This window comes from Photobacterium aquimaris, assembly GCF_002954455.1.
GTDB classification, from domain to species: Bacteria; Pseudomonadota; Gammaproteobacteria; order Enterobacterales; family Vibrionaceae; genus Photobacterium; species Photobacterium aquimaris.
Window position 1 is genome coordinate 6,783 of the sequence record NZ_MSCC01000004.1, and the last position, 57,671, is coordinate 64,453.

Consider the following 57,671-nt stretch of genomic DNA (forward strand, 5'->3'; position numbering starts at 1 on the left):
CGAAACACTTGCTTACTTGACCACTTCAATCGTCAAAGTATCGACAATTACGCAAAGCTTTTAGAACGCGCGGAAATCATCGAAATGAATATAATTTCAAATGCGAAATTAACTCAGAAAATCTTTTTACTCAATATGATGGTTGATTTGCTTTATCTATCAATAGAATCATATATTCTTTGTCAAACTTAATAATCATTCTTATTGTTCTATATAAAATATTATCATAATGCTCAAAATTCAATGAAATACCTTGATTAAGCCAACATAATCGACTTATTTCTATACCCCTAAGAGCCTGCGCATGTGTTAAAGGCCCTTCTTTCTTAGCTTTTTCTAAAAATATCTTAGATAAATTTTCACCTATAATATTACTGTTATTATCTATAATATGATATTCAAACACTATAGAATTATGATAAACAACATTTCCTCCTTCTTCTATTAAAAGTGCAACACCTAAATAATTATCTATAAATTCGTAAACATTTTTTATCTGCATTAGATAGAAACTCTCTCATAGTCATCCCTGATTTTTTTAAAAAATTCTATTTGCGGTTGATATATTCCTAACCCCAGCAAGTAAAAGAATTTGTTGGATAGACAATCCAGATACTTCCTCACTTGAAAAAATCTGAAACCTAATACTATCAACCAAATGACCATAAGTAGTATTATTTTTATTTAAAATATACTGTATTTTTCTTCTAGACATAAATAAACTTTCAGCCACTAAATCCAGTGACAAGTCTGTATTTCGAATATGAGTAAATATAAACTCTTCAATACGATTAAAATCAGGTATAGTCTTTTTATGTGTTAAAGATAGCAAAGCAAGGTGTTTTAAGGCGGTGATGGTGATTACATCATTACCCTTAAAGTTAGAGCATAATTGCGCCACTATATAGTCATATGGGTTAATAAAATTATAGAATCCTGAGCATGACTCTTGATATATTTCTTCTGTAAGGTCATAACAAATAATATAGCTTTTTGATGTTATGGTTACATCCAATGTACAATTCCTACCCATTGGAGCAATAACATATTTAGAAAATCCCTTACTTTTATAATGGATTTTATCGCCAGATAAAAATAAAACAATCGTATTTTCTGATTCTGAAGAAATAGATAATAATTCATGTTTACTTGCATTATCTATGATATAAAAATTATACATATCAGTACTATATACTGGCACTAATTCAATTATATTGTTTATTGTAATCTGGCACTTCACTTCTTATTTCCTTTTCTGTATAATACAATTAATATAAAATATATTTTACAAAAAATAAAAAAATTAAGATAATATTAAAGATAGCTTATCAATTTTCATAGGCCTTGAGTATAAAAAACCTTGAAAATATTTTACTCCGAGATTTTTTAATAAAAGTTCTTGCTCTAACGTTTCAACGCCTTCAGCAATTAATTTAATCTTCAGTGAGCGGCATAAATCTACTATATTTTTTATTATTATTTTTTTTCTATAATTTGATTCACTTAGAAAATCCGTACAAAGCATACTAATAAAACTTTTATCTAATTTCAAGATGTCAATTTGATAATCATACAATAACATAAGCGATGAGTAATCTATGCCATAATCATCAATCGCAAATTTCAATTTGTCAGATTTTAATGTTCTAATATTTTCTTTAATACAACTTCCGCACACGATTGGTTTATTTTCAGTTAGTTCCAAAACAACATTGCAGTACTTATTTAACTGTCTAATATAACTTTTAAAGTTGCGATCAGATAAAACTTCTTCCGTAATGTTTAATGATAAATAAAATTTATCCGTGTGTTTATAAATACCTGTAGAAAAGAAACAAATGATCTGTTTAATTAGTGAACAAGTGAGCTCCGCAAGCAAGTCCTTTGCTTCAAATTTTTTTATGAAAATATCAGGTGAAAATACTAATTCATTATTTTCAACCCATCGAGCTAATATTTCAGCACCTACAACATTTCGATTGTTATCAACAATATTTTGAAAATATGGTTGAATTTTCTGTTGTGCTATAACAGATTTTAAATTTACTAATTCTAACATAAATAAATTCCATAATATGTTAAATATCCAAAGAAACAATCATTGTAAGCTGATCTGAATAGTTGCCATTTGGTGTACTTGAAATAGGAGCTGTAAAATCAAAACCTAATAATCCCTGAAAGTTATCATTTGATGCTATATCAAAATTCTGTATTTCATTATTAGTCTTAAATAATTCAGTTTTACCTGTTGTTAAATTAGTTAGACTTACATTATAAAAAATATTGTTACTACCATTTCTCAATGATAGCTTGTTGTCTACTCCGTTAGCCGATGTTAATTGAAAGTTAAATTTATTTGAATGATTAAAAACACCATCAATATTAAAATTTAATTGGCTTTTTCCCTGATAATTGTTCCCTACTTTTTTAATTACAAGATTAGAAGTTTTACCATTTGGGAAATTAATACTTGTTAAAAGTTTAAGTTTATTAACCGTAAAATTGAAAGTATAATACTCAGAAAATGCGCCACCAACACGTGAATAAACACTATCGCCATTGTAAGTTACGCTGCCAGTATATCTACCAACTTTAGTTGCTGGGTTATGTAGATATCTCTTAATGTTATTATCTATATCAAAATAATACTCCATGCGAGTTTGAGACGCCGCAATTGGTGTACTAGTCCTTGTCGTAAATTGAATTGTTTGCCCATTACATGGTCTGGATCCATTAGTTCTAATCTGCAAGTTGTCATTATCTTTTTCAACTAAAGAACAGCCATTATTAAAATACGCATCAAGAAACCAGCCGCTAGCACCAGAATTAGAAGCGTCTAAAAATGAGTAATGTAAAGTATTATTAACGAGCATATGGTAAAAATTATTGTCTACATTTGATAGCCCAAAATTAAATAAAGAGTAACCTCTTCTTACGGCAACTTGATGATTACCACTACCTGCTTGACTATACGTTAAGCCTGTTATTGAATCTTTGGCAGTTCTTATAACTATTGGAGCAGAACCACTATTTACTTGGATTGAAGAATTAGCCCCTCCTATAATTTTTGCATTTTCAAACTGATCAGTTACAGAATTATAGTCGATAGTAACATTATACGTAATTGGTCTAGCCGCATAAACATTACTAGATGAATACAAAGTCAATAATAAAACTATAAAATTTTTCATAACAAACCTTATAAATCGACAGAGGTTAGAATTATTATGTTCCCATAACAAGCTAAATCACTAGAAGCACTGTTAGTAACATGACCAAATCTTATTTTAAAAAATGTATCAGAAATATACTGATTATAAGCAGAGCTAGTATCCCCTGTAGTTACCTTATACCAATAATTAGAGCCAGATAATGTGATTTTGTTATTGTCCTCCGCAACATCATTGACTGATAGATTCAATGGGACATTAACAATAGTGTTATTTTGTGAACAATTCATATTTTTATAAATAATATTAAAACTGTAAGCATCTATTTTACTATTAGCAGTACTTCGTATTGGGAATGTTATTGGATCAAACGAAGTTGTTTTATTGTTGTACGATAAAATTTGAAATTTGTCGCCTAAGATTTCTGATTTTATCTCACCAGGTAAAATTTCATCAGGGTTGGAAATATTTGCGTTCAAAGTAATTATTTCACTTAAGCTAGTTGCAGCATTCCCATAATGGCTAAATATTATAGAAATAAAAAATAATATTTTTTTCATTTTAATTACCGCAGACAGTTGCTGTCTTATCATATTTTTTCAATTTACCTTCCCAGCAGAGCTTATTGCCAGTAAAAATCTTGAAGTATTGATTTGGTTTAACAATCAAATCAACTACATTATTTTGAATATTTATATTACTAAGACAAGCAGAGCCTTTACATGAAACCTTATCACTACCTGAATTTATTACTGTTATCGATGAACTATCTACAACATTTAATGATAATGTTCTCATCTTACCAGGCATAAAATCAACATTAGCACGATTATCTATCGTAGAATTTAAAAGATACATATTACTATTAAGACTATAGTTAATTTTATCTTGGCTATATGCTGGAGCATAGATTGATTTTCCATTTTTAATATCAAACTCCCTACTATAGGAATTTGAATTATTAATCAAAGTCAAACTACCAAGTTTCTTATCTTTTTCAGACGTCTTTATATACATCGAAGATAATGCATTTTCACTTGTATAATCAATACCATAATTATTAATTATCTGAGTGGTGCTAAATGATCCACCGTAGTTAATATCTGAGTTATTTGAACCAATTCGCAAGCTAGAGTTATAGCTATCATTATTATTTGTAAGACTAGCATTAAGTGATTTAATCCAAGGTTCATCTGTATCTGTTGTATATGTTACAGATGGTGTCACGTTTACAATCTTGCCATCTATATTTTTATTATAATTTAAAGATGAATAATACTCGTTGTTGTTAGATGAACTTATAGAACCATAATAGCTAGAATTATCGCTCAAAGGTATAGAAATATTAAGACTTAGTAAATTATCACTATTTCTTATCAAATAGGATGTATTAACTGAGATGTTGTTTGAGAATCGCTTTGTTAAACCAAAATTATAGTTATAGTTATCTGGGTTATTATTATCACTATTACTAGCGTCTTTATTATAAAATACACTTGAATAAGCGTTAATATCACTCGTTAGCTGATAGTTGGCACTTAAATTTACCTGAATATTATTTTGGTTTGTAATTTTATAATATTTATCATCAGTAATTTCATTTTTATTTTTACTAACCTGAAGATATAAAAAACCATAATTCATATTAAATTTTATTTTTTCTTCATCATTTCCTTTTGAATAATTGATTGACGAAGTAAAGTTATTAGATGAATAACCTAAACCTGTAGTATAATAGAAATCATTGTCAATAAGATAACTATTCAAAAGTAATTTTAAATTATTATATACCTGAAATGAATACCCAAATTCAAACCCAGTATAATTTTTGTCATTTAAATAGAATTTACCAATTCTTGCATAGGGACTATTTCCTTGATCGCCATAATTTAAATTATAGACATAATCATTTCCTTCGTAAATCACCCTATTATTTTTAACAACAGACAAAGATACATTATAACTGCCGGCTGGCAGCTCAGAGTAATAAAGTAAGTTCTTCCCTGACTGTACATATTTTTGATAAATTATTTTCCCATCTTTTTTTACTTCTAGAGTACCCTCTGATGGTGTGAAAAATTGCAGATAATTATTTGCTGAATCCTTTATTAAAAGATTATTAGTTTTTGCAAATGTAACACCAGAAAATTTACTATCTGATAAAAAGCTATTACCAGCAATATCTGATAAATCGTTTACATTGTCGTTTAATCCAAACAGTAATGTATATTTGTTAAAATTATATACATACTGTGCAGATCTAAATTCTGAATTTTCTTGATTTACTAAAGCATTAAAATTTAAATACCCAGGACCTAATCCGACATAATTGTCTATAGTTGCAAAATAAGTAGTAGAGCTATATTTATTATTCTCAAAGTTACCGTAAAATTGAGAAATCGCAAGATTTGATAATCCCTCATCCTTAAGGTATTTCTCTTCGTATTTTTTTGCCACAAAGAATGAACTTGGAATAAAAACTCTCAATTTATTATCATAATAATCATTTACAAACCCTAATTTATCATTAGAAATAATACAAATACTTCTTTCACCAACGCAATCAGGACTTGTTGATATTCCTGCAGCAAGCATTTTAGATATGGCTAAAGCGTCCTTTTTCTTAATGCCATTACTCTCTAAGTATTTAATGATTTTATCACTGTCATTAATTACGACTGAGTAATATGATACTTGTGCTGAAATTGGCAGAGGATCTGTTGCACCATCTAACCCAACAACAGATAATTCAATATCTTTTTTTGAAAAATTTAATATATTCTTGTAATTACTGTTATCTTTCATTGATGGCAACAGACTAATAGAACCTAAATTTGAATAATTTTGTGCTATAAGGCTATTATTTGACTGTGTTATAGCTAAGCTAGTTGTATCTGCATATACTAAAGATGTATTTAATGCCAATAGTACAATTTTATATTTATTCATTTTTCGGCCATTAAGTTCTATTTAATTTTTATTGTTAATTTCTTATCTAATCTATTTCTATAATCTTGAGCTTCAATAAAAACATCACCTTTTTTTACTTCTGTAAAATTTAAAACTTTCTTTTTTCCAGCTAAAATTAATATTTTCTCATTACACGAGTTTCCAATTGAAAGCCCCATTGCCTTGCATGCATTTATGTTAAACGTTAACACTGTATTTGTATTGTTATATAGATAATACTTATGATTTTCAATTTCCTTAAAAGTAATATCTCCTGTAACCTTATCTAAATTATTTGGAATAATATACCAAACCTTAAACCCTGTTAATATATTCAAGCTTTTTTCTGATTCATCATTTTTTTTGTAAGACTCTGGGACAAAACTTATTCCAAGAATCCTATCTTTTGTTTCTTTATTGCCAAGCATTTCTTGTAGATTATTTACTGTGACCTTAAATTTTGATTTTGGATCTATAATAAAATCCATATGATTTAAATATATGGGCCACTGTTTAAAATTCTTATTTTCAAAAGATTTGCTTTTTCCATCTGGCATTAATTCAGTGAGTTCAGCCTTAACAAAAACTGGGTAAGTGTCTTCGTTTAAAACTGTAATATTGGAAGCTTCATTATTACCTTTACTGACAACTATCATTTTATCAACGCTTATAGCTAAAGCTTGTTGGCTAAATAATAAAAATAAAAGTACTACGTATATCTTTTTCATTTATTTAAAAATGAGCTAACGTTAAGTTAGCTCATACCTTTCTGATTGTTGTATTATGCAGTTACATCTGCAGAGAAAATAACCGCCGTAGTTGATGAAACGTTACCACCGGTTGGGTTTACGTTTGCAACAGGAACTACTAATGCAGAAGTTAGAGTCATAGGAACTTGTGTTGCACCAGATGCAGGTGTTGCAACATCAGCAGCAGTTGCAGATAGAGATACGCCATTAATCTTAACTGTAGGAGCTAGTGTACTTGTGTCGCCAAGTAAACCAGTACCAGATACAGAGCTTGATGATAAAGTCGCTTGGATTTTAGAACTTTCAGTAAATGCACCACTTGTTACTTTAATCGCAAACACTTCAGGACTTAATGTTTCAAGATTATAGCTACCATCAGCTTGAGAAATTGCAGATAACGCAATTGATGTTGGGTTATATGTTGCACCTGATGTAGTAACAAAACTCCAATCGGCAGGTGTTACTGCTTTAGCTGGAATCACACCCTGAAAGTTAAAATTTAGGTTACCATCTTTTACTGCAGCCATTGAACTAACAGAAACAAGAGAAGTGCCAAGAGCAATAGCAGTAACTAAAAGATTGCGAGACAACTTATTCATTATATTTTCCTAATATGCGCTTTATTTAAATTATGTGTTTAATTAGATTGTGTACTATATTAAGCAAGTAGATTCTTGCTCTTGGCACATATAATATACAAAAAATTCACCAATGGAATACATCAAAATCATGGTTTCACAAAAACCAATTTTGTTTGCGTAATAGTTAAATTATTCAAATTTGATGAATATTGCGCAAAATATTTTTTATGTGCGACACTCAAGTACATCACTTCAGGGACAATTACATAAGGTATTGCGCCAAGTTCCGCATCATATTTACCAACATGTACGTGTGTTTTGATGTACAAAATCTGTTGGATTTCATCTACATGATTAAAGACAATCTCTTTCCTTAAATTCGACACTGAACAATGAACATTACGCTCACGTATAGATGCCACTACTTTTTTAAGTTGCTGAGAATTAGCAATTTCATTTGCAAGAATTTTACCAGCGACACTCGGTGAAGAAAGGTAAAGTTATTGAGCAAGTAAAGAGTTGATATTCATAGTTAGATAATTCCTGATGCTTAAAAAAACTCACAAGTACCAAAGGTAAGTGTGAGTTTTTGAGTTAAGTGTTGGTTTTATTGGGATAGATAATTAGGTGTATTGATTGGGGGTTAGTTAGATGTAAGCAAGAAAGCTATTTACGCAAGTTACTAATTGCTGAATCAAGATCTTGTCTAGCTTCGCTAAAGTCAGGAAGACTAAGGCGAGGATAAGTTATAGCGTAATCTAGTGCGTATTCTTTACATAAACCTTTAGCTTCTGAAATTGCACAAGCAAGATCAGTACCTTTTAGGTTGTGAAATTGAACACGATTAATAGATTTACGTACAAGAGCACCTTTTTCAGCATGTTTTTTAAGAACTGCAGTAAACATGGGTAATTCCTTAGATTAGATATTGGGTTTATTACAGACGCAAAAAAGCCGACTTAAAGCCAGATAGTTTGAGAAGTAAATTTTTAGATAGATTGTGCTTTAGAGATAAAGCAATTGGATTGGGTGTTTTGGTAGATTAACGGGCTTTCTCCGTATACGCATTGCTAAAGAATCTAGATGATAACGATTAAGTTTGTAAACTACAATATCGAACCACATAAATATTTTCGCCATTACCGTCACTATGCTTTGTTGTTTTACATACTAAAAAGAGCAACCTCAGTATTCCCAATAAAATACAGTAACAAACAATTAAGCTATAACGATTGGGATTATGACAACTCTATATATTGCTGAAAAACCTGAATTAGCAAAAGCTATTGTGGCAGGTATAAGTACATCATCGACTAGTAGAAACGGATACATCGAGTGTAATGACGGAACGTTAGTTACTTGGTGTTACGGGCACTTATTTGAGTTTGTAGCCCCAGAAAAAATTAATCCTGAATACTCAAAATGGACACTAAACTCGTTACCTATGAGTCTAATGCCAGTACCAATTCAGCCATCTAAAAGTGGCGCACAACAAGCAAATATAATTAAAGGCTTATTAAAAAAAGTAAGCTATGTCATTAATGCTGGTGATAACGATGCTGCTGGCCAGAGGTTGGTAGATGAAGTGTTGGAATATAACAATTATAAAGGCCGCACAGGTCGTATACTTGTAAGTGATCTTAGCCCAACTGCTGTTCGCAAAGCCGTTACTGAAATCAGGCCAAATAGCGAATTTCAAGATTTATCAATGTCTGAGTTAGGACGGTCTATTTTTGATTATATCTATGGTATGAATTTAAGCCGTGTTTGTACTCTCGTAGCTCAGGATCTTGGTTATGATGGTATTTTGTCTATTGGGCGAGTACAAACAGCAATTCTAGGGTTGGTTGTTAAACGTTACCGCGCCAATAAAAAGCACGTTAAAACCCCGTTTTATGATGTTTTTGCTATTTTTAATATCAACGGTCAAGAGTACCGCTTCAAACTCATCCCAAGTAAAGACTTGATAGATAAATTCCCTAATAATTTCGATGATAAGAACCGTATTATTGATCAGCAGTTTGCTAACCAAATTGGCAATTTTATTAATAGCCAAGGTACAGGGGAAATTACTTCTACCGATCATAAAATCTCAAAGATTCAGCCACCACTACCATTTAGCCTAAGCTCATTACAACGAGAGGTAAGCCGTGTTTATGGTATTGCTATTGATAAAACATTAGAGTTAACACAGAACCTACGCGAAAAGCACCACCTAATCACTTATAACCGTACAGATTGTTCTTACTTACCTACAGAACACCATCAATTAGCTCCTACGCTTTTGGCTACGATCAATAAGCTTGTACCATCTTTACAGCCGGTAATCCCCTACACAGACCCAAGTATTAAGGGAAAGGCATTTAATGACAAGAAGATTGAAGCCCACCATGCTATTGAGCCAACTGAAAGCAACAAAGCAAACATCAATGATTTAACAGAAGACGAACGTAAAATTTACGAGTTGATTTGTCGTAAATACACTGCCCTATTCTTACCGCCAGCAGAAAACGCAGTATCTAAAGTGGAATTGGCCATTGGTAATTTCTTATTTAAGGCATCGCGCACACAAGAAATAAAAAAAGGATGGAAAGTCATTTTCAATAAAGATGGTGATATTACTAATGAAGATGATGATGCCGACGAAGATGCTGATAACGACAATGGGACAGATGATCTAACAAAACTTATCCAAGGCCAAATAGTCAATATTGATTCAACAGCACTAAAACAAGGTTTAACTTCACCGCCAGCGTTATACACGATGGACACACTTCTACAGGATATGAATAACGCTGGTAAGTACGTAGAAGATGCTCGACTACGTGAGATCTTGTTAGAACGAGATAAAGATAGTGCCCAGAATGGCGGTATAGGAACACCAGCAACGCAAGCAGGTATCATTGCTAACCTCTATTCACGGAACTTCATCAAGAACGACAAAAAGAATGTTGTACCTAGTGTGATTGGTCAAGAATTGCATGATGCACTACCTAGCTTTGCTGTAAAAGTAGATCTTACGGCTTACTGGCAAGAACAAATGTTGATGCTTTCAAAGGGAACTTTTAGCATTGAGCAGTTCCAAGAACGTGTAGATAAATTTGTAAATAGTGCTGTTTACAATATTAAAGAAAATGGGCTTAACATTAAATCAGTTAATCGCGTCCATTACTCTTGCCCACAATGCCAGAGTAAATTGCGTTTTATGTCTAAACATAAGTTTTGGTCATGCAGTAACTACCCAGAGTGTACATCTTCATTCCCTGATATCGCTGGACGACCAGATCTTAATGCAAAACCAAAAGCTAAGGCTGAGAAAACAAAACACGATTGCCCCAAATGTAAAAAACACAAGTTGGGAATGAGAAAGAGTGATAAAGGATTTGTGTGGTATGGATGTACCGGTTATCCAAATTGCAAAGCCTCATTTACCTTAGATAATGGTGAATTTAAGCCGCTTGAATTTAAAAAGTCTTCTCAGAAAAAACGTACAACAAAGAAAAAGTAACTACTTGCTGGCATGGTATCCCACTATGCCAGCAGCACTCATACATTGGGTGGTAAGGTATATAATGTTAAGAACACAATATCAACTACTCGACTCTTAAAACATCATCGTATTGAATTATTTTACAATTACTAATTGATATTTATCAGTGCATTACCGTGTTACTATTTTGTATAATTAATTACTTATAATTTTTATTTGTGAATTTTCTTTGTCAAAACAGATATAGATGTTTTATCTATTTTAAAATACCATTTAAGTTTATAATTTATTTTCCCATTGATAGTTACAATGTTTTGTTTTGGATTTAATTATAGATTTCACTATCATTGAATTAGTGTTTTCATCAAATTTATTGATTACACAATTTGACCGAACAATATTCGAGAAGTGATCTGATTTTATAGGAATAAAATGACTAATTTTAACTTCAAAAATACGATTAAAATCCTTAACAATTGTCTCTAGTTCCAAGCGAGTAAGGTACTTATCTTTTATTAACAAAGAACTACAAATATAAAACTCACCAAGTAATCTATCTTTCTTGCTCATATCTGCATCAAATATTGCATCTGAGATACAATGGCTTAGTTGCTGGTACATATTCAACTGATTGCACTCATTATTATCTGAGCGTATCGAAATTAATTTACCTACTTTATTAATGGAAATATTTCCATCAACAATCGGCAGAAATTCCATATCATACTTTTTCAATAATTTCTCAGCAAAATCACGATTTGAAAATTTCGTTTGATATGGATGATTATCGTCAACTTTAATTATTAACTTATCTTTCATTAATAAATCTAAACAGTTAATAAAATGTTCCAATTCTTCTTTTAGATCTTTCATGCTAAATCGCTAATGTTGTTAGTAGTTGATTCTATAAAAAAACGGGAAGCTAAAATTAGCTTCCCGTTTAATTTACTTTATTTTATTTTTGTTTTCTATTAAAAAATCAAAGACAACTGTTCTTCTAAACTTTCTAGCTGCGCTTCAAAAGAATCATCTATATATTCATCTTGATCAACATTATTAAGCTCGAAGTCTCCAATTACCATTTCGTTTTTTAATGCCTTGTGTTCTCTATCACTAATACTATGATCCATCACGTACCCTGTTAAATCGTCAGTCGCTACATGCGCCTTAAAATCATTCCAGTGTTGCGACAACTGCATCATCGTATTAAAGGCTATTGGTTGCGTTCCTGATAATTGAACAAGACCATTGGTTATGTAATAGAACACACTTTCACTACTATCGTACTGCTTACAAGTTTCACTCAATTCTGAACAAAACATTTCTACAAATATAGCAGCATCCAGTTCTGGCACTTCCATTACTTTAGATTTTGTAAACGGCACAATTTTTTTTATGAACAGTGAACAGATCTTTAATTGTTGGAATTACAATACCCGCATTACGCGCCATTTCAATTAGCTTGGGATCAGATAAACCATCACGATTATGACGTTTGTCTTTCTTACTAATATCTTGTGCAGCAGGTAGTTTAATCCAGCGTTTTGCAGGAATTGGCAGCTTTGGTGCAGTCACTATTTCCCCAATCTCATAACGCTTACCGCAGTTATGAATCTCATGGTATTCCAGTAAGGCAGCAAATGCGTGAGGTGAAGCACTGTATAACCCCCACGCTAGATCAATTTCTATTAGTTGTTGATAGTTAACCAACTCAAAACGGACAATGCCAGAGTTGAATTGATTTGCCCATTCGCGCTCTTGAGCATCCAACGTTAACATGTAACGCAAGAGCTCTAAACGTGTTTCAAAACTAAAATAGACAGGCTGTAAAGGGTAAAAACCAGTTTCAATATCGAACGAACGGCCTAGCCAGTCTCTACGATCCATATCCCAACGAATTGCGTACATAAAGTCACGCAATTTATTAACGCCGGCAAGATAACTAAAGCGTTCAGAATCGCTCTCTATCATCGCTGTTAATGATTTATCTTTATCACCGCTAACGAGGCAATATATGCATCCAAATCGTGCGCCACAGGCGGCAGATTGCCCCTTGTCGCCCACGTTTAATGCACATTCGCCAGAATTAGCACTTCGGTAAATATCAATCGTTTCATCGAATGATGGTGCGAATGAATGATAAAGCGCATTTTCGCTAGAAGAATCACAATATGTAAGCAAAGCCCAAACATCATCAACCTCCCAATCGCAGATCGGCAATATTAGCAAGTCACCGTCTTCACCTGTAAGCACAGTGTTAGCAACATCACCGCGCTCTATCATTTTCTGTTTACGTTCTTCACTTTCATTCATGCGCGTACCGACAACTGAAACCAATTCACCAGTCAATTTGGCCAACGCTTTTTTAGCTTTTTTGATCGGTTTTACTTTTAGATCAACTGAGCAATCACGAGTCATGCCAGGGTATCTCGGCATTTTGCCTCGCCCTAATGTCACGTAATGCCAGTGGGACGTTGTATCAGGATGAACCTCAATAAACGTAACATCTAAATCATGCGTGTTTATAAAAACTTCAAGATTTTGCTGCATAAGATTAAAGTAGTCATCCAAAGCTGGATTTTCGATAGTAGTATTAGAATTAATAACGTAGCAAGATGGCATGTACCCATATTTACGCTTAAAGCGTTTAATGGCCTCAAGCGAAAGCACAAGGCAGCAATTACTATCTTTGCCAAAACTCACACTTACCGCCAAACCTTTTCCTGTTTCAAGAACAGCCACCAGCGCATTAATTAAATACTCACATAGCTCACGTACTTCATCACGCATAGACGGACGATCATTAGTGATTGTCACATTCAATTCAGTAATTTTTGACCAGCCGTTGTTACGAACAGCATAAGGAAGATTCAAATTATTAATAATATTTACAAGCTGGATATGCACATTATGTTCTGAGTTAGTAACCCACATTAGATAATTCCTAGATAAGAAAAAACCCCGTCATTTCTGACGAGGCTTAGTTAGATTGATAGTTTAGGGTATTAGATATTAATTGGAAAAATGCTTTGATAGGCGTTGTGTTTATTAATGCAACTTTTTCATGTTAACTGCAGTTATTGTCGCCGTATTATCACCAATAACTATTTGATATTTAGTGTAATTAGCTTTAAATGCTCTAGAGCTAATAATGCAGTTAACAGTGTTCTTTGTTGCGCTTTGAATAACACGCCCCGAGGACACAAAGCCATTGCTAAATGCTAATTCAGCTTCTTCACCTCGAACAGTTACAACAACATTATCATCGTAATTAGATTGATTTATTGCACGCTCTATATTTGCACAATCAAATTCAATACTTGCTAATAGGTTCATAAGTTTTCCAGATAGGGTTTAGATTGATTACAAGTTAATGTTTAAATCTTTAAATGACATTAACGAAAGTGTGGTTGGGTCACTAATTGTTGCAACAACAGCATAATCAATTCCACGGCTCTTTTTTGAACCATGAAAAGTAACAACCATACCGGTTTGGTTTACCATTGTTGTATCTAGAATATTAGTGTTAATGGATGGATGTTTCTTGCATAGCTTAATAAAATTTATGGCAAACGTAGTGTACTTATATCTTACTTTTGCTGTTTGTAATTTTAAGCTACCTTTCAAGTCACCAGCCAACTTAGAGTAAGTTAAGTGAAATTTCACACTGGCATTTGATTTTTCAGCAGCGCGATTAGCGGCTAAAGAACAAAGATTTAGCAGTTCATCTACTTGCTTTTTGTTAATAGCTTCATCACTTTTTAGTTTTGTCAGGTTAGAGATATTCATTAGTATTTTTTCACCAAAAAACCATTTTTAACTGCATCACTATATGTACCAGTGAATAGCACATCATCTTCTCTTATAAAGAGTAAATTACGACCTAACTCCCCTATCAGTGTATGTCATTTTTACTTTTTTATAGAAAGTTTCGTTCGTTGCGTTAATAACGTCATATTGACGAAAAGTGTTCGATGGTTCTAAGTAAACGGGAGAGCATGGTTTACCAAAAAAACTATAAGCCATAAGGAAATCAATTTCGTATTCGTCTTCAATACATAATAAGAAATTTTGCCCTGACACTGAGGTAAAAATATTGGGTATCACCTCACAATTAACTATGGGTAATACTTTTTTCAACTCAATCATATATGCGTCATGCAGGGCTGTAGCCCGTTCAGAGCAAACGTACTCTTTAAATGCCATTTTACGACCTTTAGATGTGATTAAAGCCCTCGAAAGGGCTTCAATTTATTGGGTAGTTAGATTGGATTAGTAACCAAGATCTTTAAGTTGTTGTTGAACATATGCCTGTTCTAAGTTGCTATCTAGTAGCTCCATTAGTTGGATAAGCTCTGATGGTTCACCACAATTTTCAACATTACGAACTGCATTATTAATTAATTGCAGAATGTCAGAAGAAATAAGTGTGAAATCATATTCAACTTCATGTTCAGCAGTCTCAACAACATTTGTTTTTGTTGGTTCTACTGTAACTTCACTTGGTTTTTGATTCTCAGAAATAAACTCATTAATAAAACGTTTTGCTTTAATTAAGCGAGCTTCATTAAAGTCAGTGAACGAAATGTTCATACCTGCTAACCACTTACGAAATGCATTATCAGCTTCGTCAGTAATATCACCGGCATTTTTCTTCGTTTCAGCGATAAAAGTCTTGTATTGATCTTCAAAGGAAATAGTAAATTCTTCCCATTCACCCTCTACTTCAATTGAGTTAGCTTCTTCATCGGCTTTAGCCTTAGCTTCTTCATCGGCTTTAGCCTTAGCATCTGCGTCTAAATTTTGTTCATTTTTTTCAGAGCCTTGTTCTTCATCATCAAACACTACAGATACCGGAGTATCAATTGTTTTAGATGAATATTCCGGCATATCTTCGTTCTCACCAAAATCGACATTAATGCCGTAACGAGTAGCTTGAGAGATAGCGCGGCCAGCAAGGATACGAGTTGGGCGTTTATCCCAAGCAGGTGTATTTTCTACTTCTTCATAGTAATAAACACGAATCCCCTCGAAAACACGACCATCTTTAAATTCAATATCAGCACGAACCCAATCAGGGATCATATGACCTTCAATCATCTTAGATGGTACTTTTTCATCTGAATAAACAGTTTTATAATTTTTAAAATCTGAGTGGTTTTGAAGAACAAACAACCATCCATTGATCGTTAGATCGTAACTAATAACACCTTGACGCTCAATTGCGTACAAATGACCCATTAGGGGATCAATACCATACTGCTTACAGCGCGTAATAAGGCGAACAATTTGTGGTGTAGTTACAGGTAAAGCACTTATCCCATCAGCAAGACGACGACTATTGATATTGCCAAAAACAGCATCCATTAACGCGCCATAATAAGCATTAGTTGCAATGTTAAGTTTGTCTGCAAACGGACTAAGCATAACTTCTAAGGTTGGGTTAGCTGTTTGAGTATTAGTTTGAGTATTAGCTTTTTGATTAGACATTAGATATTCCAGATAAATAGATAGTAAAATAGTTTATCTTAATTTTGGAAATTTCAAAATCGAGATATTGGCTTTGGTTAGATATTGATACTTACAAAAACTATTGTGAAGCAGTGTTGAGTTAGAGATAACCCATGAACTTGAACATAATATAAGTCACAGACGCACAAAATGTTCCAAGCAACACTGTTAAAGCAAAGATGCCACTTGTAAAAGAGACAAATGATTTAATATCACGCTTGTTTTGAATAGATAGGATCATGTTTAACTCTGATAGGGTTATTAGATAAGTGGTAAATAGATATTTTGACGGAGAATTAACCGAAGTCACCAGAAGCAAACTTAGTTGCTTTCGGTAGTTCTTGATCAGTTTCTTGTTGAGTAGTTTGAGTTGTGGTTTTTTCTTTAGCTAAGATTTTTACTTGTTCAGAACCAATATTGCTTTTCACCTTGGTCTTTGTTTCAAATTCAGCATCACAAGTATTTGTGTCACAGGTTTGAATATCAAAGGTCTTTGGTAGAAATTTATTAACAATACGCTTAATAAAAGCAAAGATTGTCAACAGATCATCACGCAACGTATAAGGAAGTTGAATTATCATTTTTGGAGAAAAATGACGCTCAAATTTCACTGTCATCTTTTCCGCGTCAAAATCAACGGGAACTGAGACAGTTAATTTATTCCAAATGTATCGACCAGCTAGGAAAACAGCGGCCATTGGTAGAATGAAAAGTATTAAGAACGTAACTAGAGTGAGTATAGATTGCATATTATATTACCTTGGATAAGTGGAGAGTTGGATTACGGAGCTTTCACCGGATGATGCTTTTATAAACATGAGTACGTTATGAGGTAATGACATAGCGCGTTCATGTGTACAAACAGTAGATGCAAGGTTATATAATTATAACGATGATAGTTAAATCTTAGAGAGTCATTCAGGACGGGAAACGTAGATAAGCATTAAAGCCTTAGAACTTAGCAAGAGATTTGCCGAGTCCCACAATGATATTTTCCAATGTATATGTTGTCAACAACTTAATATTGTAACTTACAATTTTAAATACGAATTATTTTTTACTTTTATTTCGATTTAGGAATTAACGTTGCTTGTTAAAAAGATGAATCAAAATGATAATGGACGCATTAAGTTACTAATTAGAGAAACTGAAAATGTTTGAATTTTTGTTTGATATTATTTGCCTACCTTTAGATTTGTTTTTCGGTTTACTTAACCACGTTTTTAGTAACTTGGTTGAGGCGATTATAGGTGTATTTCTTTTAATCGTAATGCTGTTTAATGCGTATGGTGAGAATATTAGAAGAAACATGCCAAGATTTTTCTGATGAAAATGCTCATTCCTGAAAGTAATCCATAAAAAAAGGAGCTTATTAGCCCCTTTTTTATTGTGCCGCTCTAAATATTTCTATTTATTTCCGTTACTCATCCCACTTTTAATTGCGGAAGAAGCTGCGCCAGTCACGCCTCCCGTAGCAGCACCAGCAGCCGAATTTAATGCAGCTTGTGATCCCTTACTGGTATCTTCTGAGGTTGATTCAGCCATTTGCATTGGAGCTATCATCTTTACACCTAACCAACCAACAAACATGTACCAGACACCAACTAATGTGTATGTGGCGTATTGACCTATAATTGTCATGGCTGCGAGAACATTCAATGAATCAGATTGTTCCATTGCAGAGTTAGACATAACGGCTGTATGCCTAAATGACAAAATCACTTCGTCTATAAGATTACCGAGTTCTAAGAAGAACCTTGAGAAATCAATAGCAAAATAAGCCACCAGCACAGTTAGTAATGTTTTAGGACTAAAGCCAGTAAAGAACAAAATTAAAGGAATAGAAATAATCAAGACCCCCTTAATTACTGAGATCACAAGTGGTGCAACTAGCTGATAGCCATGAACCTTTTGACTTTTGAACATTGAACTAATACTTGCAACACCACCATTCAGTACATGTCCTGCAGAATCCAAATCATCAAATGCCCCTTTTGTTAAAGACCACGCCATTTTTGCGTAATCAACTCCATCATTTGCAGCATTTTGCCAATCAGACATCGTTTGTGACGCTACATTTAGTATCGAACCTTTGTTATTAACGATATTAGAGAAAAGCAAACGGGTATTCTGTTCTTCACTATTTGTCGTATCGCCAACACTGATTGCCTTAAATTCATCCTTTGCATCACCATTACGAACGTCACTTCTTAGCTTATTCTTGATCTCATTAGCGACCTCAGCACACGTAACAACACCTACACCGTAATCCTCAGATGTACTAATGTTGGCATCATTAAATTGGATAGAACCAGTAGAGCCAGTCCAATTATTCTTACGAATTTTCATTAACATTGTGTTGCGATCACCCTCAACACCATCAACCTTGCCATTGTACATATCTGTAATATCTTTCGAGTCAAAAGCATAATCTTGGCCTTTGATTGATGCAGAACGTAAATTTTGATCTCTTGATTTACGATCTAGTGCTTGCGAATAACATTGTTTATTAAAATCTTTTACTAAATTTTGTAGTTTGGGGTTATCCGGCTCATAAGTCTCAATTTTCGAGAATGCATATCTCATTGATGTATGTGAAACGCAAGGTAAAGCAGCCACGGACGCATTAGTTAAACCAATACTTAACTGATTCATTAAACCAGTCGCAAGAGTTGGTGATGAAGCCGGTATCACACGAATAAACGGGTTATTTAAAAATGCGCTTTTATCTACTCCATTGAATATACCTAAGCCGTTTCTATTTGAATCTGCACCACCAGAACTACTTATAGAACCACCACCAACCAAACATGAGTAGTTCTTTACGCTAATAGAAGCTGGTGAAACTGAACCATTACTTGATAAGGGCTTACATGCAAACAGCATAACGACAAACATCGTAATAATACCGACCTCTATGTGTTTATAAGCCTGTATAGCAGAACTACCCTCGTCAACACCTTGCTTACGAGCTTGACCAATAGCCGCTATCATTAAAATGATAAATGGGATTAAAAATAGTTTTGTTGCTTCTAAAATTGACCAGATCTCACCTGACATATACGTTGCCAGCGGCAGCATAAATACATCACTAAGATCATTTGAAACCATTGTCATCATAATGAATACCTAAATGCTAAGACTGCTTGCGCCATTAGAGAGCTTACGATCTTCAATACGCTCAGATGTTAGTTTTTGTGCTGATGTTGTTGTGCTAGCACGGATCTTTAATTCCTCGTAATAATTCTTAACTGAATTATCGAGTAGTATTAATCGCTCTTTTGCAGTAGTAGAAATGGCTTCATTGTTAATTAACTTTGAGTTAGATAAACCCGTTAGGATTATCTGGCGTACTAAAACGATTTTGTTAAGAACACGGGCAGTTGCTAGCTCAGTAGAAATGTGATCTAACATTGCTTGTTGCATAACAGGCTTCTCACGACTTAGATTAAGGAACATATTTCGTGTAATTGGATACGTTGAAGCACTGATAGATTCAAGATCGCTTGTACGGATACTGTTAGGTTTGTAATTACGCATTAATGCGGATAATTGCCCTTTGGCTATAACGGCCTCAGCATCAATTAGCTGTGATACTGTTTGTGGTGGTGTTGATTTAACTGAATCACACCCCTCACAAGAACGCATTTCAACTTCACCAATAAGGTTGCGGGCAAAAGACTCTGCATCAAGCGCAGTTGGAAACTCTTTCTTTAGAACCGGCATAGCATTACCAGAACCACCGTTAACCACACCACGGCACAAACCAGTGCCAGACTCAGTTAACATACACCAGCCAGCTTTAACTGTTTGATTGACAACTTTTAATGCAGGTGTTGTTTTACCACCATATTTTTGACCATCAATACCTTTAACACCGCCATTACCATTCCGTAATTCTTTACTTTTCATAAAGGCACTAATATCAACTGACGTATTCGGACTTGCAGTATCGAGCAGCTTGTCACCCATAGCTAGTTTACCCATTACAGACTCAGGCGCGTTATCCACTAACAGATTTTGAACACCCTCACACGACTTTAGTGCAGATAAGTAATCGGTATAACCAGCGTCTACGCCATGTTGTAGAAACTTAAATAGCCCTGGGTTTGCTTCTTGAATAAGACGACTAGCCAAGCCCATAACCGCCCCTTTCGCGTTAGTAATAACTGCATCAAACATCGTTGAAAGATTACCTTGTGCAAACGAGCTGCCCACGGCAATTGCTGGACTGAATGAGCCACAAGAATTACTAATATTTACGTTTGCACGCGCAAGATTGTTGTACTGACTTTGTTCTTTGAGTCTATCTAGCTTGATATGACTAATACTACGGGCAAAATCATCTTCCGTAATAAAGGAAGTGTCTTGTGCCGCATGAGAGGAAACAGACACGGATAAAGACAAAGCAACCGCAAGGGCTATACGAGAAATATAGGATGGAGAATTTGAATTTGTTTTCATTATTATGCTTATCCAGTTTAATAAGATAAACACATTGTATGGTGTATGCGTTATCGCCCCTGTTTTAGAGCGACAACGCTATATCTTTACTCTGATATTGTTGTTTGCAAAATCAAGTCACTTACCAACCACCGATATATGCGCCCTTTCTCTCACAGCAAACATATTTACGCCACATTTGAAACACGTAGTTCCTACTATCTGTTTTGGGCTCATTTGTGCCAGCGTAATTACTCACACCACTAAAAGGCATCGTTGTACATTGCTTACCAGCGAATTTTTTTGGTAACAAGACTTTCCATTTACCATTTTGAAGATCGACTTTATTATCAAAGAATTGTTTGCCGTCCGTAGAGTTCCCCATTTTCATCACTGTATGAATACCTGACGAATTTGTTACCAACACACCAGCACGTAACGCTGATATAGCAGCACCTATAAATGGACTTGGATTTTCTGTTCTACCAATCCGAGGATAAAGCGATCCCCATAACGCACCAGCAGGGTTCGCGCCATAATCGTTGACTTGAACGCTCGCTTTGTCAGTTATACTCATATACGCATAACGAAACGCATTTACGGTTTCCCAAATCCCTAAACGCCACTCAATATCTGTAAAGGAATGCATGTATGTTTTGAATGGGGTTGCACCTGAATCGCAGTAACCGATCTGATTGTACATAGTGCCAATAATACTATCGTGCAGAGTAATCAATGGATTGCCCATTACATGAACATCATGGAAACCATCACCCTCAGAGTCATTGTTATTCATCTTGTTACCCTTGAGAGTAACTTTAGAAAATAATGAATTACCAAGTGACTTTGCCACCTTATTGTTGAGTTTGGCATAAGATGTTGGTGTATCGTTTATATCATGGAAAACCTCAACAATTGCATCTGGGCTATAGTGAGAAACTTTTAATGATGTTTTTACTGATACTGAAAAAACCTCAAACTTTAACCATATACAACCACCAGTAATCTTCCAATCAACACATTGCAAATCAAAGCCAGCTTTCCAATCATCGGCTAAAGAAGACTTGCTATCATCTTTAAGTGTGACTTTTTTACCACCGACAGTTGTAACAATTGTATTTGCATTATTATCCTCAGCAATCATGGCATCAAAACTATTATCACCTTGGCCAACAAACTGATTAACATCACTGTAGCGATCTTGATTGGAAAAAGAGGAATTATTAGTATCTACGCCAGAATTGTTGTTTGCCGCCATTACAGGAGCAGTAAGCAGAGTCATAACCAGAGTAATAGCATTTATTTTATTAAACATTATTACGCCCTACCTTTTTACGCCATTTTCTTACTGCATTAGAAACCATATCACCATAGACAACGTACTCACCATTAATTACTACGGCTGGCACACTTTTAAGCTCATAATTCATCGCGCTAGTAATACCAGTAGTGGTGTTCTTAAACGCCTTTTTATTTTCCTTTGCCCATTCAATAACACGTTCTTTAGCGAATCGTTTGTAATTCTGGAAACTACCAAAACGTTTCGGATCGTATTTAGGTATAGATTCCGTAGCCTGTTCACTTAAAACATCAATTTTATCAATAACATTAACAACCAATCCTTTAGAGTTTGGTTTGACGTTCACAACACTTGATACGGTTTCGTTTGTAGTAAACACTTCAACAGTTTTTGGGTTTGGTATTGAAGCGAAAGAGGACGAACTGAAACAGATAGTGGCGATGTATAGGATTTTGAATCGACTCATGCTTTCTCTACTACTCATTATGATTTAATGACCAGATATTAAGCATTTAATGTTCAAGGCATGGTTTTAGTATGTTTAGTGCTTATTTTTAAGTTAGATTTTGAAGATTACAAAATCAATTAGGTATGGCGGTTTTGTTATGACTATTTTTTGTTACTGCAAATCTTGTTGCGGTTCTGGTAGATATAATACCTATTATGTCAAACCGAGGGCGAAAGCATAAATTTACTTAATTTATAGGTTTGAAGGTTCATGGCAAAAAAATGATAGGGAGTAGACGAGTTAATGTATAATCAGCGCGGGTGCTCTTGGCTATCTAGTCTTGAGCAACGAACAAAAATGTTTTGTGATAGGCCAGATAGATGAAAGCCCCGTTAATTTTAAATCAACGAGGCCAACAAATGACTCTAGACAATTCATATGTTAGTGCCTCTCACTATAGGAGGCAAGTAAAAATGCCAAAAAGAAACTTCCCAACAGGATTACTAATTGTGTGTCTCACATTATTAGTTGCATTGGCACTCGTCAGGGATGACTTGTGTGAAGTTCAGTACCAGGATGGTACTAAACTCTTTAAGGCGGTACTTGCCTACGAAGTGAGATAATCTAGCCTAAATGGTGGGGCAATCATGCCTCACCATTTCAGGTTTGTTTGGTTACATTGCCAATGAGCACCCAATCCTCATACTTTAAAATCAGTCTCATTTAACATCACAAGTTTTATGCGTACTGAAGCGTCCAGATACAAAAAAGGCCACCGAGGCGACCTCTTAGAACTATTCAATTAAAATGCGTGATATCTTAATTGTCTTTAATCGAAAGTTTAATTGTATTTAACAATGTTCTATATTTTTTTCCTTGATATTCATTAAGTTGCTTTAGTTTTCCCACTTTTGAACTCACGGAACTAAATACTTTTAAGTAATTTTCATATGTACATTGTTTATCGACAAATAAAATATGAAGATTATGAACAGCACTTCTGATTAACTGTTTCTCGTCATGACCAAAACTAGGTCGCCGGCCATTAACCCCTACTCGATGCACTGTTTGGTATGTACCATTACCTAATACTTCATGCTTCTTTTTATTTGGCTCAAGGCCGTAATAACGAAGCATCCCATATATTAAGGCTATAACCTCACTAACTTTTGGCTTACTCATATAAGATTTAGCTGATACTGTAATATCATCCACATATCTAGTGTAAGTTAGTTCTTCCCTTGCTAGACGTGCAACTAGGATCGATTCTTTTTCCCACATTACTAGATTTGCTATATAACTACTGCAAATACCACCTTGTGGGACACTTCCATTTAAAGTTACTAAGTTTGTTAATGTCTTTGCTACGTTTTTAGGATAGTGAAATAAACGTATGAACATTTTTTCAACTTGCTCTGCTTTAATCGTAGGAAAAAAGTTAGAAATATCTTCACAGATTACAATTTTACTTTTTGTGTGATTTTTTATATTTGTAATATATGAACGACCGCTAATTGAACCATGCATGTATTGAGGGTATATGACTTTTTTGAATATTTGAGTCTGAATTTTTCGATGGATTACTTTTAGAGTTTTATAAGCATCATAGGTGATACGCTGACCTCCCGTTTTTTTTTGCTCAACTCTGGCAACGCGATAAAAATCAGACGCGTTATTGGATAAGTAAATAACTCTGTTTAATGGGATTTGAAGTAAACGAGCTAAAGCGTTAATACTGCCGATAGTTTTAAAGTTATATTTAGGAGTCAGAGTCATCAATTAATTGATACATAAGTTGTTCTATCTTTATGGTTAACTCATCACTCATAGGTAGGTCTTGATCTTGAGATGCGAGAAACATAAATACAGATGTTGGAATGTTTAGCGCTGCACACAAATCATCAACAAGGCCAAAGTTTGGTTCTCTCTTTCCCTGCTCTAAAAGGGTTATATAAGAGGCACTTTTCCCAATCCTATTAGCTAAGTCTTTCTTAGATAATTTTCTGTGCTTACGGCACTTTTCTAAAGTATTTGAAAAATTCATAATAAAAAAATTAATGGCTTACCTTACGGATTAAGAATAGAGAGTATAGTTTCAACAAATTTTGCTCCTTTATTGAGTACACCGAGTAACACTCCAAACGTTTCTAAAATGTCACGTTTTGTTGTTTCAGAAGATGTCTTCCCTTCAAGTTCTGCATTAATTTGGTTGAGTAAATTCTCGACCTTAAGTTTCGTATTGCTATCTATATCATCATGTTTCTCACGTAAAATTAATTCTAGTACTTCACGTGAGTTCTTTAAAATTTGAGTATTCATAAATAACCTTTCTATTCGATATTGGGAAAATCCCCTCCAAAAAATTTGCCGAACCGAATAAAATGATATAGATAGCGTAAACCATCATCTTTAGAACAATTTATTGTTCTTATGCCCTCCAATATAACTAATATTTTTTTTCTGTTAGCCTGTTAGCCTGTTAGCCTGTTAGCCTGTTAGCCTGTTAGCCTGTTAGCCTGTTAGCCTGTTAGCCTTAGAAATACTACTTAATATAAGTTACAACTCACTAGTACGATTCAATAAATGCCTAATATATTATGCTACATACATTATCTTCATTGACTTAACTGATTGCGTGAATTTGATGTGTTGGGTGACGTGGATTATCAATAAGATAATCGGCATTACTGCCAGTTACGATTCGAAAAAGGTCATTATTTTAAAGAACATCAGGACGAAACATCCTGTGATTTGAATTGTGACTCAAACGTGACAAATAGTCAATAGTTTACAAATAGTCAATTTATTAAAAACTAAAAATATTTACTCAATATCTGTATTTAATAACAATATGCATCTAATGTGATCCGATACCACGTAACGTCCAGATACAACAAAGGCCGCCTAAGCGACCTATTAAATTGTTAACATTTAATATTAAAAATTTATCTATGGACAAGACAATAGTCGATAAGCGTCTTTTGCATATCTTGTTTGTCACTAAGCATAAGCATGGCATAAACCATACTATTTGCTGCATCATAACGATAAACGATTTTTAGCCCGTCTGATTTGAATATACGGTAATCCACAATTCCAAAAAATTCTCTTATGTCTTGACATATCGGATACATTTCTGGATTTTCCAGTACAGTATATTCAAACTTTTCAATCAGCTTTTCAACTCGATCTATGACCTTATTGTCATTATTCCATTGGGTGAAATAATCAATAATATCAAAAGTTGTATTTTCAAATGTCTCTAAAATAACTAATTTTTTCACAGGCATATGACCTCGTTAATTTTTACGAGCAGCCAGCCTTTCCTTTAGTGATTCCATTGACGATGTACGACTTTGCTTGATATCAGATTCAGCAAAACTGAGCATCTTTATCATAGCAATGGCCTGCTCACGACGTTCATGTTCTTCATAAGAAGTCACAACGTAAGATGGCTTACCATTTTGCGTAATAGTCAATGGTTCAGATAATGGAAGAGCGGCTGCATTTTTTTTCAAAAAACTCACTGTCTCAATCATCACTATTCACCCTTACTATCAATTAACTCTATATATCCTTACTCTAACTTACAGAGTAATCACCCTTAAAAAACCATCGGCAACTCTAACGGTCACTCGATATAGCAAGTATAGCTCACCCACCCATAAGAGTCCATATTTAGCCCAAATAAAAACCGACACAAGTAGCGATCAATAAGCACTAAACGATCTTGTCTTTTATAGTTCTACTTTTCTTTGAAAACGGCTGTATTTAACAGTATGTATCTTATGCGAACTAACAAACCTAAATGGTTGCAACAAAGGGGCTACATCTGATGTCTGAAATTCATGTAACAGATGTTATGTGAAATCAGGAGTGAAATTCGTCGATATAGACTGATATTGGTGAAGTTGGTTTCAGCGGGATCGCTTGGTGATCACAAACGAGTTAGCTAAAGAGCTAACTCGTTATTGGACACAAACGTGTTAGCAACTCTACTAAATTAGCAAAAGATGGATTAATTTATGTATGGAAAACCTGACAGGGAAAAGGAATGTCCTACCCTCCAACTTACTCAAATTAAAATACCTTTTTACTTTCTTGAACGAAATTAACAGATTGAATTTTATGTTCTACTAATGTCCCATCACAGAATACGAGAACAGCATCATTAGAAAAATTATTAGTAAACTTGTTAAATCCCGACATCAGTTTATTTGGTCGGTTCGGTCTTTCATTATAAGGGCTATAGACGTCACCATTGCTATTGCAGACAACAGAGAATTCAGGGAAAATAACGACATTTGTACCGTTGTTTGAATCCTGTATTGAAGTAAAACAAACTCCATGGATCTGGTTATTATACTTATACCTCAAGTATTCAAAGAAGGATTGCGTTATTCTATATGTTTCTTTGTGCTCATTTTTGGCTGGACGAACAAGGTGATCGTATAGGGTTTTAGAGAACTCAGATGCTATAGAAATAGCATCAAAATCTTCAATAAATGGGTCGTTTAATAAGTAACCATGTGAGGTTATTTCTGTTAATGAAGACAAATCAAGTAACTTCAGATCTTTTATAGGGTTAAAACATCCACTAATTACAGTAGTGCCTGAATCACCTCTTACTTCTGCAAGACAAGTTTCTCTATCAAGAGCACCATAAAAGGCTGAGACGCCAGATGATGTCATTCTCTGTTCGGATGTCAATGCACACGGCGCAGGGCCAATTTGCCTGTATGGAGATTCAATTATGCTTTTCTTTTCATTATTAGAATTATAAATACGTGCTCGATATAATCTATCACCTTCTTTTAAAGTTCTTATGTGAGAATGGTTAATTTCACTCCCTTTTCTTAACGGAGATAACCAATAGTCATATGCATCAATTAAAGAGTTGTTTATATATCTGAACTCATAGTTGAGCCTATTAACCAATGAGTCCCAAAGTGCCTCATGATCTTGAATTTCACTATATCTGTTAGAGTCGGAAATTAAGCAGTACGGCCCATGTTCACTATCATTAGGCAGGTCTTCTACCAGTTTATCCAAAAAACGCTGGTCAGCCATACGAAAAAAATCATCATTACTGTATTGATAAGACCAAAAAACATTATCAATGAAATCAGCACTTGACTCAAACGTCTGTAAGTCTTCATTTGCATGGTAAAATAGAGAAGAAGTAGTTAATAAGTCATTTATTGGAACAAGAATTTTATCCAATTTATCATATATATATTTAAATATTAATTTATCATCAACACTGATACTGTTCTTTCCACAATAACCACATGTGTAATTATTTCCATTCTCATTGATGAAGTTTGAAATAGAGTCAAATTTTATGCAACTTCCACATATAATCATTCGCAATCCTTATAGACATTGACGTGCTAATCGACTTAGCAGGCCCATTTGGTACGCTTCAGCCCACATGTTAGCAAAGCTCCATGCGTTTAATAACACTAACACAGCTGCACGTTTAACTGTACATGCAACGCAATCATTCAGAGGTAATGCCATTAGCAAAAGTACGGAAGAAGGGGACAGAAGAAACTGCGTAGAACAACAACTCAAAATGATTTTGGGGCAAATGTGAGCTAACCACATTTGCTAGCTCGAAAGTGGACAGAAACTGTTTAGATTATCTGCTCTATTCAGGCTGGTTGATATTAGGAAAAGTAAGGGTAACCTTATGTTTGACTGTTCGGCATCACGATTCATGATATTTACTTATAATAAGGTGGCTTGGGTTTGTTCGAAATTTCGAACGATATCAGCTGTGCGACACATATCCTTATCTGTTAGGCGTTTTATGACTTGAATATTTTTAACCACTCTTCTTGGTCTGGCGACAATACGTCTAGATTAGCGTGAAACTCCAAGAGATTTACGTAAGGAGAAAGCTTACTGATGTATGCTAACCGTTCTGTGATATCCAACTGACCTTGCTCTAGCTCTGACTCTCCGATATCCCTAAGCCTTTCCAAATAAAATTTCATATTTCCTGAAAAATATGCAATCTCTACCAAAAGGTTCGTAGCAACAATAACAGCTTCATCAACTGCTGCCTCCCTCTGATTTCGTAAGTTAATAAAATACCTTTCTACTGATAGTCCCGTATTCATATAAGGCGCAAAAATCTTTTGTTCAATAGACTGAAAATGTCGTTCTAAAGCATCTTTCAAAGTATTTATTACAATCAACTTCTTATTAACAATTACGCTTTCCTGCTGAGATTTAAGGGTATTAGCAATATACACTAAAGCCATTACAGATAGTATTGGGCCACTCACACCACCAAAGTATGTCGCAAAATCAGCCCACGCCTTTGGGGTATAAGCCAATTCGTGACCTCCAATCAAACCAACACCAATCGGGTAACTGATTAAGACCACAATAAACAAAATCAGTGCAAATACTACAAGTTTCAATAGTTTCTCCAAGTCAAAACGATGGCGGCTAACAATATATCAATAAGCATTCTTACTTTCGCGCAAAAATATACTTATAAAATACCATTATCATACTCGATATAATCGTTACATATTATGAACTTGCTGGCACTTTCTTACATCTACCGATTTGAAAGAGGATGTAAAAAGTAAGAAATGTATTTAATTAGTCTTATTAAACACAAACCGAAATATTAAATCACCACGTTTCATTATAACTGTTGATATATACAGCAAATAAAACTAATCCAAAATCACGTTAATACGATATGAATGAGTATTTGCTCTGAATGATAATGGGGCATAAATGAGTTAGAGACACCTATTTATGCCTTGTTGTTCTGTGATTACTGCGGTCATTTTAGGGTATCCCCCAACGAAACCAGATTACATTACCCCTCAACCTGGATTGCAGAATTTAGAAACCACCTATAATAAACCAATTAAAGAAACCAGCTTAAATTGAACCAATAGGTGATGATAATGCTGATGCGTGCTTACTTTCGAGCATCCACGACCGAACAAGATGCCAATCGCGCCAAAAATGAATTACGTGAGTTTATTACCAGATTTAATAAACGCATAGCGGGTTATTACATCGAAAACCAATATAAAAAATGTCGGCCATAACCAGCATTTTTATTATTTACAGCGAGGATAAATTAGATAGCTACAACGTTTGCAGCTTGTAGACCTTTTTGGCCTTGTTCTACTTCAAAAGCAATAGCACAGAAGTGAACGAATACGTCAGCACCGCAGTTGTCTTGAGTAATAAAACCAAAACCTTTCGCTTCGTTAAACCATTTTACTAAACCAGTTGTTTGATTAAACATGTGATACCCCCTATATAGATGATTAATTAACTGCTAAGTGGTTAAATTATTAATGTTACTGCCAATACAAGGGAAACACTGAGATACAAAACGATAACGTTGATGTAGCTGAAACTTCAACTGTTACTTAGTGCTGCATTTAATAACTCTCTAAACAACAGAGCGGTATTTATTGTAAAAAGAACACCTAGATGCACCAAAATACAAAAAAAACGACCGGTACAACCGATCGGCTTATTCTGAACGCTAACTTATGATGCCTCGCGCTTTATCTAGTAGTTCACCTTTGTAAATCGCACCATCTACCATTTCATGCGGTAAACCCTTGGCTTTAAGATCTTGGCACAACTGCCCACGCTCTGCTTTTTCTTCTTTATCAGTCATAGCCAATGCCAATATACGACTTGGCGGTATGGCACGGAATAACGAAACAGTCTTGTTACTCAGTATCACGCCCTCCGTATATTTCTTATCTTCTTTACGACACGACTCCATCATTATTTGTTTTTCACTTGAGAAGTTTTTGAACTTAGCTATTCGCTCAATCTCTTTCTTACTTGCCAGCATTACTATGTACCATTCGATCATCGACAGCATCTTTTCAGATTCAGCAGGAAAATCGGTAATGTTTTGAGTAATCAACCAAGGACTAACACCAAGTTTACGGAACATCTTGATCATCTTAATCAAGAATGGTGCAAGTAATGGGTTAATAGTTACCAAGTGTGCTTCATCAATTAGTAAGGCAATCATTCGAACCAAATACTGATCGCGTTCAGCAAGGTTATTTACATATTGCAGAATACCCATAAAGGCAATCGCCATATGCGCTTCATAGCCCTCGCGTGTAAACGTTGCAAGGTCAATAATGCAAACGTCAACGTCAGGTATACCATCGCCCTCACTGTTAAATACATTACATTCAAATGTATTAGGTTCACACCAAAAGCCTAAGCCGCCAGCCATATCCGCAGCTTTCTTTCTACGTTCTTCGTTATACTCACCATGTCGTTGATTTGCTATATCATCTAACACTTCTAGGATATGTTGTGGACGCACCATTACCCCTGAATTATGGCAACGCTTTGCAGCATCAACAATGCTTCTACGTAGCATTTGACGGTCTGCACGGCGATACGATTCGTATTCACGAACTTCACCACCGGTGATCATCATTAGAGCAATAATCTCTAACTCACCCAAAATATCTCGTTCTACAGTTTCATCATCAAGATCTATTGCGCTATCTGTAATAGCATCTTCTTCTATCTTGTCTATTTCATGTGCGAAATCATCTACGATGTTGATTTTGCTATCTTCAATCTCAACTAACTTGTAAGCATCTGCAAACAAACATAGTGGAGTTACTTTATCTGCACTATAGGACATTTTGGCTGTTTTCAGCCCGTAACGGCTAAAGTAATCACCAAGAAGACCAAATGAATTACCTGGATCAAATATAAACATTCTTGGACGATAGATCGCCATTATAGACGTTGCCAAATAACAACTTGTTGCTGATTTACCTGAACCTGGAGCACCAAGAACCAATCCAAATGTATTATTTTCACGGTCATTTTTATTGAACGGATCTACGCATAATGGAGAACCGCCCCGATTAAAAAAAACATAGCACGGATTTTTAGTCCCAAGGTCACGACCATAGGCAAAAGATAGGTTTGCTACGTGCTGACACCAAATTGGCTTATGATAAATATATTTAGCATCAAACTCAGGGTTAAAGGCCATTGGTAAGCCAAACAAGAACGCTTTTACTGAGTAAGGATCATGGCGGTCAGTAAGCGGTTTCAAACCACAGTTATGTAACGTTGTATATGCTGAAATACAGCGTTTCTTTAGATCTTTTAAGTTTTTACCACGGATATACAAACCACTAAAGTTACGACAAATCAGATCACCACGCCCAACGCTTTGCGCTATTTGCTCTAATGCTTCACCTTTACGGCTTGCGCTTGTACTACCACCGTAACTTTTCTCAGATTGTGTTTGAATAATTCCATCGAACTCAACTTGAGGACAGATAACAGTAGTGGACGATAGAATAGCTCCTGTAGGTAAGCGATCTAACCCACACGATACCGTTTCAGACCCACTACCTAACTCACCATCGACAACCTCACCGGTTAACTGGCCAATACGAGGAATCGAACGTAAACCACCAATACGCATAAAACGCATTGGCTGATCATCAAACCACCAGCAATTATTCTTATTATCGCTACGCGGTGGTGACATTACCAGAGAGTTGCAAAGAGCATCACCAATTGGTAGCTCCCCGTCAGCTTCACGCGCTAAAATGTCATCATAAATACGATGAAAGTCTTTCTTCCCCATTTCTGGATCTGGATTAAACAAATCCAACAACCATGAGAAGAATGTCTTTGGTGTATCTTCCATCACGCGGAAGCCACCCGACTCTAAAGTTTGAATCGCGGTATCCATAACTTCATTAATTTCTTCTGCAGGGCAAAAATCCACATCGTTTGCATTGCTTTGCGTACAACGCCGGTAAATGATCAATTTAGTTTGACGATAACCACCGACAAAGGCCGATTTTGTTACCGCATTATCTATAAAAATACCATCTTGATTGTTGGCAATACCTTGCAAGTGTTTACGCTGCATATCTATATAGTGTTTTGTAAATTCTGTTCCTTGAGCGTGTGGTGCAGCGTAGTACTCCATTTCACCAGCAATACGGTCTATGTTTGGATCATCGTAACTGAATTGCTGAATAATCCATTGTCCCTCATGCCTCGCATACTGATGAAACGACTGCTCTAAAAATTCAGTTAGTTTGTCACGATAACGAATCAACGATTCAGTATCTCGCCCCTCAGTAGCGACAGGTTCAATGGTGTAAACCTTAGCGCGTGAGAACATATCTTCTAGGATAAACGTCTTGGTAGTATTGTCGTAACCAGCATAAGGCAGTAGATCAACAAAAGATGGTAGGTCACGATCATAGATACCTTGTACGTCTTTTTTCGTGACAGGCTTTCTTTCTGGTTGGATATTAGCTTTTTCCTGATCTGGTGCGCTTTCAACAGGGGCTTTATTAGCCCCACCTACTGTTAACGCACTCATTATTTTTTTTAGCATTTGTTATTTCCAATTAGATAAATTAACTTCGCCTGGGAGCGCGTATTCATCACGTTCCAACAACTTAAACTCAGTGACATATGCTGGAACAACAATGTTATCTCGCGTACTCATGTGAGTATTTACGAATAGGTACATTGTTGGATTCTGCAACATACGAAACTCAGGCTTTGGTGTGCCGTGGTTAATGTATGGTGTGATATTACGTTCGGTTGGTGTTGCTACACGTTTATTTATGAAATGGCGACCACCATCCCATAACTTCCCAGCTTCACCGTCTTGACCACCAGCGGAGTGATTATCGTATATCTCTTGCATGGTCATATTATCAGTTGGGAAAAGGTCTTTCGGCGCGGCTGTACAGCCTGACATTACTAATGTTGTTGCGACAATAACGCTACTAATCAAGTGTTTTGTTTGCATGGCTATTCCAATCCTTTACGTAAGATACTTTTCGAGCTTGTGAGTGATAATCAATAGGTATTTGCTTTGTAATGTGAATGCTAATTTTCACATTTGGCTTAACGTAGACCATTGCAAATGCTGTTTGGCGTATATCTTCAATCCATGCATTCATAGATTTAACAGCAGCATCACCGCCAGTCCCTAAAGCGTATTTAGTCGGATCGGTTATAACAGCGTTGCGATTATCGCCTGTACCCGTTACTTCTTGAGCAGCAGCAGCAAAACCACTTGCCACACCGCCTATAGCAGCCAAGCCACCCTGTAGAGAAATGAAACTTGCAGCGTCAGAAATGTATTTACCACTAATACATGGAATACCGTTATCAGTAGAAATCCAACCCACACGGTCTTGTGATACTTGACCAGCAGCTTCATAAGAGGTGCTGTTGTTTCCCCCCTCTTGATCTAAATTGCTCGCATTAAATGACTGCACACGACCATCGTTAAATGTGTATGTACCACTCACAATGTCACCAGAAACACATTGGCCAGTGTAGTTCCCTTTAGCTACGCCAGATAACACCATCGACTTCAAGTTAGGAATGTAAATACCGTTACTCGCTAGGTTATCTGCGCCTACCAATACCTTGAACTCAAACGGATCAATTAACTTGCCTTTAACCGGCACTCGACCTAACAATGCGGTCATTGTTACCGCGCCCATTAAAGTAGAGTCTTGAGGGATCGTGCCAAACTTAGTTACATGATCAATCTCTTTACCGTCCTCAGTCTTTTCAATTACTTGTGGTTGGTAAAGACGATTACCTGTATTTCGCTTGAACACATCTTTTTTATCTAAAGCAAAAACTGCAGTAGGTTCTTTGTTGTTATTTTCAGCTTTTAACTCGGCATCACTCGGTAGAGTCCACCCATTTAAAGACTGACTTTCGGTTAGTTGATACCCGTTATCGGCATTACCAGTCACAGTGACAGCGTTAATATTGCCGTTTCCAAGATTACTTGATGTATCTACTCCGTAATCAACAATATAACTAGGTTGTTCGACATGAGTTCGATTCGTAAAGTCACGTAGTTTGTTTTCCATATCAAGCAACTTATCATTAACAGCAGCATCAACATCTAACGCTCCTGTTGAGTTAATTTTGTTTAAAACAGAATTAACTATATCGTCAGTATTACTCTTGTTGTTCCCACCACGCTTAACATTATCCAGTTCAGCAGTTAACTGGCGATTTGAATCTTCCAAGTTGGCTAGCTTTTCATTCTGAGCTTTAGAGATAGCAATAAGAGTCGCTACTTGTTCTTCTGATGTTGTTTCAAGACCACCAGTATTTTTAGTTGGTAGTTCTGGTGCGGTAGCTTGGACGGTCACGTTTTTTGATGATTCACCGTTAGGCATTACGGCTACCACAGCGGCTACAACAAGTGCAGCACCTATAGCTACAGTTAAAGGACTTAATTTCATTGAATTACCCTACTGACGGATCAACGTTTTTAATTAACGTCTTTATGTCGTGCTTCGTGATCAAATATAAATAGCTAAAATTGTTTTGCGATGATTTTGCACCTAATGCGTAGTACGGTTCTGGTACTGAGGCATAGCTAAAATCAATCGCTATGTCGTCAAAGCGAACGTCAACAGGAAACGGCATACGATTACGTAAAGTGATAACGTACAAGTTAATATCGCCAGCCTTATACGCTGATTCAATGCGCGAATAGAACACGTTAGTAGATCGCCCATAGAACAATTGATCCAAATTGAGCTTTAGTGCTGGCAATTGCTGAATCTGAGAGTTATTTTTCCAAAGACGGCTAGGCATAAAATTACGCATAGCTGCATAACGTATTAACTCATTTGGTGATACGGCCTCGTTAGGCACAACAGCCGCAGCAGCCCCACTATCGCTGAACGCAGCATTAGAGGTTTGCTCGTCAGGAAGCACACCAACTGGCATTGATGATTGCATTGCTACTTTACTAGCGTTGTCATTTTCCCACGGCATTACCACTCGTATTTCATCATCCGTACCTTTTGCCGTTGGTGATGAATTAACAGTGAATTTAATGATCTCGCCAGTTGTTGCGAGTTTTGCTTCAACAGGAACGTTCTTTAATGTTTCGTTAGACTGTATATAAAGGACACCAGCGGCACTATCTACTAACAACTTACCCTTTAGTTCCACTGGTACGCGAAACATGGTGTTATCGGGCATACGCACTAAACGTTGTTGTTCATTTTTAAGGTTGATCTGTAATGGCGCACCATCCCATTTCATAACCTCGGTTGCATTAGCAGAAAGGCTACAAGCAGTAGCGAGTAGTCCTGATATTAAAAGGGCGATCTTTTTTTGTTATTCATAATTAACCGTCTAAACCTATTCGAGTCGGTTCACCGTAGAAACCGGTAATACGTAAACCAGTTGGGTTCTTCGCTGGATCGAAATCCGCTTTCTCAACTACGATTGGGTAACGAGCTAGAATATCTTTCGTCTTTTGCCCATTAACACGGTTTACAAATTGCAGATCTAAATAAACTACCCACTTAGATGCGCTTAACTTAAAGACTTTCTTATCATCAAAACGCGCACCTACCATTTCACGTACTTCTTGGCTAACACCACGAGTCGCAATAGATTTTTTAAGCTCAAGTTTGATCATTGTTTCTAACTCTTGAGCGAACTCAGGCGTTAGATAGTTCCGATAAGCAATGATGTTTTTTTGAAGACCATCGCTAATATCATTTGTATTGAATATTTGCTGCATTACATACAGGCCAAAACCGTATACAGAATAAGCAGGTACATCACTAATGGTGCGAGTCGAACCGCTTTCCAAGTTAGGCGTTTGATAGAGTAATATAGTGTCAGGTATACGATATAAGCCGTAAGCCGTCACACAAAACAAACCAGCCAAACCAAAACCAACAGCACGTAAAGTTTTAATGTGATCGCGTGTTTCATCGCTAAAACGCATCATTTTTTTAGGTAATGAACGTTTAGAAATATTCTCTTTTAGTGGTGGCGCGATTTGTTCTTTCGCGCTATTAGATTTCGTCTTCGTCATTAGATTTTCTTTTAATTAGATCAAGTTGAGTGCCATGAATATGCGATTGAGTGTCCCAAGATGTATCATCAATAAACCCACTTGGTATTTTGATTTTGAATAAACCAAAAATAGAAAGTCCTTGAAGTTGCCATTTTTTAGTTAACTCACCTATCAGCAAATAAGATGGGCGACCTTGTTTCATTCGCCCTATCTTTTTGCTGAGTAACCATCCTTGGATTAGTCCAATGGCAATACCAATCGGTAGACCCATCAACCCAAGGATGATCAAGCAAATCAAAGCAAAACACATGATCGAACCACCAAACACCACGCCCAACTCTGAGGACGTTAAACCAAGCAGGATAATTGCCGCTTCATCTAGATCATCAAGTTTGGTTTGTTGAGTATTCTCTCTTTGTGTTTGCATAATAGTTATTAGAACGAAAGGCCAAATGAGTCTTTGGCTGTACCCATGATCCAAATAACAGCAATAATTAGGATAATGGCTACAGCAACGTTCAAACCAAGATCAAAGAATGTTGACTTACCATTACGCCAGTTGTTGTATGCAGCGATAGTGTTTTGAGATACAACAACGAATGCGGCAAGTACGATTGCTGCGATAACTACACCAGCAACACCAAATACAATGTTCTTACCCGTTGCGATGTAATCTGATGAAGCTCCCCCTGGCACATCTGCACTTGGAAGTGAACCACCAGCAGCATGAGCTTGGACAGAACAAATAGTGGATAGAAGTAATGTTGCTGTACGCGCTTTTGCTTTTTTAAATACGCTTAGTGGTTTTTTTAAATTTTTCATTTCTGATTCCAACTGAAAATGTTTTTTATGTAAGGTAGTAAAAGGAAAAAATCATCAAGCAAAGCCAGCGTGCTATGAGTTCTATTGCTTCATCTGAATCGAGTCTATTTTTCGACCAAGACTTGTAACAAGCAGTGAACATCATTGCGCCCATGATTAGATAAATAATCACAAAGATGCTGGATAAAATAATAGATAGAGAGCCTGATTGTGCCGCCCCCTGAACTGTTGCATTCCAAGCGTCTATTGCTTTACTCATAAGTACCTACCCTTGAAATTGTGAACCGCCATTGTCTAAAACAGAGACAGGTACAGGCTGCAAAGGTCGATACAAGAAATCATCAACTTGTTTTTGAAGTTTCAGAATTTCATTTTGAAATTTGGCATAGTTAAACTGCGCTTTAGCACGAGTATTCGCAGAGGCTTGAGAGGCCGTTGCTAGTTCATTTATCTTTGCCAATTGAGTTGATACAGTTTGCAATCCAATACGCTCACGCTGGCTATTTGGACGTAGAGAACCACGATCATGAGCAGCTAAAGCAGATGTAGAACCACAAACAAGAAGTAAGGCTAATACGGCCGTTTTTATCTTCATTTGTTGCACTCGTTATTATTCGATGCGGTAAGGTTAATGCGGTTTTAATTTGAGGCTGGAATTAGTTGGTAAACGGTAAATTGGACAATAAAAGAAGTGAATTGAGCCGAGGGAGTGTTGATTTTGTAGTTTGCAAAAACAATAAAAGCCACCCCGTTAAGAGTGGCTTTAGCTAACTTATTTAGTTTACAAATATTTCATAAGTTAAAGGGTAAATTTCTGTTCGCTTAGATTCGCAAGCCGACCAGTGAATGTACTTATCATCACTCTTTTTTGTAAGAGATAAAATAGACGTAAAATTGAAGTGGTTATCGAACATAATTGAATCACGGATATTCTCAGGTATGTATTGCTCAACCGTTGGATTATCTTTATCAATAATTGCGCATTCTTGAGCAATATTTCTGTTCATTTTTACATTATGTGAATTTTTTAAAGACACAGATGCATTAGGATTCCAATACCTAACACCACCGCGCATATAGAATAAAATCCTTAAATATTTAGGTGTTTTGTTTGTAAAGCCTAATTCACTCATATTATGACCTTTTCTATTAAGTTTATTCTTTAATAGGAATCGGCCAGAAAATAGAATGGGCGCATTAATTTTTTCGCGCTGATTAGCAGACACCGAAAAATAAGGGGCTGTACTTGAGCTGTAGTTACCCTGATCATTACTACTGCTATTTGACCCCGCTGGCATAAATGAGTGGATCGTAGGTCGAAGTCGAACCAAGGCGCGATCTACCCCGTTAAACATCACATCTTCTTGAGGTATACCGTTGTCATTTTTAACAAAATTCAAAATTCTTGTTTGAAAGCCAAGTTTGGAATTAATAAACTCTTTATCACTATCGTACTTTTCCCACACAGAATCATCGAGTGGTGTTTTTTCATCTGTTAATGTTCCATAAATATCTAGCCCATCAAACCGATAACCAAACATTGATTTTTGCTGATTAGTTTTACCTGAGTTATCACGCCAAGCTGTACTCGAAAAATTCATCATAAGTTGCCGTGCGAATTTCTGATTACCTTTTAAAGTTAGAGCGAAATTAGTAGGTGTCCCCTGCATCTTATCTAATGGAATATATACCTGATATAACAGTCGATCTTGAGTATATGGCTTAACATCAATATCACTTGTGGTCTTATCAATAAATCGTTCTGCTTGCACTGTACCAGCTACATATTGCAGTGACGGCATTGTTGGTATTATTCCATTTTCAGTCAAATACTCTTGCCTTGGAACGATTATCTTATCCGAATATGTAGGGGAGGTATTCATTACCCCTGAGTAATCTTTTTTATCTGGATAATAAACAGCGTTTGCATAACCAGAGATTGCAAGAGTAGAAAGTAATAATGCATAAAGTGTTGTTCTAAGTATTGTCATTTAACCCCCAACCACTGTCAATTTAGCTTGATTAACAAAAGTTCCTGATAGTTGCTCACCTAATTCATCATTTTTCACAATAGAATTTAAAGTGATTTTAGGTCTAACAATATACTCATGGTATTTCTTCAAACCTGTCATGCTATCGCCAGCCAATAGATTTACACTAACAGCAGAATCGAACACTGAGCTTTTACGGTTGCCACGATCACGGTTTGGAATAATGCTTTTTTCAAGCACGACCACCTTTGATAGAACAACCGTATTAGTATCTGCATCTATCAAATCAAACGCTACTGACGTAGGTGAACGCACCATCGTTAATGCGGCGGTGTCTCGACCAATTAATCCCCCCATAGTCACTGGCCTTGAGCTTGAATTTTGAACATTAAACTCCACTTCAAATCCAACTGAAAGATACCCTAATTGACCCGTGTTAACTCTAGTATCTACACCCCAACGTGACATAGTAGGATCACTCTTATCGACGAACCTCGGAACGTTAAGGTCGTAAGTATTGATTGATGGAATAGCCATTCCACTTATCTGATTTTTAATATCTTCATCTTGAGAGAGCCTTTGTGCTGACTCTTTTGCTTTAATTTCAAAGTTATTAAATTTATCTTCTGATACATTCGATGCTTGTGCCAACGTTGATAAAGAAAAAGCCACTAAAGCCGATATACTTAAAATTGTTTTTTTCATAATTATTAGATCCCTAGCCATAGCATATCTGCATACTTCGTCATTAATGGTCGAGTCCAAATCATATATTGATCTACCCAAGAGATTGCTGCATTTTCGGCATAGGGATTTCCGGCTTTTTTTTCTTTTTGTAACCAGTCATTTGATAAATGTTCCGCATATTTAAGCTCACTAGAATCCAAATCATAGTTATTATTCCGAATTGAATGTGGCATTGATTCTGTATTTAATATTTCAATACAAACCTTAACTGGTAGCTCTCTAACACCTAGATTAAACGTATGCGCAGCACTGTTTTGCATGAAATATTGAGATTCACCAACTTTATTCGGACTACCTTTTACTTGTACTTGGGGTGATATATACGAGCCTAAGACTTTAAGACCATCAAAGCTTGATATGGTCATTTTTATTCTTGTAGTTACACCATTTTTAATGACGTTAATTGCACTTTGTGAACGTACATATAAACGACCTGACTTACCCGTTGCTGCACTTCCATAAGCGTCACAATTACCGTGAGGTTTAGGGTAAGCTGAAACCTGCCCCGAATACAAAACCCAAGTATCAACGCCATTAGGTCTTTTAATTTCTTTACCATCGGTAATTGGAACTAAATTATTGTTGTAATAAGCTACAGCACCAGAACTTGTGATTTTGTTACGGTAAAAATCCGTATTATTCGACTCTGCTAGTGGCGTGTTTTGATCAAATTTATTACCAAAGCTATCACGCCCAAACTGGCGCGATATTGGATCTAAATTGCGCTTATCATTCAACGTTCTCTGCAAATATAATTGGCGTTTCCATTCAATCTCATAGCCTTGGCTTGTGGTTTTAGGTAGCTCCTTTAATGCGTTTTCAGAATTAAGAACACCAACAAACTTTTTAAGGCTTTGTTCCGAATGTCTTTCAGCTTTAAGTTTTGCAGCCCAGACTAAATCAGCTTTTTCTTTAGCCGCAGCTATATCATCATCATATGTGTTATTTCCTGCATAACTAAATGGGCTTAAAGCAATGGCAATTAGAACGCTTAATCTCTGTGTTTTAGTCATCTGTTAACGATCTCTGGCATGAAATTATGTAACTAATATTTGCACCAAGCGGTACTTCACTTGCACCTAATTGAGCTTTATCGTGTGACGCTTCGTGAGAGTAGTTAGTTGTTGTGTTTGTATCACCCCAAAAACCATTTTGACCATTAGCATCACGACCATAGTTAATAAGATAAAAATGAATCCAATAGCGGTTATAGGTGTATTTAATGTCACTTGTTAAGCCAAAAGTTGCTATGTTGGCAAACGCATTGTTAGGCATTTCATTTTTGTCCATCACTGTATTAGCAAGTGGATAAATAGATGAAATAAAACCACTAATTTTTATGTCTTCTGCAGTATATGGATTAGAACTAGATGTCGTTGTACCATCCATCTTTTTGCACAATGAAAAATCTAATTTTTGCCTATCAGTAATATTGATACCATCAATAGTTGTTGTATGACCAATATCAACAGAGCGAACACCAGCAGCCATGATTAGACGGTCACTACCTAACTTTGTACCGTCAGTTAATTGAATTTTCCCATTACCAGCGATAATGGTTTTATTACCAGTGTCCCAATCAGCCTCTAACTTGACTGTACCATCTAACTTTAAGTAACCATTAGATGATGATGGCGTGTAACCACTGGCTATATCAATAGGTACTTGAAGCCAGGTTTTATCAGCCTCTATGACTATTTCTGAACGGACAATCATCGAAGACACACGTTTCACTAAAGCCCAATCCCTTTTTTGTGATGGACTCAGATTCTTAATAGTACGAACAGATGATTGCGATAATGAATTACCGAAATTAAAATCTGTAACATCAATTTTAAGTAACTTTCTCTTATCATTATCTGGATCTGTAATTAAAACCATATCCCCACCAAATGCTGATTTCGTTACATCATCACAATTTGTTGCCGCCTGTTCTGGTGTTGGGCTTTCAACGCAATTTGGTACAGTACCTAATTCAGCAAGATCTTCTAAAGAGCTTGGAAATTGTTCTTCTGGTGTTGAATCTACACCGTTTTCTTGATCTTGTTTAGACTTGATTAACTGATACTCTTGAACGTAATTAAGTGTATTTGTGATGTTTTTTGCTATAAACAACGCCCGTTCGTCATTTTCTTTTCGATCAAAAATACGTTGTTCATACATAGCTACAGCACTTACACCAATCAGACCAGCAAGAAGCAACGGCAATAAAAAACCTTTTTGATTATTCATATAGTCCCTTACTTCTTGTTACGGCACATAGTCATATAACCCATTAAAATAGAAGCTTTTTTAGATGATGATATTCCTCTATCGGCATAGCTGTTATAAACCTCATATTTGTCTGAATAGGTACTCAGAGCAGTAAATGAAGTCCAAAGTATCCATGAATCGCCATTATCAATTGGGCGTGAATAAACAGAAGAAATAGACGTAAATTCATCCGAAACTAAATTGCTAGGCGCAATACCATTGAACCAAGTTAAGATCTTTGGTTCTGTATCGCGTTTGTCACAGATTGGTTTGGGTACTAATTCCCCTGAAAGCAAAGTACCGCTGTCTCTGATCAGGCCATTAGAGACTGATAATTGTGTATTACCATCTGTTGTCGTTAACGTTATATCCCTAACATCTGTGATCTGTTTATCACCAACAATCCAATCGCTCTTTAACGGTTTAGAACCATCTGCAGGTATGTATAAATCGCTATCCACAGTTCCACCACCATCGGTATTAATAGTCCATGTCTTAGTTGATAGTAGGGAATATGAAATTTTGAGGTTAGTACCATCTACTGTTACATGTGGAAGCTCTTTGCTTGCAAGACCAATAAATAAACTTCGGTCACGCTTCGATAACTTTGTCATTGGCACTAAAATAGAATGAATTTTGCCGTCATTTTCTGAGATAAGCGTAATCTTTTCACCCCAAAGAGTTTTGTTAATATGAGTACAATACTCAAGATTACCGCCACCACTTGCCTCACATGAGTAGTCATAACCGTTTGTGATCATGGCCTCTAATGAGTTAGGTACGCCCATCTGAAAAACAGCACTTTGTAATAGGCTTCCAGTCTCATTTAATCGCTTAACTTGAGTATTGTAATAATTTGATAGCGACTGATTCTTGTGCTGCTTAAATGCATAAATTCCAACTATGCTGACCACAACTAAAACGACAAGTAATTCAATAAGCGTAAAGCCTTTATTTCGTAATTTCTTCACAAGTAACTTCCAGAATATAAAGTACAGCCAGTATAAAACTTGTTTTAGCTAACCCATTTTTTAGACGGTTAACTAATAATTACTTGCTGGTGGGTTGAGACTGCAAACTGCAATTTCTATTTGGAATTAAAAAAATAGCGATCCGAAGATCGCTTATTTTTGTGGAGAGTATTACTCGTAATTTGACTCACTATCAGGATCAATTGGATTTATTAAGCATGGTGATAATGGTGTTTCTGAATTGCGAATGTAAACAGAAGACAGTGGATACTCAAAGGCAACACCATCACCAGAACTTAATAACTGGCCATGCAAAGAATTAGCAAAATACTTAGACTTATCTTTGAATGCATCACTAAAGAATACTTTTATCTGAATCTTATTTAACTTAGTGCGTTTGTTATGATCGGCTTGCATTTCGGCTTTAGTGAAAAACTCACCTTTAACCGCTTTGAATGAGTACGAGGCTTTCTTAATAATACCTGATGTATCTATTGAGTTCCCTTGACCATCATTGATGTTATAAACAATTGGATTGCCCTCTATATCTGTACTCTCAAATAATTTACAGGAAGACATTAACTTAGTGCCATGTAATTCCGCTTCTAACCTTATGTCATCAACAAACTCTATAATCTGTTCTTTTTCAACATAAGGCTTAATCACATTATTGATAACTGCTGGAATTGTAGCCCCTAAAATAATCACAATTACAATCACAACCAGTAATTCTATCATCGTGAAACCACGATTATTTTTCATTTATTCTCTCCACTAACTCTATTTCTTGGAGTTTATACACATATCAATAGCTGGCTGGTTTTAGTTGCCCCAAGCAAAAAAACGGTAATAACACATAGTCATTACCGTTCTCGTAAAGTAGTTATTAAACATCTATATCAATCGTTGTGCTTTTTCCATCACGACCACTAGCTTCAACTTTGCCAAAGCTACCGCAGTCTTTTGCTTTTGTGCAGCGTTCAACAGAGCGATATAACATGCTGTTTTCTACCGCGCCTACTGAGGCATAATTAATTTTGGTTACTGCAACATTAATATGCTGATTTCCATACGATCTTGATGATGTAATAACGTAATCACCACCAAACGGGTTTGCCCCTCTACCATCATTATCAGTGCCACAAATTTCAATTGGCAATAACTGTTTATCGCACATACTGGCCACAGAAATATCTTTATATGTGTATTGCGCTCCACGCCATACAGGGGCTTGAGAAATCATTACATCTAGCGCACTGTTTACACGATAAGTATCTAGTTGAGCGATAACTTTTGGTTTAACTGCATTGCCAATAATGGCAAGAATTGCGATAACGACTAGGACAATCAATAACTCAATTAACGTAAAACCTTGCTCTTTATTTTCAACTTTAATATTTGAACTTTTCATAACCAACACCAAAAAATTCGAAAAAAAAGGCGACTCATAGAGCCGCCATTTTTGTTATGACCTATCTAAAATTAGATAGTCATTGTGATTGAACCAGCAGTACCTTTCTTATCAGAAGATGTTGCAGGAGTACCATTAAACTTAGCTGAATCACCTACTGAATGGTCTTTCAATGTATTCGCAAGTTTCTTACCAATCGTACCAGGAACTTTAGTCATTGTTAGATCAATTAGGTTTGCGTCTTCTGCGTTAACAGTTAACGTGTAGTCACCGCCAAATGGGTTAGTACCAACACCATCGTTAGCTGCACCACAAAGCTCTAAAGATAATTGACCAGAATCACACATGCTTGCTACAGAAATGTCAGCAAAGTTAGTTTTTGCGCCTTTCCAAGCAAGGGTTTCAGCAGAAATAGTGCTTACAGCGTTAGTTACTTGGTAAGTAGATACCATATCCATTACTTTAGGCTTAACTAGGTAGCCAACAAGACTAAGGATAGCGATAACAACTAATACAATTAGAAGCTCAATAAGAGTAAAACCTGATTGCTTGTTTACTACAGGGTTCATTTTTGCTTTTAGTTTTTGAGCGAAAGTCATTGCTTTATTCCGTTTTAAATAATGTAACGTTCGATAATCGAACTAAGAAAATGTAAATCAAACAACGTTTCATGTTGTTGTTTCGATGTGGTTATTTTAGGGAATATCTAAAAAAATCACGTTTTAGACTGCGAGTGCAAACAAACACCATAAAACAACTTTAAATCAGTAAGTTACAGATATAAAAAAGGCACAATCACTCATTTAAGAGTCATTGTGCCTAAAAACTTAAATTAAAGTCCGATCATGTTTAATGCGCTTACACCAATAAATGTCACAAGAATCATACTGGCCGTATAAATCATTGAAAATGCTTGTAAAATAACGCCATATCTAGTCACTGCCGCATCTAACATTTTTTGGTGTTGCTGCTTGGACATATCCAGTACAAATCCAATCGAGCGACTGTTTTTGGACGTTAGAACCTCGATTCTGGCTAATTCTCCATCAGTTAACAAGCCAGTAGCCATAACTGAGCCTATTGAATTATTTTTACCACTTCCTAATCGAGCAATCATTAATTCAATATGTGATTTTAAATAACCAGTCGTACATTTTTCTATTAGAGGCAAACTTGCATTAGGTGCAATATTTGACTTAAACATTAATGAAAGACTACTCAATAATGTAGTTGCGTTATAAACACGATATTCTTTAAAAACGGGTAAGTTATCGAATTTTGAACGAAATTTACTTGTCTTACGTCCCAAGAACTTGCCCCAGAGGAAAAAGAACAAGCTGAAACCTATAACGTAATACGACGACTGGTATACAAACATATAACCAATATCATAAGCAATCTTTGATACTGGCGACCAGTAACGTAAGCTCACTTCTTCTAACTTGGGTTCAAAAATGAAAAGAAACGCAGCTACATTAGCCGTAGTACCCAAAAATAACAGGAATAAGGAATACGCATTCGAGCCTAATATCTTTCCAATTATCCCTCCATTGTTTAGTGCATCTACCGCATTATCTAATGCTTCATCTATTTTTCGATTAGATTCACCAGCACGAATAGCTTGAATAACAACTGGTGGAAACCACCCCTCCATTGCAACAGATAAAGGTTTAGAAGCCCTCATTTTTTCTAGCATGTAATTCGCAGGAATAGCCTGTTTTTTTGAACCAAACTTAACGACCTGTTCTAAATGCTCTTTTGGGGATAAATTACACCGTAATGAAACCGCCATATCTGATACGAACTCAATTTGTATCTTTCGCTTAAAAGTACGTTGAGCAAACCATTCATTTGAAAACTTCTTAGGCATTAATGTTACCCCCTAATGTTCTCATTTCATTAGCAATATCGTCATAACCAAATGACTGTTTCGTTGATGCATCCATATCATTGATAAGGCGACAAGCTTCATGTATATCAATAAGGCCAGCCCCGATTTTTTGAATAGCGTGATCGCGTGTGGTCATGTAGTTAACGGACTTCAAATAATCTTGAATACCAAGCAAATTACCATCTTGTACAAGACGACGAATGGAGTTGTCCATTACCAAAATTTCAGCAATAACCGTCTTACCTTTAAGTCCTGTATAGCCACATTCCACACAGCCTTTATCATTTTTAAAGCGCAACTTATTGAGATCATTTTCACCAGCACAGAATGACTCTACCAACGCCAACTGTTCTGTCATATTTTCAAAACGCCACAACACATCTTTTTTATTACGTTCTATCGCTAATTTTGTTTGCTGTAAAATTACTTCTTTATGTTCCTTGAGCTTATTAGAGCAATGAGGGCAAAGTTTATTGGCCAGTTTTTGATTCAAGAATCCATTAAATGAATCACTATCAGCAACTTGTTCTGGACTCAACTTAAAGAACTTTATCAACATGGTGATGCAACCAAGCGCAGAACCGGTGTGAACTGTGCCAACAGCCATATGACCTGTACTTGCAAGGCGATAGAAAATAGATGCTGATAATTCATCACGGATCTCACCAAACATTGCTACATCAATATCCTGACGTAATAATCGTTTACCAAAATCGGCAAATGAACCACGGTAAATGTCGTATTCATCTTTCGTACCATCCATATCAATCTCAGTTTGAGAGAATTTTGAGTTAAGCCATTCAACTGGATCTTCAAGAGTGTGTACGTTGATATTGTTTGGTAGTACATCAAGGAATGACATAAGCGTTGTCGTTTTACCCGAACCAGTTTGACCACTAATTAACAGGCCACCGTAGGGCATGTTCATTAGCTTCATTAACTGTTTAATTTGTTGCGGTAAGAAACCTAGTTCGTGCGGAGTAAGAACGGTATCACTGTACGGATCAAGACAACGTAAGTTAATTTTCGCACCGCCTTTAATTGGCATTGTAGAAGCACGATAGTTACGTAACTTGCCCCCCACTTCCCAACTAAACCGGTTTTCATCTGGTACGGACTCATAAAATGAACCACTTGAACCCTCTGACGCTAAAACTTGGAAAACTTGGTTGCCAAGAGATACACCATAATCACGGTTACGCATAACTTTATGTAAGCGAACTAAGCCACTAGAGCTACGGCCTCGAACAAGAGTACCATTCGACATAATACTGATATGAATATCAGCAACACGCTCTTGATAAGCCACGTTCAATAGCTCATTGAAGTCAATTGCAACTAAAGACTGTTCTTCTGAGTGTTCAGTCGAGCCACCCAATGATTCAGTAATATCCGATAGCAACATATCGTCAGGTAACTGCAAAACCTGCTCAATTAGTTCTGCCGTTACCAGTTTGATATAAGGAATTTTTCCCGTTTCTTCGATATAAAAATCAAGAAGTTCATCAACAAACGGTGCAGAGAGATCGCGTGTAAAAATAGTGCCACCACGACTAAGGTAAGCCATTGTGCTTTCTTTACAGCGTATTAGAAGTTCTTCGTCACGGTAAGCATAGCGGTCGGATGGGAGTAACTCTGACAGTACAAAAGTTTCTAGTGTTGCGTTAGATTCAGACATTTCTATATCCAGTATTTGAGATTGAAACTATGGTACGCTCAGATATAAAAACGACTCGATTTAGTATGCCAGCCAAAAAAAACCGGATAACATTACTGCTATCCGGCTTATAGTTAGAAGTTTAAAATTTGTATTATACAGATTTACATTTTGAAGAATTTTTCTTACCCGTTTCGCGGTAACAAACTTGCTTATCTGTAATATTAGTTACGCGATATTGAGTACCATCAATTGCACCACCGATAGCCACACGTTGATTTTCACCATTAACATTTAATACTGCATTGCGCGTACCGTTTACTTTCATGGTCATAACGACATTAACAGACGACGCATGATCAGTGTGAACTAAAGCTGCTTTACTTAAATCAGCGTCATTTGAATAAACGCTATTGGTGGTGGAAATTGGCTGGCTTGATGCCATACCAAAATCATCAATAGCTATACCACTATCCATCGACTCACGTTTAACTTCAATTTGCTTACGCTGCAACTGCATTACAACAAGGTTTGACTGTGCGATTGAAGCATCAAGTTTTGCATTTGCAACGTCATGTTGCTTTTGTGAAAACTGGTTATTGAATACCTCAAGGTTCTTAACTTGAGCAGGTAAAATCATTGGAGCATTAACAGCATCCGGTGCTTGCACCTTTTCAATAATCGTAGTTGTCGCATGTTCAGATGATGAAGAACTATCACTGTATCCATCACTATCGCTGTCCATTAAAAAGAATGCAGCACCAGCAACAACAGCACCTATAATACCAATCGCTAGTAATGGATTAATTTCTTTTGGTTGATTCTTATTGTTACTTTTCTTTTTGTTTTTGCTCATGCTCTAGCTGTCCAGTTAGTTTGTATTTTTGGGAAATAGTGTAATTACCAAGTTCTTTATTGTGTTTGACGACTAAACCAACAGACTCAATAGGAACATGGGCAAGTTGATCGTAAAACGCTTTGATCTGAGAAAGGTCTAAATATTGACCTGTAATCTGACCTGCCATTACGCGATAATTTGTTTTCTTCGCATTACTTTGGAGCGTGACCTTAGTGAATCCTGAATGGACAGCTAGATCGCTCAATTGTGCGTAGTTCATTTCCGTGTCGATGATGTAGCGTTTAAATGCGCTCATGTAATCATCTTTGTACTTAGGAATGTTCAAATTAATCGTGTAAGTAGAACCTTTGATATTCAACTTATCTTCTGAATTATCACGTACCCACGTAACCAACTCAGTCAAAGGTGCATGATTAAACTTAGGCTTTAGCGTTAACTTAAACGCTCTACCCTTAACCTCTGCAGAACTAACTTCCCATGATGGAATATTGCTGTATTGCCCAATTTTGCCAATTACAAAATTAACATCTTGAGTAACATGAACACCTTTAATATCGTTTCGATACGCCTTATAAGGATCTTCAACAACACGATTTACAATTTCCCGTTGTCTCTCTAACTTAGCTGTTTCATAAGCGGTATATGCAAGGAATGAACAACCAATAACAAGAGCCGTTACTGAGGCAATGAATATTTTTTCCATGCCTGTTCGATAATATTGAGCGTTAGCTTGCGCTACTGTAATCGGTGAAAACTCAGTAACTTCGTTTTGTTGAATCGCGTCAGTTATTAATTCAACTTTGACATTAAGATCTTGTGATTCAATAAACGCATACAGACCTTTCCAAGCGTGTGTATCTGAAATGACTAGTGGCACTTCTAATCGCTCACAAAAGCGCATAGCGGTTGAAAGAACCGCATCTAAACGCCCTGACAAGTCAGCCTTAATCTCACCATTTTTTATTGCAACGATGGTGACATTACAAAGCGAAATGTCAGTCTTTGGATTATCTATTACAGTATCAGCAACGTTAAACCACATTGCGACACAGCCATTCGCGTTAACATTTGAACGCAACCACTTAAATGCTATTAAATCAGCATATAACGGCATTACAACGCCACTTTCAATCTCTTTCTCGTCACTAATAACAGACGTAACCAGTACGGATTCATTTGTTAATTTAATGATTGAAGCATGATCCGCATCCGAAGAAATAGCTTTACGAATGCGAAAATTTTGAAAGGACGGACTATTTACATAATCACGTATCAGTTTCATGTGCCGACCTTAAATTAAATGTGCAGTTAGCAAGACCATTGTTTGTGTATATTGATCTTTACCACCATTACCGCCAAGGTACGGGTTATGGAACGATTCATCTGATGATGCTTTAGCTGATTCCTGATTGTAACCAGTCAAGATAAGTGTTTGGCCATCTAATAGCGAAGCAGACTGATTGAAACTATTTTCGTCCATTTGAGGTGATGTTAATTCAGCCCCTTGGTACTTAAACGTTTTAAACTGACCCTGCTCTGAAACCGTGCCACTAAATTGAAGCATAATTTCATCTTCGACCACTTTAACAAGTGAGCGCATTGAGAAACCAGTAACAATAACTTTTTGTTCGATACTTGAGATAACACCATCGCTAACGTTGCTATCACCAATAGCACCAACACCAACACTTGCTGCATACGCTTCTTTATGTACCGAGTTTATCTCACCGACTTGGTTGTTCAGAGCCGTAAGACTTGGTTCTGTGCTTACAGAAACAACACCCTGTTGACGTAGAGCCTCAATGAACAATGAAGTACCAGCCATTGAGCCATTTGTAGATGTTGCGCTAAATTTGGCAAGGTTAGTCAGACCAGATACCGCAGAACTTGAACCACCACTAGAGAAATTCAGAACACCATCTGTAGCTTTCTTAACAAGATCTAGATCAACGTTAAATGAGTTAGCGTTACGTGATGTGAAAACAACAATTTTCGCATCCACACGTACCATTTGCCCCATTTCTTTATTTATTTCAATAATATACTTACCAATGCGCTTAACACTTGCTGGCTTACCAGTAACAGTTATTGAACCAGTTGCCTCATTAAGTGTTACTAACGAGTCACCACCAATGTTCTTGATCGTTTTAACAATATCTTTAGTTGGATCAACTTTGTTAGCTTCAATATTGGAGAACTGATCGGAATCAGACGAGAACATACCGCCTGTCTCACCACCACTGCCAGTTAAATCCGAACCCGTTTTTTTACCAATCAAGAAACTGTTAGTACCGGCAAATTTCATCAATGGGAAAGACTTGGTAATCTCAGCGTTAATAGAAATTGCTTCACGTTCGCTAGTGTCAATTTCATAGCCAGTTTTAGCTTCAATCGCATGAAAGACTTCTGAAAGAGAAGCCCCTTTCTTATTTAATGTGATTTGCTGATCTAACTTCGTTTTATTACCCCAAACAAAAGTAAGACCCGTACTTTCGGAAATCTGATCCATTACTACTTCTAATGGAGCTTTCTTCACATTGATAGATACAGTAAATGAATCGACCCAAGACGGCTTAAACTTAACAGGTAGCGATGCTGCAAGGTTTACTGGCGGCTGTTCAATAAAGTTAGATTTAGCAGCCAAACGTGCTTTATCAACCATGCCGCCCATAACTTCTGCTTTGTTTTGCTGCACTAAGTAATCAGTAGATCCACAACCAGTAAGAACAGTAGAACTACCAGCAATTAAAGCTAAAGTTAATGCTGATTTAATGAGTTTATTGTTAGTCATGTTCTTACCCTACTTTGCATCAACAATGAAAATTTCTTTAATAGATGCGACCAACTGATGTTTGATCTTCGTATCATATGGTTGAAGCATTTTTGTAAGAACTGCATCAATATTATTTTCAGCAACTACAGGGTAATCAACACTGATTGGGTAATCTTGTGCTGCTAACCAACCGCGTTTTTGATCTAATTTCCAACCAAATTGTTTCGCAAGGTTTTCGATATTGGTACTTAAACGTCCGGCAGTCATATTGTATAGCGCAACGTTATCTGCACCATGTAAGTGGAAAACAACCTGCTTAGAACCAGGGAATATTTTAGCATTGACTGTTTGGCCGCCTAACTCTGTTAGCTTTGTAGCAACGTCATATACAAAATCATTTACTGATGCTGTATTTAACTCAAAGTTAGAAACCGCTTTAGAGTTTAAGCCCTTTGCGGTCTTGTCATTCAGCAGCCAAATGGGGCTATAACCAAATTTGTCTAATTGTTTAATTACAGCTAATGAAAGCATATTGCCACTATTTACCTGAATTGATTGTTTTAATGGCTGAATCTTAGTTACTGTCGTTACTGTTTTTAATGATTCAGCACCAGTCATACGATTGTTGTCTAATGCCGGTTTTGTGTCTAGCGTAGCCTTGGTTGTAACTGATTTTAATGGTGTTTTTGTTTGTGTCTTAAAACCGTTACTGAAATTTAAAGGAGTGGTAATAAGAATTGGTTGGCTATCAACATTAATAGTTTCATAACCATGATTATTGCTCATGGCCGCCTTACCATCACAAAGATTGTTAAGCGTTACTTTAATTGAATCAGCATTTGCGGTGGCTGCTAACTGAGGAAGTGCCGTATAAACACTATTAAGCGCGTCTTGAGCATTACTTGTTGATTTAATTGTAACGTTTTTAGTAATACGTAATTTAGTTCGATCTATTTTCTTATCCCAATCAACCGTTTCGAGGTCATACATTTTTGCTAGGTAGTTTGTTTCTGTTTGTAATGACGCCCCTTTCTCAAACACAACAAGATCGTTTGAAACCTCTGCTACAGGGCTATTAGAAACAGAAGAACACCCTGTCATAGCCACGATAGCAGTAGCAATAACACTGTTTAGTAATTTACGTTTTGGCATGATTCGCATCTATTTGTTATTAGTTGATGCAAGTAGGTTAAGTTACGTTTTTAAAACCACTCTAATTAGTGTGTAAAGCTCAAATTATTGATAAGTGAGAATGTAATGATCAAAAAGAAAATAACAGCAACATTGTTTGCCTCAATGTTTTTATTTCCGTGCTTGAGTGTAAATGCAGAAAGTGGTGGTAATACTCATTCGATTTTGCAAACTACAAAATCAACTGCACTTCAACAGGTACTTACATCATTTGGTGATATAGCGATTAAGATCCCTGCAGATAATAAAGAAATAAATAGCATCGTCATGCTGTACGACAATCAGTGCAAATACTGCAACGAGTTCCTAATAAACATACCCACTCTTACCTCTAATGGTATAACTGTATATGTCATGCCATTTTTAAATCATGGCACATACACCCCTGAGTCAAAATCAATGTATTTAGCATGGTCAACAAGCAAACCTCTAACTTCCTTACTTAGTAAACAGTTTCCAAGCCAGCCTGATCCAAAAATAGCAGAACGAATATTTGAATTTACCAAATACGCCCAGAACCAACTGAATGTAACAAAGACACCGTATCTTCTTTTAGAAAATGGAGAGTTTATTGATGGTTTTGTTTCGCCTTATAATTTAATTACTTACCTAAAATCAGCCAGCTAGCACCCATCTACTATGGACGAGTAAAAATAAAATTCATGACCAGTGAATGAAAGCCCTGATGCCAGAAACGAAAAAAGTGAGTTACTTTTAATCGAGTAATGATTTAAGTAACTCACTTTTTTTATATGTATATAAATACAAACTCACCCAAACAAGCTATCTCTGAACGATGCAACAGACTTGCTCAAATTATGTGCTGCAGGTTAACGATGGATGTATAGCATTTGCATTTCTTTAATATTTACACTCTTTAAAAGCATACCCATCTTTAGTTAGGGTGTAATTATCTGTTATTTTATCACTACGAATAATATTAAATGATATTAATTTACCAGTAGAATCTAGTTCCCACTTTAACATTTGACCAACACGTAATTGTTGTACTGATTTATTAGCATCACTTAAACGGTACATATCTGAAATATCTAAGCCATACTTAGAGAATATAATTCCTAATGTTTCACCTGATAATACTTGGTGTTTTATTTCATCAGCATTAACAATATTGGCTGCATCCGTTATTTTTATACTTATTGATTTATCATTAAAGAAGATAATTATTTTAATAATAACCCCTTTGAAATGTTCCTGATGTTTGCTTATGAGTTTTTTATAGTTATTTAAAGATATAGTATTATATTCATTAATACTATCCTGTTTGTCATTCAATTTTAACTTTGAATTGTTCTTTAACTTATACTCAACTGTTAATATATTGTTTTTTCCTGTTGCCGTAATAAAATCAAAATCATTAGGATTTATAAAATAAAAAGGTTTAACCGTAAATCTTGAGGTTAATACTTGTACAACTTCTTCTATAGATAAATGAGAATCTCTTGTCGTAGTTTCAGTGGTGGCACTTTTTATACTTGTTCCGTTGACTGATGGCTGTATAATAATAAATGCAGCTATAAATACAAGTATCGCTAAAATTAAATTCATTTAAAACTATATGCTCCACATTCAGTTAATAATGTATTTATAAGCTCAGTTGAGCCTGTCAGATTTAATCTTGATTCAAATATAACTTTATTCATATCATTTTTATTATATATTTGAATTATTAAATTAGTCCCTGCTTTAAAGTCTTTAATAAAATCCATATCAATTACATTACGGATTATAGCGACACTTCCGCCTTCATAATAATCGTTTATTTTTGTTTTGAATTGATAAACCTTACCTTTATCGACACGCATTAATGTAATTAAAGTTGATGTACTATCTGCTATTCTAATCGGAGTATCAACAAGAATACTTTTAGTTGATAGATTAATATTAATCCGTTGTTCTTTATCTTTATCGCTACAAAATAATGTCATTGTAGTAAAGGGAGTGATTTTATCTAAAATAAACGTAGCATTCGTACCAGAAATTGTTTTTATATCCGTCATTTCATCAATAGTTTTATTAATAGAGAAACCATCTTTACTCATAACAAAGCAAGGAAATAATAATGCAGATAACAATATTATTTTTTTAAATTTCATACATCAAAAACTCTTTAAATAGAAAAAAATATTTTACCATATAGAATATATAACATTAAATTATGAATGATTTAATATATACAAATCACAAAATCAATAATTATTCTTTGCTAATTATTGTCACTTTTGTCACCTTTCTATAAAATTAACAATATTAAAATATTAAATCACAGATGAATATGTACAATAAATAAACACCTCGCTCTGTATATAGTCTAATCTTGCTGTACCATTTATTCTTATATGATAATTTCAAATTTATGGTTAATAATCTTAATGCACACCTGAAACAAACCATAACAATTCCCTCGCAACAACCACATATCGGTCACTTAGGCGCATAGTCAAAACGTGTTAAAATAGTAATTAACAAAATTACTTATCACTGTCTTTTACTGGTAGAGCTATGAATTACGAGAAAAGCTGCCTCGTTCGCGTGAACAATATCGAATGGATTGATTTCTACACTCTTGAACAAGAGTTCTTTGAATATCTAGCTATAAATGGAACGGTTCTAAAAAGTGAAGATGGTTTTGAGCCTCAGTATCACAAAATAGAATTTCGCGGAAAGAGAACAATTTACGCGCCACCAATGTATGTGCGATCTGTTATCTCAGTAGCTAAATCAGCTATTCCTACAATTCGGAAATATAAGAAAGACCTAGAAGCCGCATACAGAATTGCAATGCAGTCTATAAACAAATCATTCAAATCATTCCCTAGTAGATTTCCAAGCATTGAACCAGATCTATCTCAAATCAACATTTGGAGACAGGCTGCAACTTCAAGCAAAATATTAAAGCATGGTGACGTTGCACCCATTTGCCGTTTCTTCACCGATGCAGATAGCCGCGAGAACGCAAAGCAAACTGTTGACTACTTAAAAGTTAATTACAACATTCAAGCAAAACTACTCAAAAGTAATATGTCGCTTCGAGGTGGATTAAGTACCGAGCCATGCGTCTACGTAACTGCACCAGTAAATGAATTACTATCACATTTTGGTGTGAGTTCTATTCGAAGTAGACGAGAAAGCGGTACTCAGTATCGAGCTCATTGTTATGCTGCAGATGAACGAGGATCTTTTAGGATTGGTTATGGATTAGTTATTACCACTGGCCACCCAGAAATTTATGAGACTGTTCCTCAACGTGAAAGAGCACATAAAACAACATTGATTAAAAAGCCGTTGTACTTTTCTAATATCGGGAAAATTGCCGGTCAGTTTGTTGAACTGTACGAAGAAGACAATAAATAACAGCCAAGCTATGATTTACGATAATTAATTATAAATGGTATTAATTTTTAATGGTTAATAGTGATTAATAGCGATTAACTATCATTATTTGTAATTTACCGTAAATTATAGCTGTACACAAAACACACAAATCATATTTTACCCACAACCAACACAACTACTTAAAAATATTATTGCAATACTAAAAATGTATTTATTAAATATTGCTTTCCTCAAAAACAAACCATAAGTCACTGTTATAAAATGACTGTGTGAATTAAAGTTATAATCTGCAATATTATTTACATATTACTATAAAGATAAAATAATATTATTTGTATATTTATAGCGACAAAAAACAGGTCGCACAAAATGAAAGGTTTGCAGGAAATGCTCGTTCTAAACAAAACAAATACAACGATGATCCCATTTGCTCACGGACAGATTAGCATTGCATCTATAGCCGTATTGTTTAATAGCGGTATCTCATTTAGAAACGATAAGCCAATTGAGTTCTTCGTTGAAAAAGTCAGTAACCAATGTGGCTACAGTATCTCTAAAACAATTCTGATCAATGAACCTAATGGTTATGGGCAGTTTTTACACGCGATTGAAGAACAACATACTAATGAGTTATTTGCGGCTTATGAATTGGTACACATCAACTTAGAGTGCCAGGTCGAGCTTGCATCCTATCTGATTACACTAAAGAGAAGTAAAATCACTGGTAGTGAAATTGAAGATTATTTGCTGAAAGGCAATATTTTTATTGCATGAGTTATGCACAATTTCTGTAGATTAAAATTGTATAACATCATTGATGAGGGCTCTGTATTACTGACACAGCGAGTATGGCAAGTAATACAGAGTTTTTAAGTTAGATTAGTTAAATTTCGAGAAATTTGATACTGCAGCGCGTATACCAACACCACTCAACAATATGATTGGCAATAACCATAATGTTGGATGATTGTCTGTCGGAGCAACAAGATAAATCAACATGAATCCTACTAGTGGGATACCCACCAAGTGCATTGAAATTGACCATTTTAAACCGCTATCTCTTACGCCAGTGTAAATGCGCTCCTTTCGTAGCACGACTCCATCAGCAAACATGCATAGCCAAACAATTAAGAACAAAGGTAATGAACTAACAACATACGACATTTTAATTATCGTAGTGAATACAACAAAGATTGGTATATATAACCAAGCTCTTATTCCA

The 57,671-nt window shown here is 35.6% G+C and carries 60 protein-coding genes (1 of these 60 only partly in view); 5 read left to right on the forward strand and 55 right to left on the reverse strand.

All coding sequences use genetic code 11. The features are described 5' to 3' along the window. Positions 1-130: 130 nt before the first annotated feature. From BTN98_RS17815 to BTN98_RS17860, 9 genes are all read right to left on the reverse strand, one after another. Positions 131-502: a hypothetical protein gene (locus tag BTN98_RS17815; RefSeq protein WP_065190080.1), complete on the reverse strand. Its 372-nt coding sequence runs from the start codon at positions 500-502 to the stop codon at positions 131-133. Positions 503-538: 36 nt separating this feature from the next. Next, positions 539-1,240, reverse strand: a complete 702-nt coding sequence (locus tag BTN98_RS17820) for a helix-turn-helix domain-containing protein (RefSeq protein WP_105030058.1) — start codon at positions 1,238-1,240, stop codon at positions 539-541. A gap of 63 nt (positions 1,241-1,303) precedes the next feature. Next, positions 1,304-2,059: an EAL domain-containing protein gene (locus BTN98_RS17825; RefSeq protein WP_065190078.1), complete on the reverse strand. Its 756-nt coding sequence runs from the start codon at positions 2,057-2,059 to the stop codon at positions 1,304-1,306. Between the two features lie 19 nt (positions 2,060-2,078). Further along, complete coding sequence (locus BTN98_RS17830) at positions 2,079-3,191, reverse strand: hypothetical protein (RefSeq protein ID WP_065190077.1); 1,113 nt, start codon at positions 3,189-3,191, stop codon at positions 2,079-2,081. A gap of 8 nt (positions 3,192-3,199) precedes the next feature. Next, positions 3,200-3,730: a hypothetical protein gene (locus BTN98_RS17835; protein ID WP_146107039.1), complete on the reverse strand. Its 531-nt coding sequence runs from the start codon at positions 3,728-3,730 to the stop codon at positions 3,200-3,202. 1 nt (position 3,731) lies between these two features. Next, positions 3,732-6,119 (reverse strand): TcfC E-set like domain-containing protein, encoded by a 2,388-nt coding sequence (locus tag BTN98_RS17840; protein ID WP_065190075.1) that lies wholly within the window; start codon positions 6,117-6,119, stop codon positions 3,732-3,734. A gap of 17 nt (positions 6,120-6,136) precedes the next feature. Further along, positions 6,137-6,847: a fimbrial biogenesis chaperone gene (locus BTN98_RS17845; protein ID WP_065190074.1), complete on the reverse strand. Its 711-nt coding sequence runs from the start codon at positions 6,845-6,847 to the stop codon at positions 6,137-6,139. 53 nt (positions 6,848-6,900) lie between these two features. Continuing rightward, the gene (locus BTN98_RS17850) at positions 6,901-7,467 is read right to left on the reverse strand and encodes a hypothetical protein (RefSeq protein WP_065190073.1); all 567 of its coding nucleotides are present in this window, start codon (positions 7,465-7,467) and stop codon (positions 6,901-6,903) included. Between the two features lie 648 nt (positions 7,468-8,115). Further along, on the reverse strand, positions 8,116-8,355 hold the full coding sequence (locus BTN98_RS17860; RefSeq protein WP_065190071.1) for a hypothetical protein: 240 nt from the start codon (positions 8,353-8,355) through the stop codon (positions 8,116-8,118). A gap of 334 nt (positions 8,356-8,689) precedes the next feature. On the opposite strand from BTN98_RS17860, the gene BTN98_RS17865 reads away from it, so the two are divergent. Then, entirely contained in the window at positions 8,690-10,957 is a 2,268-nt protein-coding gene (locus BTN98_RS17865) for a DNA topoisomerase (protein ID WP_065190070.1), read from the forward strand. 261 nt (positions 10,958-11,218) lie between these two features. Here BTN98_RS17865 and BTN98_RS17870 read toward each other — a convergent pair whose 3' ends face one another. The 11 genes from BTN98_RS17870 to BTN98_RS17925 all read right to left on the reverse strand — a co-directional run bounded on the left by BTN98_RS17870 (position 11,219) and on the right by BTN98_RS17925 (position 22,659). Further along, positions 11,219-11,812 carry a hypothetical protein gene (locus BTN98_RS17870; RefSeq protein WP_065190069.1) on the reverse strand — a complete coding sequence of 198 codons (594 nt, stop codon included), beginning with the start codon at positions 11,810-11,812 and terminating at the stop codon, positions 11,219-11,221. 98 nt (positions 11,813-11,910) lie between these two features. Then, entirely contained in the window at positions 11,911-12,294 is a 384-nt protein-coding gene (locus BTN98_RS17875; protein ID WP_146107040.1) for a hypothetical protein, read from the reverse strand. Between the two features lie 10 nt (positions 12,295-12,304). Next, positions 12,305-13,873, reverse strand: a complete 1,569-nt coding sequence (locus BTN98_RS17880; RefSeq protein ID WP_065190067.1) for a phosphoadenosine phosphosulfate reductase domain-containing protein — start codon at positions 13,871-13,873, stop codon at positions 12,305-12,307. Between the two features lie 114 nt (positions 13,874-13,987). Further along, complete coding sequence (locus BTN98_RS17885) at positions 13,988-14,275, reverse strand: hypothetical protein (protein WP_065190066.1); 288 nt, start codon at positions 14,273-14,275, stop codon at positions 13,988-13,990. Between the two features lie 27 nt (positions 14,276-14,302). Continuing rightward, positions 14,303-14,728 (reverse strand): single stranded DNA-binding domain-containing protein, encoded by a 426-nt coding sequence (locus tag BTN98_RS17890; RefSeq protein WP_065190065.1) that lies wholly within the window; start codon positions 14,726-14,728, stop codon positions 14,303-14,305. 483 nt (positions 14,729-15,211) lie between these two features. Beyond that, positions 15,212-16,429, reverse strand: coding sequence for a recombinase family protein (locus BTN98_RS17900; protein WP_065190063.1), 1,218 nt, complete (start codon positions 16,427-16,429; stop codon positions 15,212-15,214). A gap of 317 nt (positions 16,430-16,746) precedes the next feature. Next, positions 16,747-17,199 carry a hypothetical protein gene (locus BTN98_RS17905; RefSeq protein ID WP_065190062.1) on the reverse strand — a complete coding sequence of 151 codons (453 nt, stop codon included), beginning with the start codon at positions 17,197-17,199 and terminating at the stop codon, positions 16,747-16,749. A gap of 658 nt (positions 17,200-17,857) precedes the next feature. Beyond that, positions 17,858-19,570, reverse strand: coding sequence for a conjugal transfer protein TraG N-terminal domain-containing protein (locus BTN98_RS17910; RefSeq protein ID WP_065190061.1), 1,713 nt, complete (start codon positions 19,568-19,570; stop codon positions 17,858-17,860). A 9-nt stretch (positions 19,571-19,579) separates the two neighbouring features. Beyond that, on the reverse strand, positions 19,580-20,914 hold the full coding sequence (locus BTN98_RS17915; RefSeq protein ID WP_065190060.1) for a hypothetical protein: 1,335 nt from the start codon (positions 20,912-20,914) through the stop codon (positions 19,580-19,582). Positions 20,915-21,035: 121 nt separating this feature from the next. After that, on the reverse strand, positions 21,036-22,208 hold the full coding sequence (locus BTN98_RS17920) for a TraU family protein (protein ID WP_065190059.1): 1,173 nt from the start codon (positions 22,206-22,208) through the stop codon (positions 21,036-21,038). After that, positions 22,201-22,659, reverse strand: a complete 459-nt coding sequence (locus BTN98_RS17925; protein WP_065190058.1) for a DUF1525 domain-containing protein — start codon at positions 22,657-22,659, stop codon at positions 22,201-22,203. The genes BTN98_RS17920 and BTN98_RS17925 overlap by 8 nt, the downstream gene beginning before the upstream one ends. A 455-nt stretch (positions 22,660-23,114) precedes the next feature. Between BTN98_RS17925 and BTN98_RS17930 the strand changes: the two genes are divergently transcribed. After that, a complete protein-coding gene (locus BTN98_RS17930; RefSeq protein WP_043128471.1) occupies positions 23,115-23,264 on the forward strand; it encodes a Hok/Gef family protein in 150 nt (49 codons plus the stop codon). A gap of 196 nt (positions 23,265-23,460) precedes the next feature. Here the strand turns inward: BTN98_RS17930 and BTN98_RS17935 are convergent, their stop codons facing one another. The 32 genes from BTN98_RS17935 to BTN98_RS18090 form a co-directional block, all read right to left on the reverse strand. After that, entirely contained in the window at positions 23,461-24,417 is a 957-nt protein-coding gene (locus tag BTN98_RS17935; RefSeq protein ID WP_065190057.1) for a reverse transcriptase family protein, read from the reverse strand. Then, positions 24,401-24,685: a helix-turn-helix domain-containing protein gene (locus BTN98_RS17940; protein ID WP_065190056.1), complete on the reverse strand. Its 285-nt coding sequence runs from the start codon at positions 24,683-24,685 to the stop codon at positions 24,401-24,403. The genes BTN98_RS17935 and BTN98_RS17940 overlap by 17 nt, the downstream gene beginning before the upstream one ends. A 23-nt stretch (positions 24,686-24,708) precedes the next feature. Further along, entirely contained in the window at positions 24,709-24,960 is a 252-nt protein-coding gene (locus BTN98_RS17945; RefSeq protein WP_065190055.1) for a hypothetical protein, read from the reverse strand. A 626-nt stretch (positions 24,961-25,586) separates the two neighbouring features. Then, complete coding sequence (locus tag BTN98_RS17950; RefSeq protein WP_065190054.1) at positions 25,587-25,931, reverse strand: type II toxin-antitoxin system RelE/ParE family toxin; 345 nt, start codon at positions 25,929-25,931, stop codon at positions 25,587-25,589. A gap of 9 nt (positions 25,932-25,940) precedes the next feature. Continuing rightward, entirely contained in the window at positions 25,941-26,180 is a 240-nt protein-coding gene (locus BTN98_RS17955; RefSeq protein WP_065190053.1) for a type II toxin-antitoxin system prevent-host-death family antitoxin, read from the reverse strand. A 541-nt stretch (positions 26,181-26,721) separates the two neighbouring features. After that, entirely contained in the window at positions 26,722-28,008 is a 1,287-nt protein-coding gene (locus BTN98_RS17960; protein WP_065190052.1) for an RES family NAD+ phosphorylase, read from the reverse strand. A 9-nt stretch (positions 28,009-28,017) separates the two neighbouring features. Next, entirely contained in the window at positions 28,018-28,164 is a 147-nt protein-coding gene (locus BTN98_RS20410; RefSeq protein ID WP_156674906.1) for a hypothetical protein, read from the reverse strand. A gap of 290 nt (positions 28,165-28,454) precedes the next feature. Further along, positions 28,455-29,075: a hypothetical protein gene (locus BTN98_RS17965; protein WP_065190051.1), complete on the reverse strand. Its 621-nt coding sequence runs from the start codon at positions 29,073-29,075 to the stop codon at positions 28,455-28,457. 683 nt (positions 29,076-29,758) lie between these two features. Then, entirely contained in the window at positions 29,759-29,929 is a 171-nt protein-coding gene (locus BTN98_RS17975) for a cold-shock protein (RefSeq protein WP_065190050.1), read from the reverse strand. 246 nt (positions 29,930-30,175) lie between these two features. After that, on the reverse strand, positions 30,176-33,052 hold the full coding sequence (locus BTN98_RS17980) for a conjugative transfer ATPase (RefSeq protein WP_105030060.1): 2,877 nt from the start codon (positions 33,050-33,052) through the stop codon (positions 30,176-30,178). 3 nt (positions 33,053-33,055) lie between these two features. Beyond that, positions 33,056-33,475, reverse strand: a complete 420-nt coding sequence (locus BTN98_RS17985) for a hypothetical protein (protein WP_065190048.1) — start codon at positions 33,473-33,475, stop codon at positions 33,056-33,058. After that, positions 33,453-34,943: a TIGR03752 family integrating conjugative element protein gene (locus tag BTN98_RS17990; RefSeq protein WP_065190047.1), complete on the reverse strand. Its 1,491-nt coding sequence runs from the start codon at positions 34,941-34,943 to the stop codon at positions 33,453-33,455. The genes BTN98_RS17985 and BTN98_RS17990 overlap by 23 nt, the downstream gene beginning before the upstream one ends. A gap of 4 nt (positions 34,944-34,947) precedes the next feature. Beyond that, a complete protein-coding gene (locus BTN98_RS17995; protein ID WP_105030061.1) occupies positions 34,948-35,757 on the reverse strand; it encodes a DUF3438 family protein in 810 nt (269 codons plus the stop codon). Positions 35,758-35,842: 85 nt separating this feature from the next. Beyond that, positions 35,843-36,544, reverse strand: coding sequence for a PFL_4703 family integrating conjugative element protein (locus tag BTN98_RS18000; RefSeq protein WP_065190045.1), 702 nt, complete (start codon positions 36,542-36,544; stop codon positions 35,843-35,845). Beyond that, positions 36,525-36,953 (reverse strand): DUF3487 family protein, encoded by a 429-nt coding sequence (locus BTN98_RS18005; protein ID WP_065190044.1) that lies wholly within the window; start codon positions 36,951-36,953, stop codon positions 36,525-36,527. Before BTN98_RS18005 ends, BTN98_RS18000 begins: the two co-directional genes overlap by 20 nt. Positions 36,954-36,961: 8 nt before the next feature. After that, positions 36,962-37,348 carry a DUF2976 domain-containing protein gene (locus BTN98_RS18010; protein ID WP_065190043.1) on the reverse strand — a complete coding sequence of 129 codons (387 nt, stop codon included), beginning with the start codon at positions 37,346-37,348 and terminating at the stop codon, positions 36,962-36,964. A gap of 25 nt (positions 37,349-37,373) precedes the next feature. After that, positions 37,374-37,607, reverse strand: a complete 234-nt coding sequence (locus tag BTN98_RS18015) for a DUF3262 family protein (RefSeq protein WP_065190042.1) — start codon at positions 37,605-37,607, stop codon at positions 37,374-37,376. Positions 37,608-37,613: 6 nt separating this feature from the next. Then, the gene (locus BTN98_RS18020; RefSeq protein WP_065190041.1) at positions 37,614-37,943 is read right to left on the reverse strand and encodes a hypothetical protein; all 330 of its coding nucleotides are present in this window, start codon (positions 37,941-37,943) and stop codon (positions 37,614-37,616) included. A gap of 181 nt (positions 37,944-38,124) precedes the next feature. After that, positions 38,125-39,339, reverse strand: a complete 1,215-nt coding sequence (locus BTN98_RS18025) for a hypothetical protein (protein ID WP_065190040.1) — start codon at positions 39,337-39,339, stop codon at positions 38,125-38,127. Then, positions 39,340-40,044, reverse strand: a complete 705-nt coding sequence (locus BTN98_RS18030) for a hypothetical protein (RefSeq protein WP_065190039.1) — start codon at positions 40,042-40,044, stop codon at positions 39,340-39,342. A 5-nt stretch (positions 40,045-40,049) separates the two neighbouring features. Then, positions 40,050-41,099, reverse strand: a complete 1,050-nt coding sequence (locus tag BTN98_RS18035) for a hypothetical protein (protein WP_065190038.1) — start codon at positions 41,097-41,099, stop codon at positions 40,050-40,052. Next, positions 41,092-42,318 (reverse strand): hypothetical protein, encoded by a 1,227-nt coding sequence (locus BTN98_RS18040; RefSeq protein ID WP_105030062.1) that lies wholly within the window; start codon positions 42,316-42,318, stop codon positions 41,092-41,094. Before BTN98_RS18040 ends, BTN98_RS18035 begins: the two co-directional genes overlap by 8 nt. A gap of 8 nt (positions 42,319-42,326) precedes the next feature. Beyond that, complete coding sequence (locus tag BTN98_RS18045; RefSeq protein WP_065190035.1) at positions 42,327-43,310, reverse strand: prepilin-type N-terminal cleavage/methylation domain-containing protein; 984 nt, start codon at positions 43,308-43,310, stop codon at positions 42,327-42,329. A 171-nt stretch (positions 43,311-43,481) separates the two neighbouring features. Then, positions 43,482-44,072, reverse strand: a complete 591-nt coding sequence (locus BTN98_RS18050) for a prepilin-type N-terminal cleavage/methylation domain-containing protein (RefSeq protein ID WP_065190034.1) — start codon at positions 44,070-44,072, stop codon at positions 43,482-43,484. Between the two features lie 124 nt (positions 44,073-44,196). Next, entirely contained in the window at positions 44,197-44,721 is a 525-nt protein-coding gene (locus BTN98_RS18055) for a type II secretion system protein (protein ID WP_065190033.1), read from the reverse strand. A 71-nt stretch (positions 44,722-44,792) separates the two neighbouring features. Further along, positions 44,793-45,320 carry a prepilin-type N-terminal cleavage/methylation domain-containing protein gene (locus BTN98_RS18060; RefSeq protein ID WP_065190032.1) on the reverse strand — a complete coding sequence of 176 codons (528 nt, stop codon included), beginning with the start codon at positions 45,318-45,320 and terminating at the stop codon, positions 44,793-44,795. Positions 45,321-45,553: 233 nt separating this feature from the next. Further along, positions 45,554-46,591, reverse strand: a complete 1,038-nt coding sequence (locus BTN98_RS18065) for a type II secretion system F family protein (RefSeq protein WP_065190031.1) — start codon at positions 46,589-46,591, stop codon at positions 45,554-45,556. Further along, positions 46,584-48,290 (reverse strand): GspE/PulE family protein, encoded by a 1,707-nt coding sequence (locus BTN98_RS18070; RefSeq protein WP_065190030.1) that lies wholly within the window; start codon positions 48,288-48,290, stop codon positions 46,584-46,586. The genes BTN98_RS18065 and BTN98_RS18070 overlap by 8 nt, the downstream gene beginning before the upstream one ends. Positions 48,291-48,423: 133 nt before the next feature. Continuing rightward, positions 48,424-49,125, reverse strand: a complete 702-nt coding sequence (locus BTN98_RS18075) for a hypothetical protein (protein ID WP_065190029.1) — start codon at positions 49,123-49,125, stop codon at positions 48,424-48,426. Further along, on the reverse strand, positions 49,100-50,410 hold the full coding sequence (locus tag BTN98_RS18080; protein WP_065190028.1) for a hypothetical protein: 1,311 nt from the start codon (positions 50,408-50,410) through the stop codon (positions 49,100-49,102). The genes BTN98_RS18075 and BTN98_RS18080 overlap by 26 nt, the downstream gene beginning before the upstream one ends. A gap of 9 nt (positions 50,411-50,419) precedes the next feature. Next, entirely contained in the window at positions 50,420-51,919 is a 1,500-nt protein-coding gene (locus tag BTN98_RS18085; protein WP_065190027.1) for a hypothetical protein, read from the reverse strand. Between the two features lie 9 nt (positions 51,920-51,928). Continuing rightward, positions 51,929-53,053, reverse strand: a complete 1,125-nt coding sequence (locus tag BTN98_RS18090; protein WP_065190026.1) for a hypothetical protein — start codon at positions 53,051-53,053, stop codon at positions 51,929-51,931. A gap of 105 nt (positions 53,054-53,158) precedes the next feature. Here BTN98_RS18090 and BTN98_RS18095 point away from each other — a divergent pair, with 105 nt between their 5' ends. After that, entirely contained in the window at positions 53,159-53,719 is a 561-nt protein-coding gene (locus BTN98_RS18095; RefSeq protein WP_065190025.1) for a thioredoxin fold domain-containing protein, read from the forward strand. A 234-nt stretch (positions 53,720-53,953) separates the two neighbouring features. Here the strand turns inward: BTN98_RS18095 and BTN98_RS18100 are convergent, their stop codons facing one another. Together BTN98_RS18100 and BTN98_RS18105 are read right to left on the reverse strand one after the other, a co-directional pair. Next, positions 53,954-54,661 carry a LysM-like peptidoglycan-binding domain-containing protein gene (locus BTN98_RS18100; protein WP_065190024.1) on the reverse strand — a complete coding sequence of 236 codons (708 nt, stop codon included), beginning with the start codon at positions 54,659-54,661 and terminating at the stop codon, positions 53,954-53,956. Then, complete coding sequence (locus tag BTN98_RS18105) at positions 54,658-55,209, reverse strand: hypothetical protein (protein ID WP_065190023.1); 552 nt, start codon at positions 55,207-55,209, stop codon at positions 54,658-54,660. The genes BTN98_RS18100 and BTN98_RS18105 overlap by 4 nt, the downstream gene beginning before the upstream one ends. Before the next feature lie 406 nt (positions 55,210-55,615). Between BTN98_RS18105 and BTN98_RS18110 the strand changes: the two genes are divergently transcribed. Both BTN98_RS18110 and BTN98_RS18115 read left to right on the forward strand, forming a co-directional pair. Then, on the forward strand, positions 55,616-56,467 hold the full coding sequence (locus tag BTN98_RS18110; protein WP_065190022.1) for a hypothetical protein: 852 nt from the start codon (positions 55,616-55,618) through the stop codon (positions 56,465-56,467). Between the two features lie 351 nt (positions 56,468-56,818). Continuing rightward, complete coding sequence (locus BTN98_RS18115) at positions 56,819-57,223, forward strand: hypothetical protein (protein ID WP_146107041.1); 405 nt, start codon at positions 56,819-56,821, stop codon at positions 57,221-57,223. 105 nt (positions 57,224-57,328) lie between these two features. Here the strand turns inward: BTN98_RS18115 and BTN98_RS18120 are convergent, their stop codons facing one another. After that, on the reverse strand, positions 57,329-57,671 hold the 3' end of the coding sequence (locus BTN98_RS18120; protein ID WP_065190020.1) for an IncC plasmid conjugative DNA transfer DtrJ family protein. It continues 359 nt past the right edge of the window; 343 of the gene's 702 nt are visible here — the last part of the coding sequence; its start codon lies off the right edge, out of view; its stop codon occupies positions 57,329-57,331.

Excerpts from the sequence above, each read along its gene's own strand:
- BTN98_RS18080 (WP_065190028.1), bottom strand. The coding sequence starts at position 50,410 with ATGAAACTGATACGTGATTATGTAAATAGTCCGTCCTTTCAAAATTTT.
- BTN98_RS18030 (WP_065190039.1), bottom strand. The coding sequence starts at position 40,044 with ATGAAAAAAACAATTTTAAGTATATCGGCTTTAGTGGCTTTTTCTTTA.
- BTN98_RS17850 (WP_065190073.1), bottom strand. The coding sequence starts at position 7,467 with ATGAATAAGTTGTCTCGCAATCTTTTAGTTACTGCTATTGCTCTTGGC.
- BTN98_RS17890 (WP_065190065.1), bottom strand. The coding sequence starts at position 14,728 with ATGAATATCTCTAACCTGACAAAACTAAAAAGTGATGAAGCTATTAAC.
- BTN98_RS18065 (WP_065190031.1), bottom strand. The coding sequence starts at position 46,591 with ATGCCTAAGAAGTTTTCAAATGAATGGTTTGCTCAACGTACTTTTAAG.
- BTN98_RS18050 (WP_065190034.1), bottom strand. The coding sequence starts at position 44,072 with ATGAAAAATAATCGTGGTTTCACGATGATAGAATTACTGGTTGTGATT.
- BTN98_RS17830 (WP_065190077.1), bottom strand. The coding sequence starts at position 3,191 with ATGAAAAATTTTATAGTTTTATTATTGACTTTGTATTCATCTAGTAAT.
- BTN98_RS18095 (WP_065190025.1), top strand. The coding sequence starts at position 53,159 with ATGATCAAAAAGAAAATAACAGCAACATTGTTTGCCTCAATGTTTTTA.
- BTN98_RS17980 (WP_105030060.1), bottom strand. The coding sequence starts at position 33,052 with ATGCTAAAAAAAATAATGAGTGCGTTAACAGTAGGTGGGGCTAATAAA.
- BTN98_RS17940 (WP_065190056.1), bottom strand. The coding sequence starts at position 24,685 with ATGAATTTTTCAAATACTTTAGAAAAGTGCCGTAAGCACAGAAAATTA.
- BTN98_RS17975 (WP_065190050.1), bottom strand. The coding sequence starts at position 29,929 with ATGTTTAATCAAACAACTGGTTTAGTAAAATGGTTTAACGAAGCGAAA.
- BTN98_RS17960 (WP_065190052.1), bottom strand. The coding sequence starts at position 28,008 with ATGATTATATGTGGAAGTTGCATAAAATTTGACTCTATTTCAAACTTC.
- BTN98_RS17950 (WP_065190054.1), bottom strand. The coding sequence starts at position 25,931 with ATGCCTGTGAAAAAATTAGTTATTTTAGAGACATTTGAAAATACAACT.
- BTN98_RS17910 (WP_065190061.1), bottom strand. The coding sequence starts at position 19,570 with ATGATGACAATGGTTTCAAATGATCTTAGTGATGTATTTATGCTGCCG.
- BTN98_RS17930 (WP_043128471.1), top strand. The coding sequence starts at position 23,115 with ATGCCAAAAAGAAACTTCCCAACAGGATTACTAATTGTGTGTCTCACA.
- BTN98_RS18040 (WP_105030062.1), bottom strand. The coding sequence starts at position 42,318 with ATGAATAATCAAAAAGGTTTTTTATTGCCGTTGCTTCTTGCTGGTCTG.
- BTN98_RS17825 (WP_065190078.1), bottom strand. The coding sequence starts at position 2,059 with ATGTTAGAATTAGTAAATTTAAAATCTGTTATAGCACAACAGAAAATT.
- BTN98_RS18015 (WP_065190042.1), bottom strand. The coding sequence starts at position 37,607 with ATGAGTAAAGCAATAGACGCTTGGAATGCAACAGTTCAGGGGGCGGCA.
- BTN98_RS17845 (WP_065190074.1), bottom strand. The coding sequence starts at position 6,847 with ATGAAAAAGATATACGTAGTACTTTTATTTTTATTATTTAGCCAACAA.
- BTN98_RS17835 (WP_146107039.1), bottom strand. The coding sequence starts at position 3,730 with ATGAAAAAAATATTATTTTTTATTTCTATAATATTTAGCCATTATGGG.
- BTN98_RS17900 (WP_065190063.1), bottom strand. The coding sequence starts at position 16,429 with ATGTCTAATCAAAAAGCTAATACTCAAACTAATACTCAAACAGCTAAC.
- BTN98_RS18110 (WP_065190022.1), top strand. The coding sequence starts at position 55,616 with ATGAATTACGAGAAAAGCTGCCTCGTTCGCGTGAACAATATCGAATGG.
- BTN98_RS18010 (WP_065190043.1), bottom strand. The coding sequence starts at position 37,348 with ATGAAAAATTTAAAAAAACCACTAAGCGTATTTAAAAAAGCAAAAGCG.
- BTN98_RS18105 (WP_065190023.1), bottom strand. The coding sequence starts at position 55,209 with ATGAAATTTAAAAAAATAATATTGTTATCTGCATTATTATTTCCTTGC.
- BTN98_RS17905 (WP_065190062.1), bottom strand. The coding sequence starts at position 17,199 with ATGCAATCTATACTCACTCTAGTTACGTTCTTAATACTTTTCATTCTA.
- BTN98_RS17865 (WP_065190070.1), top strand. The coding sequence starts at position 8,690 with ATGACAACTCTATATATTGCTGAAAAACCTGAATTAGCAAAAGCTATT.
- BTN98_RS18020 (WP_065190041.1), bottom strand. The coding sequence starts at position 37,943 with ATGAAGATAAAAACGGCCGTATTAGCCTTACTTCTTGTTTGTGGTTCT.
- BTN98_RS20410 (WP_156674906.1), bottom strand. The coding sequence starts at position 28,164 with ATGGCATTACCTCTGAATGATTGCGTTGCATGTACAGTTAAACGTGCA.
- BTN98_RS18060 (WP_065190032.1), bottom strand. The coding sequence starts at position 45,320 with ATGACTTTCGCTCAAAAACTAAAAGCAAAAATGAACCCTGTAGTAAAC.
- BTN98_RS17840 (WP_065190075.1), bottom strand. The coding sequence starts at position 6,119 with ATGAATAAATATAAAATTGTACTATTGGCATTAAATACATCTTTAGTA.
- BTN98_RS17885 (WP_065190066.1), bottom strand. The coding sequence starts at position 14,275 with ATGAACCTATTAGCAAGTATTGAATTTGATTGTGCAAATATAGAGCGT.
- BTN98_RS17815 (WP_065190080.1), bottom strand. The coding sequence starts at position 502 with ATGCAGATAAAAAATGTTTACGAATTTATAGATAATTATTTAGGTGTT.
- BTN98_RS18000 (WP_065190045.1), bottom strand. The coding sequence starts at position 36,544 with ATGACGAAGACGAAATCTAATAGCGCGAAAGAACAAATCGCGCCACCA.
- BTN98_RS17920 (WP_065190059.1), bottom strand. The coding sequence starts at position 22,208 with ATGTTTAATAAAATAAATGCTATTACTCTGGTTATGACTCTGCTTACT.
- BTN98_RS18055 (WP_065190033.1), bottom strand. The coding sequence starts at position 44,721 with ATGAAAAGTTCAAATATTAAAGTTGAAAATAAAGAGCAAGGTTTTACG.
- BTN98_RS18005 (WP_065190044.1), bottom strand. The coding sequence starts at position 36,953 with ATGCAAACACAAAGAGAGAATACTCAACAAACCAAACTTGATGATCTA.
- BTN98_RS18085 (WP_065190027.1), bottom strand. The coding sequence starts at position 51,919 with ATGACTAACAATAAACTCATTAAATCAGCATTAACTTTAGCTTTAATT.
- BTN98_RS17985 (WP_065190048.1), bottom strand. The coding sequence starts at position 33,475 with ATGCAAACAAAACACTTGATTAGTAGCGTTATTGTCGCAACAACATTA.
- BTN98_RS17870 (WP_065190069.1), bottom strand. The coding sequence starts at position 11,812 with ATGAAAGATCTAAAAGAAGAATTGGAACATTTTATTAACTGTTTAGAT.
- BTN98_RS18100 (WP_065190024.1), bottom strand. The coding sequence starts at position 54,661 with ATGAATTTAATTTTAGCGATACTTGTATTTATAGCTGCATTTATTATT.
- BTN98_RS18115 (WP_146107041.1), top strand. The coding sequence starts at position 56,819 with ATGAAAGGTTTGCAGGAAATGCTCGTTCTAAACAAAACAAATACAACG.
- BTN98_RS17860 (WP_065190071.1), bottom strand. The coding sequence starts at position 8,355 with ATGTTTACTGCAGTTCTTAAAAAACATGCTGAAAAAGGTGCTCTTGTA.
- BTN98_RS18025 (WP_065190040.1), bottom strand. The coding sequence starts at position 39,339 with ATGACAATACTTAGAACAACACTTTATGCATTATTACTTTCTACTCTT.
- BTN98_RS17995 (WP_105030061.1), bottom strand. The coding sequence starts at position 35,757 with ATGAAATGGGATGGTGCGCCATTACAGATCAACCTTAAAAATGAACAA.
- BTN98_RS18075 (WP_065190029.1), bottom strand. The coding sequence starts at position 49,125 with ATGAGCAAAAACAAAAAGAAAAGTAACAATAAGAATCAACCAAAAGAA.
- BTN98_RS17915 (WP_065190060.1), bottom strand. The coding sequence starts at position 20,914 with ATGAAAACAAATTCAAATTCTCCATCCTATATTTCTCGTATAGCCCTT.
- BTN98_RS18090 (WP_065190026.1), bottom strand. The coding sequence starts at position 53,053 with ATGCCAAAACGTAAATTACTAAACAGTGTTATTGCTACTGCTATCGTG.
- BTN98_RS17990 (WP_065190047.1), bottom strand. The coding sequence starts at position 34,943 with ATGAAATTAAGTCCTTTAACTGTAGCTATAGGTGCTGCACTTGTTGTA.
- BTN98_RS17880 (WP_065190067.1), bottom strand. The coding sequence starts at position 13,873 with ATGTGGGTTACTAACTCAGAACATAATGTGCATATCCAGCTTGTAAAT.
- BTN98_RS17955 (WP_065190053.1), bottom strand. The coding sequence starts at position 26,180 with ATGATTGAGACAGTGAGTTTTTTGAAAAAAAATGCAGCCGCTCTTCCA.
- BTN98_RS17945 (WP_065190055.1), bottom strand. The coding sequence starts at position 24,960 with ATGAATACTCAAATTTTAAAGAACTCACGTGAAGTACTAGAATTAATT.
- BTN98_RS17935 (WP_065190057.1), bottom strand. The coding sequence starts at position 24,417 with ATGACTCTGACTCCTAAATATAACTTTAAAACTATCGGCAGTATTAAC.
- BTN98_RS18070 (WP_065190030.1), bottom strand. The coding sequence starts at position 48,290 with ATGTCTGAATCTAACGCAACACTAGAAACTTTTGTACTGTCAGAGTTA.
- BTN98_RS18035 (WP_065190038.1), bottom strand. The coding sequence starts at position 41,099 with ATGACTAAAACACAGAGATTAAGCGTTCTAATTGCCATTGCTTTAAGC.
- BTN98_RS17925 (WP_065190058.1), bottom strand. The coding sequence starts at position 22,659 with ATGAGTCGATTCAAAATCCTATACATCGCCACTATCTGTTTCAGTTCG.